This window comes from Saccharothrix sp. NRRL B-16348 (assembly GCF_001280085.1).
Taxonomy (GTDB): Bacteria; Actinomycetota; Actinomycetes; order Mycobacteriales; family Pseudonocardiaceae; genus Actinosynnema.
Window position 1 is genome coordinate 1 of record NZ_LGED01000228.1, and the last position, 49,438, is coordinate 49,438.

Genomic DNA, 49,438 nt, shown 5'->3' on the forward strand with positions numbered 1-49,438 from the left:
CAGCTGGTCGACGGCCGACCACGCCGCCATCCACCAGTGGACCGACCACAACGGCACCAACCAGCAGTTCCGGCTGGCCGACTCCGACGGCGGCTACGTGCGCCTGGTCAACCGCAACAGCAACAAGGTCGTCGAGGTGCAGGGCGCGTCCACCGCCGACGGCGCGGCCGTGGTGCAGTACAGCGACTGGGGCGGCGGCAACCAGCAGTGGCAACTCGTCCGGGTCGACGGGGGCAACGGCACGTGCGCGTTGCCGTCGACATACCGCTGGACGTCGACCGGCCCGCTGGCGAACCCGAAGTCGGGATGGGTGTCGCTCAAGGACTTCAGCGCCGTCGTCCACAATGGCAGGAAGCTCGTCTACGGCACGTCGCACGACACCGGCGACAGCTGGGGAGGCATGAGCTTCAGCCCCTTCACGAACTGGTCCGACATGGCCGGCGCCACCCAGCACACGTTGCCCTTCGCCGCCGTCGCGCCGACGCTGTTCTACTTCGCCCCGAAGAACATCTGGGTGATCGCCTACCAGTGGGGTTGGCCGGACACCTTCTCCTACCGCACCTCGAGCGACCCCACCAACCCCAACGGCTGGTCCGCGCAGCAGCAGCTGTTCACGGGCACCCTCCCCGCCGGGGCACCTCTCGACCAGACCCTCATCGCCGACGACACGAACATGTACATGTTCTTCGCCGACGACCTCGGCGGCATCTACCGCGCCAGCATGCCCATCGGGAACTTCCCGGGCAGCTTCGGTTCGTCGTTCACGAAGATCATGAGCGACACGCCGGAGAACCTGTTCGAAGCGGTCGAGGTCTACAAGGTCCAGGGTCAGAACCAGTACCTCATGATCGTCGAGGCGCAGGGTTCGAACGGGCGCTTCTTCCGCTCGTTCACCGCCACCAGCCTGGGCGGCACGTGGACCCCGCAGGCCGACACCCAGAGCAACCCCTTCGCCGGCAAGGCCAACAGCGGCGCCACGTGGACCAACGACATCAGCCACGGCGACCTGATCCGCACCAACCCCGACCAGACCAAGACCATCGATCCCTGCAACCTGCAGTTGCTCTACCAGGGGCGTGACCCCCGCTCCGACGGCATGGACTACGGCCAACTGCCGTACCGACCGGGCGTGCTGACCCTGCAACGCTGACGGTGGAACTGGAGCGGGCGGGCTCGGCGCACAAGCCGAGCCCGCCCGCGCAGTCGTGCGGGTCAGGCCCGTGGCAGCGTGAAGATCAGACCTGCGCTCATGGTCGAGCGGATGCCCTGCACGTCCACGGTGACGACCTTCGCCCGGTGCTGTCTGTCAGGGGTCAGCCCGGTCAGCGTGACCTGCTCATCGGTGACGAGGCCGGTGTTCCCTCCGTCCAGGTACACCTCGTAGCCCTTGGTGGGGTTCCACCAGGGATAGCCTTCCCAGGCCAGCGTCACGGACGTCGGGGTCGTCGAGACCACCCGCAGCCAGCTCGGGCGCGGCGGCCGCTCGAAGTGTGCCCACTGCGACATCACGGTGCCCAGCAGGTCGTTCTGCGCCGGGTCGTGCGAGCAGGACGCGGTGACCGTGCCGAGAGGCGTGCCGTCGGCGCGTTCCGGGCGCAGGGTCAACGCCAGGTCGTCCACGCGCAGGTCGTAGCTGCCCGGTGTGCTCAGCCGCTGCACCGGGAAGGCGCCCGCGGCCCGCACCGCCGTCCTCTCGGTGGTCGTCAACCACGTGGGCGCGAGGGTGAACGGGGCCTGGGTGGTCCGCGTCCCGTCCGGGCCGATGATCCTCGCGTTGAGCGTCGCGGTGCTGTCGCCGTCCAGGCGCACCCCGCCGGCGAAGGTCAAGGCCGGGCGCAGCTCGCGCAGGTCCAGGTCCACGTCGATGTGGGCGTAGTCGTCGCTGGCGACGGTGTTCAGGCCCGCGCCTTCGTCCGGCAGGCCGCCGACGACCCACACGGTCACCTGGGCGCTCGGCCCGAGGGAGGTCGTGCAGGTGTAGTCCATGCGCACCGCGGTCGTCTGCGCCGACGCCGGACCGGCGGCCCCCGTCAGCGCCCCGGCGGCCACCACGGCCGACACCAGGGACAAGGCGGTGACGCGGAATGGGTTCGATTTATTGCGCAACTTTGTGACCTCTCCGTATTCGCTCGCCCACGGACAGTGTTCCGCAAAACAACGTCGGTGCCTGTGGACCATTCAGTCGCAGTGAGGTGGACGAGCCGCGGTCGGCGGGTCTCCGCCCGGGACGAACGCGTGACCGTCAGGCGGGAGGCGTCGCCCTGCCTGCCAGCTCGACCAGGTCGGCGAGGAACTCCGCGGCCGGCACCGGCTTGCCGTCCTTGCCCACCGGCGAAGGGGCCAGCGGCACCAGCAGGTCGGTCACCGGGGAGTGCAGCCACAGGGCCATCACGTAGAGGGCGGGGATGCGCAGCAGGCGCAGCTCGAAGCCGGCCGCCGTGAGTTGGGGGAGCTTCCGGACGATCTTCACGGCTTTGTCGGTTTCGGCGACGAACGGCCCTTCGGTGAACTGCGAGACCTCCTGGTCCCCGTCCGCGGTCGGGCTGGTCTCGGCGCTGGCGATGGGTTGTCCGCCGTCCTCTACGAGGTAGCGCCAGCCCATCGGCCGTGCCCGGTCGAGGCCGGCGCCGGCGGTGATGTCGTCAAGCCCCATCGTGAAGACCTGGTGGGGTGTGGACAGGTCGAGGCGGTCCTTGCGTGCTCCGCGCAGTGCCTTGGTGGAGAAGTGGGCGCCGTCGGCGAACGCGTGCAGTTTCGTCCGGACCTTGTCGGGGAGGCCGGCCGGCGGGTCGGGCAGGTGCAGTGGCATGCGAGCTCCTTCAGCCCTGGGGCCTGGTCTTGTAGCTGACGTTCCAGAGTCCGTTGTCGGGGTAGCGGTTGCGGAAGTTGTCGTAGGTCATGTCGGAGTCGCCGGACCACGGGTCGCTCACGCTGACCCACTCGACTCCGTCTCGCAGTGAACGTCCGCGCAGTGCCACGATGTGGCCGCCCACGATGGTGCCGTTGCCGTCTCTCCAGGCGATGTTCACCACGACCGGCGCGGGCTTCGCCAGCTCGGTGGCGAGTTGCATGCTGGTCAGGGCGTTGTTGAGGCGCTCGCCGAAGTGCCCGACCTTGTCCAGCGGCCCGTCCGGCCACCGGCCCCAGTTGCAGGGCGACTCCCGGCCCGCGTCGACGACGCAGTCGTTGCGCGCGAACTCGGCGTTGGCCAGCAGACCCTGGGTCCAGGCCGCGTTCCGGTTGTAGAACTTGGCGACGCTGACCGACGCCGCGTTCCAGCACCACCAGGTTTGCTCCTGGTGCTGCATGTCGAAGTCGACGCTCTGGTCGGCCAGGTCGAGGACGAACTTCTCGTGAATGCCGCCGTTGGCGTCGAACTGGCAGTTGACCGTCCCGCTCCCGCCGTTGGCGTTGGAGGTCAGGCCGGCGCCGTTCAGGCGCAGGTAGACCTTCGGGAAGGCGGCGGATTCGAAGGAGAACGACCCGTCGGCCTGGGCGACGGCCCTGAACTTCTCGTAGGGGCCGAGGGTGCCGGCGCCGAACTGGCAGTTGACCTTGCCGCCGCCGTCGGTGAGGTTGGCGGTGACGCCGGAGCCGTCCATGCGCAGGTAGACCTTGGGGAAGGCAGCGGACTCGAAGGCGTAGGACCCGTCGGCCTGGGGACGGACCTTGAACTTCTCGAAGGCGGCGGCGCCGAACTGGCAGTTGACCTTGCCGCCGCCGGCGCCGGTGGTGGCGGTGACGCCGGTGCCGTCCATGCGCAGGTACACGTTCGAGAAAGCCGTTGATCTGATGCTGATCGGTATTTCTCCGAGTGTTGCGAGGTTGGCCGCGGTTAATGGCATAACGCTCTCCCCGTCTTCCGTCGGGCGCGACTCGGACGCCGGATGACCCGGCCCGATGCGTGATTTACCGGACGGTAACAGGTTTCTGCCCACGTTGCGCGATTGTCCGCCCTAATGCGGACTTCGGGTTTTTCCGGAAATGGTGTGACCGACCCCATGACGTGCCATGATCGTCGTGGTAGGGCGGATGTACGGGTGTGCGCGGAATGGTGGATCGATGTCCGGCCGGCTGCGCGGGAGCGGTCGGTGTGGAATAGGCGCATCGTGACTGGACGCGCAGAAACCCAGCCCGGACGGGTGGTCGGTGAAACGAATCGGCTGCCCGCTCCGATGCACCTGCCGTACGACTGAATGGAGGTGCGGTCCGGGTGACTGATCCGAAAACCGCCTCGGCCGCGATCTCGGACACCCCCACCGCCGACGACAAGCTCGGCTTCGAGCGGTTCGCGGAGCCGTTGGCCGCGAACATCGCGGCGATCGAGCGCAGGCGGACCCCGTGGACCGTCGGTGTCTACGGGGAGTGGGGCAGCGGGAAGACCAGCTTCCTCAAGATGGTGGAGAAGGCGCTCAAGCAGTCGGGGATCAAGCCGATCTGGTTCGACGCGTGGAAGTACGTCCACGACGACAAGCTGTGGGCCGCGCTGATCCAGACCGTCTTCGAAGGCGCGAAGCAGGCCATCCCGCGCCGGCGGCGCTGGTGGATGCTGCTGAGGGTCTGGGGCAAGTCGCTGAACCTGCGGACGGGCTTGTGGGAAGTGGCGCGCAAGTTGTTCGTCCTGCTGTTCCGGATCGCGATGCTGGTCCTGCTGGTGCTGGCGGCGGTCAGCCTGGTGCCCGTCGCCGGCAACCCGGTCAACAGCTCCCTGGCGGCCCTCTTCGGTGGCGGCTGGCTGTCCACCGCCTGGCAGTTTCCGGGCACGAAGGCACTGGTGGGTGTCGGAGCACTGCTCGGGATGAAGCCCGACGCGCTGCTGAAGCTGTTCGACATCAAACTGGGCGCCGACTTCACCAAGTTCCGCCGCAGCCGCTCGCACCGCGAGCAGTCGTCCGTGCTGGAGGACTTCAACACCGAGTTCCGCCACCTGCTCGAAGTGGCCTACCGCGACAAGCCGCTGGTGGTCGTGATCGACGACCTCGACCGCTGCCTGCCGGAGCACACGCTCCAGATCATCGAGACCCTCAAGCTGTTCCTGGACGAACCCGGTTGCGTGTTCCTGCTGGCGGTCGACCGGGAGGTCGTCGAGCAGGCCATCGCGGTGAAGTACAAGGACCTGTCCGACGCCGACACCCGCCGCCGCCTCGGCGAGACGTACTTCGACAAGGTCGTGCAGCTGCCCTACTCCCTGCCGCCCGCCGCCGAGAGCGCGGTCGAGGAGTTCGTCCGCAGCCTGTCCGCCGACCCGGACGTGCACGCCTGCGTGCCGATCCTGCGAGGCACGCCGCCGTACAACCCGAGGCGGATCAAGCGGAGCGTGCAGGCGTTCTCGCTGCTGAAGGATCTGGCGGGGCCGGCCCTGGTGCCCGCGGTGCTGGCCAAGCTGGTGATCATCCAGGCCCAGTTCGTGCAGGTGTACCGGGCGGCGGTGGACGACCCGGCGCTCTTGGGCAGGCTGGAACGCGCCTACCGCGACCCGGAGGCGACGGACGAGACGGACATCGTGTTCGTGGAGCAGGTGAAGCAGTTCTCGCAGCGCTACCCGGCGTTGCGGACGATGATGTGCCACGAGGTCACGGAGGACGACTCGTTCGAGGGCGTCTCCCTCGACCGGTACCTGTCCTTCGTGGACGCGGTGACGGTGGTCGAGCAGGTCACAGCGGGGGTGACCGAGGACGGCCCCGACCGGGTCCTGGTCAGCTGCGTCCGGTCGGACGCCAGGTGGGGCGAGTGGGTGCGGGAGCTGCTCGCCGGGCGCGGGTTCGAGGTGTCGGTGACCGATCCCCGGGTGCCCGGACCGGACCGGGACATGGCGTCGTTCGACCACGTGGTCGGCATCCTCAGCGCGAGATCCGCCGGATCGGTGGGGCACCAGCGGGTGCTGGCCGCCGCCATCGCGGCCAGGACGAGGGTCGTGGTGGTGCGCGTCGAACGCTGTGACGTCCCGGAGGTGCTGGAGTCCCAGGTGCTGGTCGACCTGGTGGGGCTCGACGACGCCGCCGCGGGTGAGGTGCTCGTGCGCGGGTTCAGGAAACCGGTCGACGTGTCGTCGGCGGCCTCCGGCGATGGGTTGATCGTGGCCGGTGAACGAGGGGTAGTGGTTGGAACGGTCGTCGGGGGTGTCAACATCCACTACCCCGGCAGCGGCGCCGTGCTCGACAACGTTCCGCTCGCGCCGATCCACCTGGTGTCGCGTCCCGATGTCGAGCAGCGCATCTCGGCGTGCTTCGCCCCGTCCGGGGAGGTCAGGCGACCCACGATGTGCGTGCTCTTCGGCTTGGGCGGCAGCGGCAAGACGACGAGCGCGCTGAGCTACGCGCACAGCCGCGCCGCCGAGTACCGGATCACCTGGTGGGTGCGGGCGGAACAGGCGCGGAACGACCTCGCGGAGCTGGCGACGGCGTTGGGCGTGCCCGCCACCGGGTTGTTCCACGAACTCGCCTCACGCAGCGGGTGGTTGCTCGTCTACGACGATGCCGACCGGCTGGACGACGTGCTCGACCTCCTGCCCCGGACGGGCAACGGCCACGTGCTGATCACCTCCCGGAACCGGGCGTGGGACGAGTACGCGACGATCGTCGAGGTGGGGCCGCTGCGTGACGAGGAAGGCGTCGAACTGCTGACCGCGATCTCCGGTTCGGAGGACCTGCCGGCGTCGGAGGCACTCGCCGCGCGGCTGGGCAACCTTCCCCTCGCGCTCTCGACGGCCGGCGCCTACCTCCGCCGCTCGGGTCTGGATCCCGGCGACTACCTCACCCGCTTGAACGACCTCAGCTCCACACCGCCGCAGGAGACGGTGATGCGGACGTTCCAACGGTCGTTCGACCTCCTGCGCGAGGCCAACCCCCAGGCGGAGGAGGTCCTCCAGGTCCTCGTGCTCCTCACCGCCGCGTCGATACCGAGGGACTTGGCCGAACGCCTCGTCCCGGGTGGCCGGACCGTGCTCGACCAGGCGATCGCGACGTTGCACCAGTACGGTTTCGTGAGCCTCCCCCCAGGGGGGATCGTGATCCACCCCATCGTGTCGCAGGCCGTCCACGACGGCCTGACCGCGGAACGCGAACGGGAACTCGTCACGGATGCGTTGAACCGCTTGGGCGAGTTGTCCGCGGACGCGCTCGAACGGTTCAAGCCCCACGTGGTAGATCTGATCGGCCACGCCCGCGCGAAGAAGATCGCCCCGGCGGAGACCGCCGCGCTTGAAGGCATGCTCCGCTGATCACCGGTGGTCACGCTCGGCCGACGTGCGGTCGGCGCGTGAACCACCACAATCCGAGGAGCGCAGTGCCTGAGATCGACGGTTACACGGCCCCCGGTTTCGAGCCGGTCGCCGAGGCGTTCGCGGCGAACTTCGCCGAGGGCGCCGAGGTGGGCGCCGCGGTCGGCGTGTACCTGCACGGCCGTCCGGTCGTCGACCTGTGGGGCGGGCTCGCCGACCCGGGCACCGGCCGGCCCTGGGAACGCGACACCACGCAGATCGTCTACTCCACCACCAAAGCCGCCACCGCGGTGTGCGCCCTGTTACTCGTCCAGCGCGGCGAACTGGACCTGGACGCACCGGTCGCGCGCTACTGGCCGGAGTTCGCCGCGGCAGGCAAGCAGGACATCCCGGTCCGCTGGCTGCTGACCCACCAGGCGGGGCTGGTGGCGCTGGACCGGCCGGTCGCCCGCGCCGACGCCCTGGCCTGGCACCCGATGGCCGAAGCGCTCGCCGCGCAACGTCCCCAGTGGAGGCCGGGAACCCGGCACGGCTACCACGCGCTCACGTTCGGCTGGCTCGTCGGCGAGGTCGTCCGCCGCGTCTCCGGCCGAAGCCTCGGCGCCTTCTTCCGCGACGAGATCGCCCAGCCACTCGGCCTGGACTTCCACATCGGACTGCCCAACGCCGAACAGCACCGCGTCAGCCGGCTCGTCCAGCCCGAGCTCGACCTCGACGCGGCCGCGTTCGACCTCGACCGACTGCCCGAACCGATCCGCGCCATCGCCGCCGCACTGGCGGACCCCACCTCGCTGACCCGACGTGCCTACACCTGCGTCGAGCCGCCGTTCGACCACAACGACCCCGACGAACAGGCCGCCGAGATCCCCGCCACCAACGGCATCTGCACGGCGCGGTCGCTCGCACGCCTCTACGCCGCCCTGATCGGCGAGGTCGACGGCCACCGCGTCCTCACCCCCGCCACCCTCGCCGCGGCCACCACCGAGCACACCTCAGGCCCCGACCTCGTCACGCTCCAGCCGTTCCACGTCGGCCTCGGGTTCGGCCTGCCCACCCCCGCGACCGCCTGGCACTCGCCGACCGCGTTCGGGTTCACCGGCCTCGGCGGCTCCCTCGGCTACGCCGACCCCGCGACCGGCATCGCCTTCGGCTACGTCATGAACAACATCCGCAACACCCCGGCCGCCGACCAACCGGCCGCCAACCTCGTCACCGCCCTGCGCGGCCTCGCCTGACCTCGGCACACATCACTTCGGCTCACTCCACTTCGGCGACCGTGCCGCTGAGCTGCAGGTTCGCCCAGCCTGAACGCTTTCGCCGCCCGTTGGCAAAGACAGGGTGCAAGGGCGAAGCGAAACCGAGGAGCTTCATGTCGTCAGACGCGGAACTGATCGGCAGATCACTGCGCGGAGACACCGATGCCTTCGTGGAAGTGATCAGCCGTCACGAGACGGCGATCGGGAACTACCTCGCACGCAGAGTGGGACGTCAGGCCGCCGAGGACGTGCTCGGCGACGTGTGGGTGGCGGCCTACGAGTCCCGGGCGACCTACGACCGTTCGTACCCCGAAGCCAGGCCCTGGCTGTACGGAGTCGCGCTGAACAGGTTGCGGCGGCACTGGCGGTCGGAACCGGCCGAGGAGCCGGCGTCGGACCTGACCCGCGTGGCGAGCGACTGGGATCCCTGGCCGGCGGTCGATGTCCGCGTGGACACGCAGGCGCTGCTGAGCAGGGCTCTGGCCCGGCTCAAACCCGAGGAACGGGAAGTGCTGGGCCTGGTCGCCTGGGAGGACCTGACCGTCGCGGAGGCCGGGCGGGTGCTCGGGCTCCCGGCAGGCACGGCTCGCCGCCTGTTGCACCAGGCGCGCAAGGCGTTGCGAGAAGCCCCGGAAGTGGCCGCGCTGCTGCAAGTCCCGACGAAGTGAGAAGACGACACATGGATGAAATGGACCTGATGAAGAAGCTGAGTGATGTGCCATCCCCGAGTCCTGAGGCCTACGACCGTGCTCGCACGGCACTGAAGACAGCGATGGTGGAGCCCGTGGACAACGTCGTGCGGTCGAAGCGCCGGTTCTCCTGGCCCAGGGCGGGTGTCGCCGCTGTGGGCGCGGCGGCCGTCGCCGCGGCCGTGGTGATGGGCATGACGGACGGCAACGTCCCGACCGGCCCCTCCACCGAGGCGGCCGCGCCGGTGGTCGAGTCACCGCTCGTGGAACTGGCCTCCCAGGTCAAGGCCGCCGCCGCGCTGCCGGGTGACTCGTCACTGGTCATCGGCACGAAGACCCTGCCGGACAACGCGCCGTACGTCTACTACACCGTCTACACCGACCGTGGCCAGGTCTTCAAGGGCGACTCGGCGAAGACCCTGGCGGCCTCGGTGACCAAGAACGACGACCAGGCTGCGCCGTTCGACGCGAAGGTGATGGCGGCGGCCCGCGAAGCCGCGAACGGCGACGTGGAGAAGGCCAGGGTCGCGATGATCACCGCCGCCAACAACGCCCTGGGAGTCGGCCTGAGCCCCGCCGACGCGGAGAAGGCCTGGGCGGACGCCCAAGCGGAGGTCGCGGCGCTCGGCAAGGAGCTTCCCGACCCCAACCCGCGGCCGACGGGCAAGGACCTGGAGAACCGCATCAACAACCACCTGTGGAGCAACACCACGTACGCGCTGTTCGTCGGTGCCGCCAACGCGGAGGTCCGCGCGGGTGTGCTGAAGCTGCTCGCGACCATCAACGAGGTGACCGTCGGCGAAACCGACCTCGACGGCCAGCGCGCGCTGACCATCACCGCGAGCCCTGAAATCCTGGGCGGCGACGCTTCGGCGGTGCTCACCCTCAACGCCGACAACGGCCTCCCCCTCCGCGACGAGGTCTTCCCGGCCGAGAACTCGCCGCAACCGTCGAAGTACATGGTGGTGCACTACCAGTCGTCCCGCGTGACCCTCGCCGACGTGGCGGCGGGCAAGATCTGACCTCCCGCTGAATCGCTTCTGGGAGGGCCGGCATCGTGCCGGCCCTCCCAGAAGCGGTTCAGTGGGAGGCGCGCGACCGTCCCACTAGAGTCGGCTTCGCCCTTCACGCCGACCCGCAACGGGAGCGCACCGTGGAAAGCCCGTTCGACGTCGAAGAGATCTTTCCCGACGTCGCCGATTCCGTGCGGCTGCCGCGGCGGCAGAGCGGCAGCTCGCCCCAAGGCTTGGCGGTGACCCTGATCGCCGACTACACCCTGAGTTCCCGCGCGTGGCTGCCGACCGCGTCGATCGTGGCCCTGCTGGGCGAGTTCGGCGTGACCGCCGGCGCGGCGAGGACCGCCATCAGCAGGCTGGCCCGCCGAGGCGTGCTGGAGGGCAGCAGACGGGGCAGGCACAGCTCCTACCGCCTGACCGGGCCCGCCGCGGGCGACCTGTCGTCCGGCGGCATCTCCATCGCGGGCTTCGCCGCCGGACCCGACTCCTGGGACGGGTCGTGGACGGCCTTCGTCTTCACCATGCCGAAGGAGGAGAAGAGCCGGCGGAGCTCCCTGCGGGCACAACTGCGATGGCGGGGCTACGCGCCGCTCTACGACGGGGTCTGGGTGTCACCGCACCCGATGAAGGAACACGACCACGCCGAACTCGTCGCGGCCACACCCGGCGCCACCACCGCGTTCCGCGCGCGGCACCTGCGGTTCGCCTCGGGCACGACCCGCGACCCGATCGAAGCCTGGGACATCACGGCCATCGCCGCCGAGTACGAGACGTTCGTCCGACGCTGGACCCCACTGCTGCCCCGCATCCGCGCCGACGACATCACCGGCGCAGCCGCCGTCCGCGCCCGCACCGAGGTGATGGACACCTACCGCCGCTTCCCCGCCCTGGATCCCCTCCTCCCCCTCGAACTGCTGCCTCCCGACTGGCCACGCACCCGCGCACGGGAAACCTTCGTCGCCGTGTACGACGGCCTGGCCGAACCAGCCCAGGACCACGTCCGAGCCGTCGCCGCCCACGTCGACGACGAACCACGCCCCGACATCCGCACCCACACCGTCGCCGAAATGGCCGTCGGCGTCATCGGCTCCTCCACCAAGGCCACGACCAATCGCGCATCAGGGTGACCCTCTCCCCTGAAAGAAATAAATGCGTTGCGGCAGTCGATGCGGTGATGCATGCTTGAGGCACACCACGAGACGAGGAGCCGAAGTCATGACGAGCATGCGGAAGCGAGGGTCGCAGCGCTTGAGTCAGCATCCCGCGATCGTCGTCGAGTGCCCGTCCTTCGATCGGCACCACCCCGTCTCGATCCGGCGTGCAATGCCGCTGAACGGCGCGGACTCCCCGCCCTGACCTGGAATCGGGTCATGTGGACAGGGAGCCGCCCATCGGGAAACCGATCCGGGCGGCTTCTTCGTTTGCTGCGCCGGCAATCATTTTCCTGGTGACGCTTGGGAAGCAGAAAAACGCCACCCATTCGTTGCCCGAGGTTCCGTCACTGCTGAATGCTGCCCATTCCGATGGGTTCGGCGTGTTCGTTGACAACTCCACAGCGGAGCAGACATTGATTCATGCGCCGCGCCCTCTGGTCGTCACTCGACCGGAGGCGGCGCGGGGGAACAGCCGACCGGGGACAACCCGGGCGTGCCGATCCTCCTGGTTACCGAGCCCCTGTAGCTCAGTCGGACAGAGCGCCGCGCTACGAACGCGGAGGTCCCAGGTTCGACTCCTGGCAGGGGCACGCGCCGGCGTCCGCAAGACGTCGGCGTCGAGATGCTCACGTGGCCCAGCGGCTAGGGCACCGCATTGTCGATGCGGCGATTCGCGGGTTCGAGTCCCGTCGTGAGCGCGACCCCGTCGGAGACAGCCGTCGACGGGGCAACGGATGCGCGGGGCACGGCGACCCCACCTGATTTGGGATCAGGACGCACCGCGTTCGACTCGCGGGCATCCGACAAGGCACCGGAGCGCGACGGTACGCCTGCCTCTTCAGCTCGACAGGCCGAGCACCCGCCTCGTAAGCGGGAGGACCGGGTTCGAGTCCTGGCAGGGGAGCCGCCGCCTGATCAGGTGGTGGTGACGTCCCGTAGCTCAGCAGGCAGAGCATCCGCCCGACGTGCGGAGGGTCCCAGGTTCGACTCCTGGCGGGACGACTGTGACCGAAGCCGAAGTAGACGAGGCGCCAGATTGTGATTCTGGTCGAAGCCGGTGCGAGTCCGGTCGGTCACCCCAACCACGCCCCGTGCCGGAGAGCCCTCGGCACCGCTGGTCCACGCGCGTGACCCGGCGGTCACCCGGAGCTCATATCTCCGGGGTGCCTGGTTCGACACCAGGACGCGCGACCGGATCGACGCCCTAGTGACCTGGGGCGCGATCGTCCCGACCCACGTCACGACGGTCGTGAGGCGGCCTGCAAAGCCGTCGATTCCGGGTTCGACTCCCGGGTGGGTCTCGTTGTGTCCGTCTGCTCCGCTGTGGGGAAGGCGCGTTGCCCGGGAACTTCCGTTCGGATTCATCTCGACTTGAGGCAACCCCGCCGCATCCGGGGCGCGTTCCTGCTGTTGTAGAGGCACAACACAGGAGGTCACCGGGGTGAAACGGTCCGAGGAGAGCGCGTACCGCGAGTACGTGACGGCTCGGATGGAGATGATGCGGCGCACCGCGTACCTCCTGTGTCGGGACTGGCACACCGCGGACGACGTCGTGTCGATCACCATCGGCAAGCTGTACCGGCACTGGCCGAGGGTCGGTGCGACGGCCGGCATCGACGCGTACGTCCGCAAGGCGCTGCTGCGCACCTGGCTGGACGAGAAGCGCAGGCCGTGGCGCCGAGAAGAGGCCGTCGAGGAGCTGCCCGAGCTGCCGACGGCGGCCGAGTTCGCCGTGGTCGACCGGGCCCAGCTGCTCGACCTGCTCGACGGCCTGCCGCCCAAGCGCAGGGCCGCCGTCGTGCTGCGCCTCTACTGCGATCTCTCGGTGGAAGAGACCGCCGAGATCCTCGGCTGCTCCGTGGGCACCGTGAAGAGCCAGACCGCGCGGGGGCTCGACACGTTGCGCGCCAGGGCAGCGCAGTCCGACTAGCGAGAGGTGCGTGATGGACAAGCAACTGTTCGACGATGCGATCGGGGAGGTGCCGCCGTCCACGGTCGACGTGGACGCGGTCATCGTCCGCGGCCGCCGCGCGGCCCGGCTTCGCCGCGTGACGCACCCGACGGTCGCGGCCGGGGTGGCCGTGGTGCTGCTGACCGGTGTGGTCGCGTACTCGATGACACCGGCCGACGACCGTGACGTGACCGTCGGCACGGCACCACCGAGCTCGAGGCCGTCGACGGCGCACCCGTCCGGCCCTGATCCGGCGGACACGGTCACCTCGATCCCGACCCCGGTGCTGCCACCGCGGTGCGAAGAGGGCGACCTGGACACCGTCGCCGAGGCCGCCGTGCGCCTCACCCAGGCCGCCACGAACGCCGTGCGGGAACAACGTCCGGACGTGCAGCTCGTGGCGAACGCGACGTTCCCGGCGGGCACGCCCCGAGGGCCGTTGGAGTTCTACCAGACGGTCGAGCCGGCGTACCCCGACGTGTCCGTCTGCGACGTCCGGGCCACCCTCCACGCTTGGGCGACGGCCCGTACACCACTCGGGGACGGCAACATCGGGTTCGAGACCTCGCCCGCCTTCTTCCCCACGCTGAACCCGCCGTGCAAGGCGAAGGACACGCCCGATCGGATCGACTGCGCGGAGCTCACCGGGCCCCACGGGGAGAAGATCCTCACCGAGGCGTTCGAGTACGAGAGGGGAACCCGCAAGCACCAGGTGCGGATCATCCGTGCGGACGGCACCTCGCTGCGGATCCACTCGGAGAACGTCGCCACGACAGGCGGCAGTGACGGACCGACCACGCCCGCGCCTCCGTTCACCGTCGAACAGCTCATCGCCATCGGCGCCGACCCGGCACTGACGCTGTTCCCGTAGGTCAGCGGACGAGGAAGCGCCACCCGAACCGGCCCGGACGAACACATCCGGATCCAGCCGGTTCGGGTGGCCGCCACCGCCCAGCCCTCGACCCGCAACGGGCAGACCGGTTGTCAGCCCTGCTTGGTGTTGCGCTTCCGGCTCACGAACGCGAGTGCCGCCCCTACCCCGAGGACGAGGACGCCGAGGAGCACCACCCACGGCAGACCGGACGACACACCGGTGTCGGCCAGCGAACCCGTGTTCGTGCCGGCCGGAGACGTCGTGGTCGGCGGCGGTGTCGTGGTCGGCGCCGGTGTCGTCGTCGTGGTCGGCTGTGGCTGTGGGATGTGCACGCCGGCGTCGATCGTGTGATCGACCTCTCCGGGATTCGCCGGCGCCGTGACGGGCGCGAACCCGTTGCACAGCTGCCCGGTGGTCGGCGGGACCACGTTGGAGTCGTGCACCCGGTCGCTGCCGGTCAGCCCCAGCGTGAACCGCAGGTCGGTGGCGGGCGGCTGGCTCGGCACCTTGCCGGTGTCCGCGGTGCAGACGTTGAACTGCACCGTGTACTCCGCGCCCGGCGTGAGTTCGTAGGCGGCGCCGACACCGCCGAAGTAGTACTCGCCCGCCGCATCGGTCTTGGTCGTGGCGACCTGCTTGCCGGTGGAGTCCAGCAGGTTGATCGTCGCGCCCGGCAGCCGCACGTCCGCCGGGTCCTGGACGCCGTTGCGGTCGCCGTCGAACCACACCAGGTTGCCGATCTGGATCGGCGCGTTCGCCGCCTGGTACGCGATGGCCCCGAGCCCACCGGCCTTGCCGAACCCGTGGCTCGGGTTTCGACCGACGAACTCGTACGCGTTGGCCGGAGGGTTGTTACCAGGCCCTTCACCGGTCGTGATGTCGTAGTAGCCGGTCCCGGCGGTGGCGACGTTGACCGTCGGGTCCATCTGCGTGCTGATGACCCATCGCTGCCGCGGGATGTAGGCGACCGACCCCAGCGCGGCTTCCTGGTGCGCCGCGGGGCGCCGGAAGAAGTCGCCCGGGAAGTACTCGACCACGTCGCCGTCCTGGCCGCCGCTGGTGTCGTTGTTCGCGTGGTCGGGGCAGTTCCCGGTGCCTTCCCACGAGTAGCCACCGGCAGGGTTGACGCAGGCCATGTTGATGTCGCCACCGGCGAAGCCGCGTTCCGTGGTGTTCCTGCCCGGACGCGGGTCCAGCGCGTCCCAGCCCACGACGTCCATGAACCGGTCGCGGAAGCCGAGGATCATCGACCCGTCACGCCCGAAAGCCAGGCTGGCCAGTTGCGGCTGCGGATCGATCATCGTGCCGCCACCGCCCACCGAGTGGTCGTCCCAGGTCGCCAGGGCGCTGTCCCACGGGTTCCAGCGGTCGGTCTGGCCGGGAGCGGATCGGCCGCTGAGGACCTCGCCGCGCTTGAAGCCGAGCGGCTGGGTCAGCACCGCGGTGAACTGCGTGCCGTCGTAGGCGTAGACGACAGCCTTCAGGTCCGCACGGTTCTGCGTGCTCTCCGCGCTGCACACGCCACCCACGTACAGCGTGCTGTCGTGCGCGGCAACGGAGAACGGCCGCCAGTCGGTGGGCGCCGCGCAGCCCGGGTCCGGGACCGGCACCGAGGCCGCGGGCGAGGCGGTGGCCCCGGTGGCGTCGAAGCTGACCAGGGTTCGGGTCAACAGGTTCAGCGCGTACAGCGTGGAGCCGTCCTCCGACAGGGCCAGGCCGCCGATGCTCTCCTTGCCGGGCGCGTTGGTGAACCCGCCGTCCTTGATGATGTCGGCGGTGTCGTGGGGTGTCACCGCGGCGCCCGGCACCTTCGCGAACAACGTCGGTGCGCCGCCGCCGTCGACCGGAACGGTGTAGATCGCGTCCCCACCCTCCGGCCCGTACAGGGCGTGCCGCCTGGCGAACGCGCCCTGGAACAGCCGGCGCCGGTCCTTGTCGTAGGCCAACCCGAACGTCGTGCCCACCTGGGCCTGGGTGGCCAGCGTCGTCGGGCACCCGACATCCTCGGGACACGTGCCGCGGGTGTTCACCCCGAACGCCACCAGTGCCCGGGGGTCCGTCCCGTCACCACCGTTCTGGACCGGCACGAAGTACCGCGTGTCGGGCAACGTGTAGTGGGCGGGGTTCCAGACCCCGGTGATCACCGAGTCGTCCTTGCCGCCCGACACGTCCACGAACGTGGTGAAGCTGTCGAAGTGGTTGTCCGCCGTCGAGGCCGGCGCCGCCCGCAGGTAGTCGCTGTAGGGCTCGGGCACCGTGACGTCGACGCGGTAGTGGCCGCCGGTCAGCGCGGTCGACGGCGGCACCACGACCTTCCCGGTGGCATCCGTGGTGCCGGTGACGTGGCCGCCTTGTCGGTCGGAGACGTCGACGTGCATGCCTTGCTGCGGCACGTCCATCGTCGTGTTGATCACCCCCGTGCCGAAGAAGTCCCGCAACACCTGCACGGTCAGCGTGCCGTCCGTCGGCGACGCGGCAGCCGTCCCGGCGGTCGCTCCCGTGATGGCGCTGCTCGCCAGCAGCAGGCCGGCCAGCCCCAACCGCGCCGGCCCACCGCCCCTGCGCGTCCGGGTTCCCCGACGCAGGGTGATCCCCTTGTGTAAGTCGCTTTGCACGGTCACAGCCAACCAGAACGACGTCTCCCCCATGCCATACGTTCGGGTGAATCACCGTGATGAGTCAGCGCACTGTTAGTGTCCCGCCGCGTGCGGAGCATGCGAGTCCGGCAACGCCTTCCGCGGCGCGGGTGGTCACGGCCGCGCCGGATGGTGGCGGTGATCGGCACCCTGGCTGTCACGGCGGCCGCGGTGGCCGCGTTCCTGATCATCGCTCCCGGTTCGGAACCCACCGGTCCACGCGCGTTGACCTCGGACGAGGTGAACCGGCTGGCGATCGCGCGGTTCCGCAACCACGAGGCGGGAGGCCGCGCGGTGACGATCACCGTGCCGACCACCGCCGGCGGCCTGGTCATCACCGGAGCCATCGACTACCGGGCGAAGCTCGGTTACGGGGTGGTGCGCGGCGCCGGTCGCGACACGTCCAGCGACGGGCTGATCCAGTGGAACGCCACCACCGTGTTCGTCCACCCGATGGCGAACGCCCCGACGGAGGCACCGGCGTCGCCGCCCGGATCCGATTGGCATCGGCGTCCGCTCCAAACGTCCGGCAGTTCGCTGGACAGTTCGCTGCTCATCGCGCTCAACCTCGGGAGCGACCGACCGGACAACGCCGAACTGCTGCCGCAGAACGGCGCCGCCTGGGTCGGTCGGGACCAGGTGGGCGGACACCAAGTGGACGTCATGTCCGGGCCGAGCGCTCGCGCCAAGCCCGGCACCGCGGGGAACGTGCGCTACTGGGTCGACTCCGACGGCACCATGCACCGGGTTCAGGCCGACGTGGCGTCCGAGCCGCAGCCGGTAGTCATCGACTTCGACACCCGCGAGTACGTTCCGGTCCAGCCGGCGCCCGGAGTCACCTCGACGGGGTAACCCTCGTTCAGGAGGTCCGCACCAGCGCGCCATCGGCCAGCAGCGACGCCGACGGCAGCGGGATCTTCGCGATGTCCGGCAGCGCGGGAACGGCCGGCACAGCGGTGGCTCCCGTGGTGGTGGCGTTCGGGAACTGCGGCTGCGGGGCAGGTGCGGCCACGTCGGTGAACGGGATTCCGCGAGGTGGTTCCGGTGCCGCCCACGTGCCGGACGGCGACTGGTCGGCGACCGGGCAGGACGCGGTCGTCGCGAGCTGAGCGGGCGCCGTCGTCGCGAGATCGTTGCCGCGCAAGCAGTTGCCCCGTCCTCGGGTCGCGGTGGGGAACGTCCAGCCGACGTCGACGCCGTTGCCGGTGAAGGTGTTGTCCACGACCTGGTTGCCGTTCGGCGGGATGTCGGCGGTCGCGGTGATCACCAGCCCGGCGTTGGCGTTGCCGTCGATCCGGTTGCGGATGACCTGGTTGTCGCTGCCGCCGTCGATGCCGACACCGATGCCCCACCCGCCGTCGGCCTGCTCGGGGGTCGAGTCGCGCTGGTTGGCCGCGATCAGGTTGCCGACGACGTGGCCGCCCTCCTGCGGGAGCAGCTTCTCCTGGTGGTCGGAGCTGGTGGTGAGCCCGACCCGGTTGCCGACGAAGCGGTTGCCGACCACGTAGATGTCCCCGCTGGCGTTGGTGCCTTCGTAGCCGACCGCGTTGAGCTCGGCGATGTTGTCCCGCACCACGATGCGACAGGGCTTGCACTGTCCGACGTAGATCCCCGAGTCGGCCGAACCCGACGCGTACGAGTGCTCGATGACACCGTCCTGGGCGGAGAACGCGTAGATGCCGTACAGCCCGTTGCGGGTGGCCGTCACATGGGAGACCAGGAACGACTTCAGGAAGGTGACCGGCTCGTCGCCGGTGTCGTAGCCGCCGTCACCGGGAGTTCCGGCGGCCGCCCTCGCCGAACCGGTGACCAGGACCCCGTTCTGCGTGTTGTTCTTCACCGTCAGGTTCTCCACGGCCACCCCGGGCGCGGTGACGACGATGCCGTTGGGCTGCCGCAACCGCCCGTCGACGACGACCCCGTCCCGGGACTCGCCGCGAACGGTGACCTGGGCCTTGTCGACCTTGACCGACTCGTGGTAGACGCCCGACGCGACCAGGACGAGGTCACCGGGCTGGGCGAGGGACACCGCGGCGGAGATCGTCGGGGCGTCGGCGGGCACCCGGATCGTCACCTGCGTGCCGGCCGGTCGGCTGCCCCTGCCCGATCCGTCATCGCCAGTGCCGCAACCGGCCATTACTAATGCCGCCACGATCACGGCAAGACCGAAACGAAGCATGAACCCCAGTCTGGCACGACCACCGGATTCGCCTGCCGCAGGGCGAATCTGGCACTCTCCACGCCGTGCGCCGAGCCGACCACCACCCGTCACGCCGCGCGTTTCTCGGTGCCGGCGCCACCGCCCTGGCCGCCGGCCTCACCGCGGGGTGCGAACCGGGTTCCACCCAGCCGGGGCGCGATGGCACCGAGGCGACCACGCCGGTGTCACCAACGGGTCCTCATCAGGCCGGGATCACGCTCCCCCACGAAGCCCAGCCCAACCTGCTGGTCGTGGTGGGCGACGTCGATGACGGTGCGGCTGTCGGCCCGCTGCTGGCCGAACTCGGCGAGGCCATCCGCACGCTCACCGCGGGGACCGACACGCGGCTGCTCGGCCTGCCGCCGGGCGATCTCACCGTGACGATCGGGGTCGGGCCCCGACTGGTGCGCATGGTCGATCCTTCTTTGCCCGGCACCACGGACCTCCCGCAGTTCTCCCGCGAGCAGATCGACCCGCGAGCCCGCGGCGGCGACCTGCTGATGCAGCTCTGCGCCGGCGACGCGGTCGTCCTGTCGGTCGTCGCCGCGGCGCTGCTGAACCAGGCCGGCGACCGGGTGCGCGAACGCTGGCGGCAGTCCGGACGCCGCGGTCCGGCCACTCCGGTGAACCCGGGCCTCACCGCGCCGCGAAACGTGCTCGGTTTCATCGACGGCATCGTGGGCCCGCACACGACCGCCCAACAGGAGCGAGACCTCTGGCTGACCGGACCGACTCCGGTCACCGGCGGCACCATCGCCGTGCTCCGACGCATGGAACTCGACCTGCCACGGTTCGCCGCACTGCCCGCAGCCGCCCAGGAGGCGGTCTTCGGTCGACGCCGCGACACCGGCACGCCCCTCTCCGGTGGCACCATCGCCTCCGACCCGGACCTCGGCGCCAAGACGCCGGACGGGCGCTATCTCATCCCGGCGGACGCACACCTCCGTCGAGCGCACTCCGCCGTGGTCGGCGTGGGCCTCATGCTGCGCCGCTCCTACGGCATCGACGACCCCGCACCCGGCCTGCTCTTCATCAGCTTCCAGAACGACATCCGGACGTTCACCAACACCCTCACCCGCATGGACAACGGCGACGCACTGCTGCCGTTCACCACCACCACTGCCAGCGCGAACTTCCTGGTACTCCCCGGTTTCGACGAACAACGCCCGCTCGGCGCCACGCTCTTCGGCTAGCGCACGCCCGTGCGTCGGTTCAGCTTTGCTGGACGTGCCCGAGCAGGAGCGGCTGGTTCAGAGCCAGTCTGCTTCGACTCCGCGGGCACGCAGCGTCTCCAGCGCCTCCTCGTTGCCCGTGTAGAACAGCGTCATCGACTTCAGGTTGGGAAAGTGCCGCAGGTCGGCGAACTCGTCGACGTCGAACAGCCCGTCCTCGCCGTCCCAGTTCGGCGCGATCTCGAGGTAGATCTCGTTGCCGCCGTCCATCTCGATCTCCGTGATCTTCTCCGCAAGCTCGACGGGGACCTCGAGCGCCTCGAAGTAGGCCAGCGCCTCAGGCACCGCCTCGACGCTCCCGCCGTCGAAGGTGAAGCCCTGCTCGGCGGCGTACTCGCGCAGGTCGAACCTCGGCAAGAGGTCCTGGTTGTACATCAGCTCTTGGACGACGGCGAGCTTGAAGTTGACGTCGGCGAACGGAATCGGCTGGCTCATACCCGAACCGTATAAGGCGGCGATGACCCATCACGCTCGGAGTCGGCGCGGCGAGTCCCCATGCCGAGGTTGACAGCTGCGGCTAATGCCATTAGCTTCTGAGCTATCACCATTAGCCGTGAGGGGATGGACATGACGGAGTTCCTGGAGCTCGACGGCGGCCGGCTCGCCTACGACGTGATCGGCGACGGGCCGCTGATCGTGCTGGCCCACGGCATGGGCGACAACCGGGCCGCCTACCGCGAGGTGGCCGTCCGACTGGCCGACGCCGGGTACCGAGTCGCCGGCGTCGACCAGCGCGGGCACGGCGAGTCCAGCACCGGTTGGGCCTCCTACAGCCGCACCGACTCGGCGGCCGACCTGCTCGCCGTGGTCCGGCACCTGGGCGGTCCGGCGGTGCTCGTTGGCCACTCGTTCACCGGCGGCTCCGTCACGATCGCGGCCGCGCAGGAGCCCGAGTCGGTCAGCGCCATCGTGCAGATCAGCCCGTTCACCCGCGCGCAGAAGGTGGACTTCGGCGGTCTGCTGTCCAATCCCCGCTACCGCAAGGGAATGGCCCTGCTCATGGGCGCCGGAGTGTTCCGCAGCGTCGGGCTGTGGAAGCGCTACCTCGACCACGCCTACCCCGGCGCCAAACCGGCGGTCTTCGCCGAGCACGTCGCCGCGCTCGACGCGGACCTCCGCAGGCCCGGCCGGATGGCGGTAGTGGCCAACATGGGCATGTCCGCGCCCACCGACGCGGGCGCCCGGCTCGGCGACATCCGCTGCCCCGCGCTGGTCATCGAGGGCTCGCTGGACCCCGACTGGACCGATGCCCGCGCCGAGGGCGAGGGCATCGTGGCGGCCATGCCACCCGGGCTGGGCCGGGTCGAGGTGATCGAGGGTGCGGGCCACTACCCGCACGTGCAGTTCCCGGCCGAGGTCACGGCGGCGGTCCTGGCGTTCCTCGGGGCGGGCACCCGTGGCTAGGGCGGCGCTGTCCGCGGACGCGGTGGTCGACGTCGCGCTGCGCCTGGTCGACGAAGAGGGCCCAGCCGCGCTGACGTTGGCGGCAGTTGCCTCCCGCGCGGGAGTGGCCACGCCGTCGCTCTACAAGCACGTCCGCAACCTGGCCGAGCTGCGCGCGCTCATGTCGGTGCAGATCATGGACGACCTGGCCGAGCGGATCGGCGGTGCGGTGCTCGGCCGATCCGCCGACGAGGCGATCCGCGCGCTCATGACGACCTGGCGCGAGTACGTGGTGGAGCACCCGCACCGCTACTCCGCGCTCGTCCAGACACCCGAGCCGATGGTGGCGCGCGCCGGGCAGCGGCTGGTCGACATCATGCTGGCCGCCCTGCGCGCGTACGGCATGGAGGAGTCCGAGGCCATCCACGCGACCCGCTGCCTGCGCGCGGCGATGCACGGTTTCGCGGTGCTGCAAGCGGAGAACGCGTTCCAACTGCCCGAAAAGCTGGACGAGACCTACGACCTGCTGATCCACATGGTGGTCACCGGGCTCCGAACACCCCTCCACCGCACGTGAACCTCAGGAACCTCACTGCGGGCTGACGTCGGTGCAGTGGACCTTCGCGTCCGGCAGCCGACCGGTGGTCAGGAACGTCACCGTCGCCTCGTCCACGCACGTGGAGCCCTGGTGGTAGACGTAGTGCCCGCCGTTCTCCGCGCCGACGAAAGCCGCGCGCTCGCCGAGGACCTCGTACAACCCGAGGCCGTCCTCCCATGGTGTGGCGTTGTCCCTGCGGTTCTGCAGGATCAGCGTGTTGCGCGGCCCCTTGTCCGTCACGCGGACGGGCTCTTCGACGGGCTTTGGCCAGAACGCGCACGCCCAGATGTTGGCAGGCATGCCCGCGGTGAGCGGCCAGGCCGCGCGGTCCTCGGCGGTGCGGCGGGCGTACTCGTCGACGTCTTCGGACCACGGCGCGTCACCGCAGGTCAGCGCCAGGAACATGGTGGCCTGGTTGTCGGCCGGCACGCCCGGGGTCGGCGGCGGCGCGGCGAACACCTGCTGCAGCACCTGGCCGTCCGCCTCGGTGAGCACGCCGTCGGCCAGCCCGACGGCGGCCTTCCAGAACTGCGCGAGGACCGGGAGGTTCTCGTTGTTCAGCAGGAGGCTGTAGGTGACGGTGCGCAGCATCGAACCCGTCAGTGCCAGCGGGGTGCCGGGGACGGGCGCGGGGGTGCGGTCGAGGCTGTCGGCGAGCGCGAGGTACTTCCGGGTCACCTCGTCGACGGTGCCGCCCAGTCCGAGCGTGGCGTGCTGCGCCGCGGCGACCCTCGCCGCGTCGGGGAACCGTTCCGACATGGCCTTGCCCCAGTTGTCGGTCGCGTTGGCCCAGACCTTCGTGGGGTCGACGTTGCCCTCGAGGACCACCCGGTCGGCGTGCTCCGGGAACAGCGACTCGTAGACGGCGCCGAGGTACGTGCCGTAGGACTGGCCCCAGTAGGAGATCTTCTTCTCACCGAGCGCCGTGCGGATGCGGTCCATGTCGCGGGCCGTGTTGGCGGTGGTGAAGTGCCGCAGCTTCTCGCCGGCGTTCGTCGTGCACCGTTCGGCGCTGGCACGGGCGTGCTCGACGTTCGCGGTGATCGAGCCGTCCGCGGCCGGGTACGGGAAGAGGCCGGCGAGCGACGGGTCGTCGAGGCCGCAGCTCTGCGGGGTGCTGTGCTCGACGCCGCGCGGGTCGAAGCCGATCAGGTCGTAGGCCGCCAACACCGACGGCGGCAGGGTCGGTGCCACGACACCCGGTGTGCCCAGGCCGGGCAACGCCGGGCCGCCCGGGTTCAGCAGCAGGACACCGCGGCGGTCGTGGGACTTCGCCGCCGACAGCTTCGAGACGGCCACCTCGATCTTCTCGCCACCGGGGTTCCGGTAGTCGAGCGGGACCTCCACCGTTCCGCAGGTGAGCCGGGAGTCGCGACTGGCGCCCTCGGCCAACGCCGGGCACGTGCCCCACGTGATATGCGGCGTGGCGGCCGCCTCGGTGGCGACCGGTGGTGCGTCCTCGCTCGTCGTGCCTCCGTCCGCGGCGGCGTCACAGGCGGCCACCGCGGCGACGGTGAGCGCCACCGCGGCCACCACCCTGGTGAACCTCCAGGGGATACCGGCTCCCGTCGACCGTTGCATCGTCTTCAACGCCCTTGCCCTCCAGTTCTCGGCCTGCCGCGACGAACTGACGTCGCCACCGAAACCTATGAGAGCCCGCGGTGCCACGAATCCCCTTGGTGTGGACACCTTTCTGTAGTCCTCACGGGGGACAGCGACCGTCGGTCATCCCACCGGGAACCCGACCGTCACCGGGAAGCGCAGGTGAACGAATCCGCGTTGTCGACGTCGCCGGACCCCTTGTACTTCGGCCAACTCGGGAAGACGCACAGCGGCCTCGTCCGGCCGGGAACGCCGGCGTCGTCGGTCGCCACGATGGTGTTCGCCGGATCGGCGCCCTTCTCCACCCAGTTCTCGATCGTCGCCAGCTGGTCCCACTCCGGCTGGAAAGTCGACGAAGGTCCGTGCTGGGCGCCGGGGACCTCGTAGTAGCGAACGAACGAGTCCACTCGCGCAGGCCCCATCGCGGCCTGCACGCGCGAGTAGTAGTGCATGCTCGTCCTCGCCGCCGGCTCGGCACTGCCCGTCCAGAGGAGGAGTTTCCCTCCTCGCTCCTGGAAAGGCGACAGGTCGGCGATGTTGGAGAAGAGCCCCGAATTGGCCTCGATCCGCGAAGCCATCCCGCTTCCGCTCGCCAAGTCCATCGCCAGGGTGTCGAAGTTCGGATCACCCACGATCATGTGGCGGACGACGCCGTCGGCCTGCGACAGGCCCGGGGGCATCTGCGGGGTCGGCGGGAAAGCGGGCGGCGTCGAGCCGTACACGCCGAGCTGGGTCAGCAGTTCCTTGTGGACGGCGTCGGGCACTCCCCCGCCTTGGTCGGCGAGGTAGATCGGGTAGCCGGGGAGGCTCGACTCGCCCGTGCCGATCACGTAGGACAAGGACTTGGGGTCGTTGATCCGCTTCAGCGCGGCGAGCTGGACGTCGGACAGGCAGTCGTTGCCCGTGTCCTCTCCCCGCGGACACCTCAACGTGGTCGGGACGAACCGGGCCTCGCAGGTGCGGGGGTTGCCGATGATGCCGTCCTCCACGCCGTCCAGCGCATCGCACGTCCTCATCACCCCGGCGTGGAGGGTGTGGCGCTTGGCCTCGTTCAGCCAGGCACCCGGCACGGCCACCGCCTGGGCCGCGTTGAGCATGCCGAGCGCCACTGCGGTGACGTTCCAGCCCGGTGCGCCGGCGACCACGCCGTCCCAGTCGGCCGGCCAGCGCTGTGCGGCGGCCAACGCCTCGCCGCCGCCCTTCGAGTAGCCGAGGAAGTAGGACTTGGCGGGCGCGCGACCGTAGCGGGAGTGGATCAACTTCACCGCGACGTCGCGCGTCTTCTTCAGGGCGTCGCCGGCGTAGTTCTTGAGGGCTTCCTGGTTGGCGCCGAAGGCCGCGGGGTGTTCCCCGTTCTTGTTCTGGTGTCCGGAGTCGCTGGAGAACACCGCGTACCCCCGGCTGAGCGGCAGTGGCTTCTTCTGGGCGCCCCAGAGGTTCGACGCGTTCGTGAGCGGCGGGATGGACCCGTTCAGGCCGGCACCGCCGAGCATCGTGGCCTTGCCGTTCCACTGCTCCGGGAGCGCCAGTTGGAACTTGATGTTCGGCGCGGCCGGATCAACCGGTTTGACGTCCCCGGAAACCAGGCAGTGGGCGCCGTAGGCCTGCTCCCCGCTGCCGCCGGCGCTCGCGGGGACCGCTGAGGACACGGTGGCGCCGCCGGTGGGCAGGCCGATGGCGTCGGCCGCGATCTCAACGCCGGTCAGAGCGGAGCACTTCTTCGTCGCGGCGGCGTTCACCTCGCTGCTGAAGACGTAGGGCGCGGCCGCTCCGGCGGTGACCGCGGTGAGCACGAGTGCTGTGGTCAGTGCGATGGACGATCTGTTCCTGAAAGAAGCGGGCATGTGCGTCCTGTTCCACCACGGGTCTGTTGCGATCAGCGGGCGCACGTGTTCTGACAGTTCCCGCCTAGTTGGCACTCTATGCCAGGTTGGATGTGACCGTCAACGACAGTGGGCATGAGTCGACCCGGGGACTCGTTTTGTCGGGGACGAGCGAAGGTCTCGTCGAATATCAGCCGCGGACGGCGGCGAGCATCTCGTCGTACAGGGCGAACGGGTCCGCCTTGCCGGCCTGGCGCACCCACAGTTCCGACGCGGCGTCGACGCACGCGAACACCGTGGCGATGATGCCCACCGCGCGCGGGTCGGGTGTCGGACCGGACTCGATGCCCAGCCGGGCCTCGATCACGGGCACCAGCGCGGCCTGCCACTTCAACCGCTTCTCGTGGTACCGCGAGCGCAACGGCGGGTTGTCGAAGATCAGCGTGGTGATCTCCAGGACCTGTTCCGAGGTGTGCTTCGCCGAGGAGATGGCGGCGAACCCGGCGCGCAGCGCGTCCCACGGCGACAAGTCGGCGGGCTGGGCCTCGACGCTGCTGACCAGCAGCTGCCCGAGGCCGTCCTGGTCACCGCAGACCAGGTCCTCCTTGGTGCCGAAGTAGCGGAAGAGCGAGCGCTGCGACACACCCGCCTGCTTGGCGATCTGGCCGACGGTCACGGATTCGTAGCCGTGCTCGGCGAACAACGCCAATGCGGTGTCGACGATCCCCGCGACGACAGCCTGTCGCGACCGGTCCCACAGCGTGGTCGGCTGGCGCGGTGTGTCCATTGCTCTCAATCGCGGTTCACGGCAGCGGCGGCAGCCCCTGTCCGGCTCGTCCGGGTCGAGTACATGATGTCCCGATCGACGGTTGAAGTCGAACGCGCGGAGGTCTCGTGCCTCGGTGGACAAGTGCAGAGCGCCGGCACTTTCGCGCACACCCTAGTGCCGACGGCGGTCAAGCCGACCGTTCCGCACCACGATGGGCCCGCCACGGTGTCGGCGGCGCTCGACCGGACCGGGTGGCGGTCGGTCCACGGCGTGAACTACGCCTACTCCGGTGCGAACTGGCAGCCGTTGTCCGCCGACCGGAACGGCAACCCCGTGCTTCCCCGCCTGGGTGTCCGGGCACGCCACGTTCGCCGGGGCATGGGCCGGGGTGATGCGGCGGTACTTCGGCACCGACCAGATCGGCGCGACGTCCACCACCGTCGTCGAGCTGACCACCGAGGACCCGCACGCGACGAGCGTGTCGGGCGTGTCGGGCGGCGGGTTCAAGACCCGGACGTTCACCACGTTCAGCCAAGCCGCCCGGGAGAACGCGCTGAGCCGCCTGTACCTGGGCGTGCACTTCCGGTTCGACGGCGACCGCGACGGCCTGGCGCTCGGCGACCACGTGGCCGCCGCGGTGACCGCGTCGCCGGGCCTCACCAACGGCCTCGGCCCCACCGGCGTGGTCTGGCGCGAGGAGCAGCACGTCTTCACCCGCGGCCAGAACGGGACGTTGGAGCACTACCGGTTCGCGCCCGGCGCCGGAGTGAGCCACGACAGATGGGGTGGGTACTTCGTGGGCAACCCGAGCGGGTTCGCCTCGGCCAGCGGTGGTGTCGACCGACAGCTCCACGTCATGGCCCGAGACGGCGAAGGCAAAGTCCAGCACTACTGGTGGGACGTCAACGTTCCCAGCACCATCCACCGAGATCCCTGGGCGGGCCCGGCGATCGTCAGCGACCCCACCGGTTTCGAGTGACGCACGCAGCAACACGTCTTCGGGCGCGGCCACAACGGTGCCTTGGAACACTGGTGGTACGCACCCGCCGCCGGCATCACCCGCGACACGTGGGGCACAGCCTGACCACTCACGTTGACCGAACCGAATAGCGGTACCGCGGTGGGCGGGGGAAAGTCAACGGGTCACTGAGCTGCGTGCTCGACCTCGAAGAACGAATCAAGATCACAAAAGAATGTCTCCTCGTGATCCGATTACGCCGGGCGGCCATCACGACTGAATCGCAGTCAGTAGACCGCACGTTCCTTGCTGATAGCTTCCAGGGCACCTGTCCGTTCAAGGCGCTTCCTGAACTCCAGAACCTCGGAGCCCGGCGGCACGCCATCCCCCTCAGGATCAAGCAGGGACAGGATCAGGCCCCCGTTGGACGTCTCGCGCGACGACGCGCCGAAGTCTCCGCCTACGACGTGCTCCGCTCGCCGCGGCGACAGGTACTGGGCGTACCCCACGTACACCGTGCCGGGAGGAGCCGGGCGTTGCAGCGACCTCAACTCCGAGTTCCCGGCGAAACCCCAATCGGGCTCCCAGCACTCCGCCACGCAACCCAGGACGTCGACAACCGAACCATAGAAGCCGGCGTCAGCCCCGGACCCGGTCTTCCCGAGCCGCAACACCAGCGCATTCGGCCCGCCACGAGGACTGTAGTTACCGACGACCGCTCGGAGGTGGGTTTCACGAGGGCCGGAACCCGAACCCCAGCAGACCAGTTGGAACCCCAGCTCTTCGAACACCGTCGCCCCGTCACGGTTCCGGCCCGCCTCGACCAGCTCGACGAGGTCGGCCGTGTCGAGGTCGAGTCGGAGCGGCCGATAATCCGCCACACCCGGGTCGTCGACGTACCACGTGTCGAACATCGCCGGACTCACCGCAGTCAGTCCCCGGAGGAATCGCCGCAGCCGATCAGCGATCTGCTCCGCCGTCTCCTGGCGTGCGCCCCAGTACGCGCAACAGGTCAACGCTTCGGCCACAGCGGCCCTACCTCACAGACGTTTCGAATCGGCGTCAGGCGCCGAAGCCCCGGATGAACAGGGTAGAGCGAGGCGCCCAAGGGTCGATCACCAGGTACACCGTCCCCGTCCGGCCACTCTTCTCGTAGTTGTCGCAACTCTTGAGACCTCGACGGCCAAGCCGCACGACGACAGTTCAAGCTCGAACGTTATGGCGCGCACGAATCTCTGTATGGCGGTCTCCTGACGCCGCACGCTCCAAACGCTTGGACGAGTTCGTCGTCCGACGACAACTCGATCACGCGTAAAGACCTGGCAGACAGGAGACCCGCCACATCGAGCGCGCGGAGTACCGCATGGCCAATGGCCGCATAACGGTTCACCGATAGAGCGGGTGGCAGCTTGAGCATGCTGCTGCGATGGTCCATGCCGCCCGACTGTGGCACTGGACCGCAGTCCCAGCAAGGCATTGGACCACCGGGGCGGGATAGCCCGTCCGCGCGCCAACCTGACCGGCTTCCGACCCGACGACCCGATCCGGGTTGGACAGCCGGACCGTCTCGCGGCACTAGCTTCAGCAGCGCGACGACCGCGAGCAGGCGGTCACGTTGAACATTCCCTGGAGTACGACCTCGACCCCCATACCGTCGGACGACGCTCCTGGACTGCCATAGCGCTCGGCAAGAGCGAGCGCGTCGGTCTCCGCCGGACACTCGCCTCCGACAACCACCGGCTCACCCTGTGAGTGCCGGAGCTCAGCAACCCGCGGATCGGCATCAGGACGCTGTTACCCGATGGCGTTCGGTCACTCGACCTCGGTGTCGATCGAGCGCCAGGTGAACGGGATGTCCCATCGGTGATCGCCTTGCCGCCAGGCTTCAAACGCCGTGTAGACCTTCTCCGGCGACACCGTCAAAGTCTGATAGTGCTCCGATGGCGAGCCCGCGCGGTGTTCGAGTTGATAGATCCCATCCGGACGCTGCCACACCTGGATGTAGACGTCCTCCCGCTCCGCCGACAGGACCAGGACACTGTCCCTGGCCATGGCGAGCACAGCCGCCTCAATCCGGCTGCGGCCCGGGTTCTTCACGCGCCTGACCCGATCGCCATCGAGGAACGTCGCATCACCCTCTGGCACAACGCCTCCAGCCATCCGCACGTCCAGACCAGGTCGATCATGCCGCTCGACACCACCGCCGCGGTACGTCCGCCGTGATCGCCATGCACGCGACGCGGCCCGGATCACCTCCACAGGTGACCCGGGCCGCGTCGTTGTCACGCTCTAGGGGTTCGGGCTCTCCATCCGGCTGATGATCGCGTTGGCCGCCTGCTGCTGCCGTGCTTCACCGGCGACGCCCGCCACTCCCCCCATCATCGTGTTGATGAACGCGTCGCGGGACATCCTCGGGGTCAGCTTCTCCCGTTGGGCGCGACTGGAGAGCACGTCGTACAGGCCGCCGAGGTATTGCCGGTACTGGCCCGGGTTGAGGTTCGGGTTGTCCGGCTGGTGGCCGCCGTCCGCCGTGGCCGCGTGGCCGAGCGGGAGGCTGAACATGCACGGGCAGTTCGGGTCCGGCGGGATGGTCACCGGGGTCGTCAGGGTGCCTCTCGGGCCGGCCTGCATGAAGACGGTGCGGGGTCGGGCGGACGTGGGGTCGACGTGGGCGAACGAGTCGCCGAACGAGTGCAGGATGTTCTCCTGCTCCTGGGTGAACTGGCCGGTCAACGGCATGTTGTCCACCACCTGCTGGAACCGTTGCCGTGCGGCGGCCTGGGTCTGTGCGGCGCTGCCGCCGGTCAGCAGGTGGATGCGTCGCGAGTCGGCGTTGGCGTAGCCGGGCACGAGGGAGCCCAGGATGGAGCTGCCGTGCGTGGCGCTGCGGTCGTCGGTGTCGGGCGCCCAGGCCGCGTTGCCGATCGCGCGGGCCACCGTCGGGGAGAAGCCGACGGCCAGGGCGGCGGCCTGCGGGGTCAGCTGGTGGCCGACGATGCCCCACATCCCGTTCGGGTCGCGGTAGGTGATCGGGTTGTTCTGCGCGTAGCTGTAGAGGGCGAGGTTGGCGCTGTTGTAGACGCCGTCGTTCGGGCTTCCGCCCAGGTAGGACCCGAGGACCGGGTCGGGCGACTGCCAGACGCTGGTTCGCGGGTTGTAGTAGCGGGCGCCGTAGTAGTAGAGGCCGGTCTCCTCGTCGAGCTCCTTGCCGCCGTACTGGTACGGCACCGGCGTCGGCTGGCCGGGATGTTCGTTGACCCAGGTCTCGCCGGACGCGAAGTACTCGATGTGCTCGGTCAGGCCCGCGTGCTCGTCGGTGACGTAGCCGGAGGAGCCGAGGTGGTCGCCGTGGAAGTAGAAGACGTGGTTCTCGTACGTGGTGTCGGGTTTGACGGTCTTGGTGAGCAGCCGGGTCTCGCCCACGAAGATGTGCTTGAACCCGGTCCCGTTGCGCTCGCTGAAACCGCGGTTGGGGTAGATGTGCTGCGGGCCGGCGATCTTGACGACCCGGGTTCCCTGGTCGTCGTAGTAGTAGCGGACCGTGGCGGGCTGGTTGGGGCTGGTGCAGGTGCTCGGGTCCTGCGCGATGGTCTGGTTGCGGTTGTGGTCCTGGTTGCAGGCCAGGCGGTTCTCCTCGTCCCACACGAGCTGCCTGCGCTTGCCCGGTGCGGGCGGGATGGTGTTGACGGTGTCGACCAGGTTGCCGTTGGGGTCGTAGGCCTGGTTGATCGGCCCGATCCTGCTCGGCGCGTGCGGGCCGCTGCCGGTGAAGGCGTAGTCGTACCCGTAGCTGGTCTTGCGCTGCGGCTGCACGTTCGCCTGCGTGTCCGCGGCGGGGGCCGAGAGCGTCCCCACGTCGGCGACGCGGAGCTGCGTGCCCGACAGTTGGCTGCCCAGCGGGTCGACGAGCGGCTCGTCCTCGGGCTCCTCGATCACCCCGAGCGGCGGGTACAGCTGCTCCGGCGGCACGGGATCGGTGACCGGGTCGGTCGTCGGCTCGTCCAGCACGGCGATCGGCGAGCTGTCGGCGACCGGTGCGGCCACCGCCGAAGCCGAGAAGTCACCCGCCGAACTCGCCGACGCCATCGAGGTGTCCGGGTTGACCACGATCTCGTGCCGCTGGTCCTTCGTCAGCACGTTGTGGATCGAGTCGTAGGACATCTCCAGGGAGTAGCGGTCGAGCTTGTTGTCGGCGTACGTGTACTCACCGCGTGCCGAGGTCAGCCGGTACAGGTCGTCGTAGGTGTAGGTCTGGGTGCTCGGCCCGCCGATCGGCTTGCCGTGCGGCAGCGCCACCTGGTTGCGCAGTTGCAGGATGTTGCCGACGTTGTCGTAGCTGTAGCTGATGTCCTGGAACCGGTGCCCGTCGGGCAGCTGCGCTTGCAGGGTGGTGAGCTGCCGGTCCGCCGCGTCGTAGGTGTACGTGGTGCGCACGTCGGTGCCGGTGTCGGTGAGCAGCTTCTGGTTGAACTTGTCGTAGTCCTGGCGCGCCAGGTAGGTGTAGTCGAACCCGCCCTTGCGGCCGGTGGCGCGGTCGACCATGCCGCCGGTGTCGTAGCGGTAGGTCAGGACTTCGCCGTCCGGGTAGGTCATGTCGAGCACCCGGTTGAACGAGTCGTACCGGTAGCTGGTCGTGTAGTCGCGGGCCGGGCCGTTGAGCAGCGCGTCCGGCACGGTCCTGGTCTCGCGGACCAGCTCGCCGAGCGGACCGTAGGCGCGGGTCTCGACGCCCGCCCCGTCGGTCACCCGGATCACCCGGTCCGCCCCGTTGTCGGCCGCGCCGGGTGCTCCGTACGTGTAGGTGACGTTGTTTCCGGTGAACGTCGGGTACCGGACCGCGGCGAGCCGGTTGAACTGGTAGTCGTACTCGATCGCCTTGCCGGCCGCACGCAGCTTCGAGGTGACCTTGTGGGTGACGTTGTCGGCCAGGTCGTAGCGGGTCTCGGTGCGCCCGGCGTCCGGGCTGTCGACGACCGTGCGCCTGCCGAAGTCGTCGTAGGCGGTCGATGTGGTGTTGCCGCGGTCGTCCACCGCCGCGGTGATCTTGCCGAGGGCGTCGTAGCGGTAGCTGGTCCAGATGGTGGGCTGCCCGCCCGCCGGGTTGGCCTCCTTCACCGCCGTGATGAGGTTGCGGACGTCCTGGTAGGTGCGCCGCGCCTTGCCGTTGGCGTCGGTGGTGACCGTCTCGAACTGCGTGACGTCCGCGCGGTCCGGGCCGAACCCGTAGGCGAGCGTGGTGGCCGTCTGGTCCGGCACCACCGTGCGGACCACGCGGTCGAGCACGTCGAAGGTCGTGCGGGTCGGCGCGACGGTGTCGAACGCCGGGTTGAACGCGGTGTTCGCGGGCCCCTTCGGCTCGCTGACGGGGTAGTGCTCCTCGACGGGACGGCCGAGGAAGTCCACCTTCTGCCTGCCCGACACGGTCATCATCGCCTCGGGGGCGTCGCCCGGAGCGGCCGAGACGGAAGCGTCCTTCTTGGTCTGCAGCAGCCGCTTCACACCGTCGGTGAAGGTGATCGTGTCGATCGTGTCGGCGCGCACGCCGTCCGCGGCGCGGTCGACGTGGCGGGTCACCGCGTACGGCACCGGCGCCTCGGGGTGGTACTCGAAGTCGATCGTGTGCCGGTTCTCCGCGAGCTCGTACGGTCCGGTCACGGTGGTCACCCGGCCGACCGCGTCGTAGGTGCGCTGGATCCGCTGGTCGTTCTTGTCGGTCTGGCTGGTGGGCAGGGCCCACCGCAGGTCGTGCGTCGAGGTGGACCGGTAGCCGAAGCTGTCGGTGACCGACTCGACGTGCACGCCGACGACGGTGTCGTAGCCGTAGTCGAGCCGGAACCGCTGCCCGTGCTTGGTCACCGGGTCGGTGACCGAGGCCAGGTTGCCGTTGGGGAAGTACGTCATGTCGGTGACCGCCGCCGAGTTGTCCGCCAGGTACCTGCGCACCTGGGTGACGTCGGCTGTCGTGCAGTCCACAGTGGCCTCACGGCGGCGCAGCAGCGTTCCCGTGCCGCTGGTCTCGCGCAGCGCCGTGCCGACGCCCACGATGTGCCGGTCCCGGCAAGCCGGGATCGCCGAGGAGTAGGCCAGGAGGCTCTCCAGGTCGTCGGCGGCCCCGGTGTCGCCCCGGTCCACGGTGCGGACGGTGTTGCCGTGCTCGTCGTAGGACATCTCCACCGACGTGCTCTTGCCCGCGGTGGCCTGCCCCTCGTAGAAGTTGCGCTCGGTGCGCACCAGTTGCGGGAACACCGTCGCGGTCGGGCTCGCCAGGTCGGCGGTCGCCCCGGTGGCGACGTCGCGCGGCTGGTAGGTGTTGACCACGTCGGAGTACTTGCGGCCCGCCGCGTCGGCCGTGGTCTGCTTGGCGAGCAGACCGCGGGTCGGGTAGCTGTCCGTGCGGAACTCGCCGGTCACCGACCGGTACAGCGCGTCGCCGTTGCCGGCGTCCCGGTCCTCGGTGACGACGGTGCCGTAGCCGTAGAACTCGCGCTCGAACCGGTCGTAGCGGCCGTTGTCGTACCGGAAGGTGGTGAGCCGGGTGTCGGCGCCGTCGCCGGGGTGGCCGTCGTGCAGCGCCGAGCGGGTCAGCACCCAGCGGGACTCGGGCTGGTCGTAGGTGTTGCCGTCACGGGCGTAGTCGAGGTCGATGCGCCCGCCCATCGGCCGGGTGACCGTGCGCAGCAGGTTGGTGCGGCCGGTGCGGTTCTCGGCGACGACCAACTCGTCGTCGCCGGTGGAGCGCACGTGGTCGGCGTAGCCGTCGCCGTTGACGTCGCGCAGGGCCAGCTCGGTGCGGCCGACCCCGGTCGAGGCGTCCGCGCCCGGGTTGAACACGATGCAGCCGAACACGAAGCAGAACCCGAACGTGAAGTACGCCCCGCCCCCGAAGTTGGCGTTGACGTCGGAGTTGAGGCCGTCGAGGCTGCCGCCGAACGGCTTCGGCGGCAGGAAGCCGCTGCCGGTGTTGATCGCCACGGTCACCGGGGAGCCCGCGAACACGCGGTCCACCAGGCCGTCGCCGTTCATGTCCAGCAGCGTGGCGTCCGCGCTGCCGGTGCCGGTGGAGGCGGACACGCCGCCCGCGAAGCCGTAGTAGTCGGTGCTGAAGCCGAGGTTGACGCCCGCGTTCTCGGTCTTGCCGGTGTTGATCGGGCCACCCGGCCACGGCTCGCGCGCGGCGAAGGCGTACCCGAGGTTGAGCGCGGCGTCGCCGTTGGCGTAGACGCGGTCCGGCAGGGCGTCGCCGTTGATGTCGACCAGGTCGTGCTTGGTCTCGGACTCGCCGCCGCCGAGGTTGCCGCCGATGCCCAGCGACGGCATCTCCGACCCGGACCGGTTGGTGTTCGCGGTGCCGCGCCCCGACGGCACGTCGGTGCCGCGCGCGGTGCCGCCGGTGCGCGCCGGGGTGCCCGCGCTGGCCGAGACGGAGTACGCCTGCGTGTCGGACTCGCGGACGTTGCCGCCGACGCTGCCCCTGGTGCCGCCCAGGCCGCCGGTCATGTCGGAGTACTGCACGCCGCCGGAGCCGACCACGTCGGGGTAGCGGTCGCCGTTGAGGTCCAGGAAGTCGACGGTGGACTCGGCCTCGCCCCGGGCCAGGCTGCCGCCCAGCGGCCCGACGCCGAACGTCGTGGAGACCTGCTCGGTGCTGCCGCGCCGCGGCACCGCGGTCGCGCCCGCGAAGTCCGCGTCGCCGACCACGTCGATGGTGTCGGCGCCCAGCCGCGAGCTGGACGCGCCGGCCGCGGCGACCCAGGTGTTGGCGTCGGAGCCTGCCCAGCGCTGCTCGCCGGGCATCGGCGCGAACACCACGATCTTGGGCGTGGCGACGGTCGGGTCGTCGCGGAAGCCCGGCACGTCGTCCTCGGTCGGGCCGTCGGGGAGCTGGTCGCGGAAGTTCTCGTCGATCACCAGGTCGGACTGCACGATCGGCTGGCCGGCGCGGGCGCGGTTGCCCTGGTAGCCGATGGCGGCCCAGCCGCGGTACGGCTGGGCGAACGCGCCCTGCTCCACGGCGGTGTGCACCGCGGTCGGCACGGCGGCGCCGTCGACGGTCGCGCCGTGCGCGGAGACCTGGCCCAGCACCGCCGGGTCGGTGGAGGAGAAGTCGAAGTACAGCTCGTCACCGGCGGCCACCGGCACCGACAGCGCCGGGATCGCGGGCACGACCCCGCCGCTGACCTGCACGACCCGCTTGCCGAGCAGCGCGCCGCGCTTCTTGACGGTGAACACCACCCGCGCGTCGCCCGCGCCGGTCAGCGCCAGGCTGGGCTGCACCGTGACGGTGCCGTCGGCGCTCGCGGTGTGCGACTGCTGCGGCGCGGTCAGCGTGGTCGCCGGGTACACGTCCTGCTCGTACGGCGGGTTGATCACGATCGTCGGCTCGCCCGCCGGGTTGGTCACCGGCACGCCGCCCTCCGCCGCGGTGTAGTGCGCCCGCGGCACCCAGCGCAGCGCGCCCGCGTCGACCGGGGAGTCGATCTGGAGCTTCCAGGCCAGCGTGTCGCCCTGGGTCACCGGCACGTCCAGCGCGATCGGCGTGGTGCCGGTCGTGCCCGCCGGCACGTTCTGGGAGAACACCTCGGTCGAGCCGCGGGTGATGACCACGCGGACGTCGTCGGTCGTCGCGGCGGTCTTGACCAGGTCGCCGGTGAGCCGCAGGGTGCCGGTCAGCGGCGCGACCACCGCGGACGGGCGCCCGGCCAGGGTGAAGTCGCGGGAGGCCAGGAAGCCGACCGCGTCCAGGCCGTTGACGTCGGTGGCGGCGGGCCGTGACGTGTAGGTGACGCGCGGGTCCCAGGCGACCTGGTCGAAGCGGCCGTCGAGCACCGACTGCACCCGGAAGTACAGGGCGTCACCCCGCTGCACGGTGATCGCGCCGACGCCGGTCGGGGCGAACTCGATGTGGTCGGTGGGGCCGATGCGCTGCGACCACAGCTCCGCGTCCTCGTGCTGGATCGCCACCCGCACGCCGTCGGCCTTGCGGTAGGCCGCGCGGGCGGGGCCGGTGTCCTCGACCAGCCGCACCCGGCCGTCGACGGCGACCACGCCGTCGTAGGGCGCGACCCAGCGGCGGACGCCGTCGAGCAGCGGGAACGCGTCGACCTTGCGCTCGAACTCGGCGGTCCGGTCACCGACCACCGGCCCGCTGACCGCGCCGGCCCCGATCGGCGACGGCGTCTCGCCGCTGTCGGCCGTGTAGGTCGGGTTGCCGTTGGCGTCCATCCGCCCGAACAGCACGCCGCCGTTGTTGACCAGGTCGGTGATGCCGTCGCCGTTGACGTCGGCGAAGTAGCGGTCGGAGGTGGTCGTGGTGGAGACGTAGTCCAGCTGGGCGGCCACACCGAAGTAGGACTCGACGCCGACCGTGCCGGAGCTGGACTCCTCCGAGGAGATGCCGGGCAGGCCGGGCAGGCGGATCGGGGTGTCGCCGAAGCGCGGTTCGCCGCCGGGGCCGGACAGGTTCGGTCGGTAGAAGATGCCGTCGCCGGTGCGGAACACCTTGTCCGGCAGGTTGTCGCCGTTGACGTCGGAGAGCGCGAGCAGGCCCTCGCTGGAGCCCTCGCTGTAGCCGACCTTCACGCCTGCCGAGTTCGACTTGGTGATGCCGGCGGGGTTGTAGCCGACGTAGAGGTGCCCGCCGGCGCTGTCGGTCGAGTTGGCCTGCACGGCACTGGCGTCGCCGTCGACGATGCCCGCGGACAGGCCGTCGCCCGGGATGGTCCAGCCGTCCGCCAAGGTGAACGCGTCGTAGTCGCCGCCCGCGTCGCGGATGTCGTCGAAGTAGTCGAACGAGTGCGTGGTGAACAGCGCGTTGTCGGCGTCGAACTGCGACACCGAGCGCAGCAGCGTCTTGGTGAACGCGCCGGTGCCGTAGTTCAGCTCGTAGGCGCGGATGAGCTGATCGTCCAGCTTGACCTCGACCCGGCGCAGCAGGTCGGCGGTGACCTTCTTGAACCCGAGGCGTGCGTCGATCTGCACGTCGGTGCGACGCGGCTCGCCCCGGTCCCGGTCGCGCAGGAAGGTGACGGAGTAGCGCCCCTCGGTGATGCCGCTGCCGGTCCAGGTGATGCGCTGCGGGTACAGGTTCGAGCCGGGGACGCTCGCGTTGGGCACGCCGCCGTCGGCGACCGTGGCGTAGCTGAAGCGCATCAGGTTGCCGTTGGCGTCGCGGACCTCGCGCAGCGCCCACACCGCGATGTTGCCGCGGGCGTCGGTCAGCCGGGTGCCGGGGTCGGCGCCGTAGACGGAGACGCTGCCCTTCTTGTCGGTCACCTCCCACCAGTACTCGCCGGGCGCGGAACCGTGCCGGGTGATCTTGGCGAACCGGCCTTCGACGCGGGTGTGGAACTCCTTCTCCGCGGTCCGCGCGACCGGGGCCGAGCGGTGTGCGAGCGGGGTCAGCTGCTCACCGGCCAGCAGGTAGGTCTCGGTCTCCAGCCCGGCGTCGTAGCGCGGCACGCCCCAGCGGGTCTCGATGGTGATCGCGGGCATCGGCAGGTCCCAGCCGACGCCGAGCCACCCGTTGCCGCCCGCCGAGCTGTACTGCAGGGACAGCGACGGCTCCACCCCCGCGCGTCCCGGTGGGGTCTGCAAGGGGTGGCTCAGCTTCGCGTCGCCGGTGACCGAGGCGCCGGGCGCGCCGACCAGCGCGACGCCCTCCCCCGGGTTCGCGGCCTCCAGGTCCTTGATCTGGTTGGGGTTGAACGAGTCCCCTTCGGGGTGCTCTGGCACGTCGACGGCCGTGCTGCCGCTCGCCAGGGCGGGCGCCCGCGGCGACTGGCTGCCGGGCACCACCACCGCCACCAGCAAGGCTAAGACGAGCAGCACCGACGCGGACTGACGACGACCCCGGACAGGCATGGCGGACCCCTTTGACCTCGGCGCACTGCCGCGGTCATCGAGCCGTTCGCAACGCTCGTTACCCCATCTCGGGAGCCGCCCGGCACATCACCCGAGAAGCGCAACAACCGGCGCGGGGACGCACTGAAAGTTCATTGGGCCAACCTGATCGGCAGCTTTGAAACGCCGATGGCCGCGTGATACGGAGAACGCAATCAACTCGCCTTTAGGCCAAGCGAACCAAGAATAGTCCATTCAGCCGCCGCCCGGCGGGTCAGGGCTTGGGCAGTCCGATGAGCAGGCCGGCGCCGCGGAAGAGTTCGTCGCGGAGCTCGTCGTCGGGTGCGTCGTGGAACTGGCCGATGGGGTCGGTGGCGGCGGCGAACGCCTGTGCCGCGCGTAGCCTGCGGCGCCAGTCGGCATCCGGGCCGGCGAGCAGTGCGATCGCCCGGTCGACGGTGGTGACGACCTTGGCGACGACCTGCGTCGAGTCGTCGGTGTAGACGGACGCGTCCCGCAACAGCAGTCGCATGACGTCGCGGTGGTCGACGATCACGTCGATGCAGCCGCGCAGGACCCGGCGCCGGGTCTCGACGGGATCCCGTTCGACCGCGGCGGCGTCGACGACGGCGGCGAGTTCGTCGATCGGCGCGCTGATCAGGCTGTCCAGGATCTCCGCTTTGCTGGCGAAGTGGTGGTAGAGCGACGGCTTGGCGATCCCGAGCCGTTCGGCGATCTCCCGCATCGTGGCCGCGCGATAGGTGTGCGTGGCGAACAGTTCGCACGCCGTCGCCAGGATCTTCTCGCGGGTGTTCCCCGTGTCCTGCCTGTTCACGGCGCCATCCTAGCCCACTTGCCTACCTTCCGGTCGGTCGACTAGCCTACCGACCGGAAGGTAGGACAATCGGGAGGCGGCAGGAATGGGCATCGACGGTTCGACGGCGCAGGGCTTCGAGGCGGTGCTGGAGAGTTTCGAGCGGAACTTCGTCGACCGGGGGGAAGTCGGCGCGTCGGTCGCGGTGTGGCACCGGGGCCGACCGGTGGTCGACCTGTGGGGCGGGCTCGCCGATCCCGACTCCGGACAGCCGTGGCGGCACGACACGGTCGCCACGATCGCGTCCACGACCAAGGCCTTGGTGGCGATCAGCGTGCTGACCCTGGTCGAGCGCGGCGAACTGGACCTCGACCGCCCGGTCGCGGACTACTGGCCGGCGTTCGCCGCCGAAGGCAAGGCCGGGATCACGCTGCGGATGGTGCTCGCGCACCGTTCCGGCGTGGTGTCGTTGGAGCACAGCCCGGTGACCTATGACGGGCTGGTCCGGGGAACCCCGGTGTTCGACGCGATCGCGTCCGCTCGTCCACAGTGGACCCCAGGTCGCGCGCACGGCTACCACGGGGTGACGTTCGGGCACCTGCTCAGCGCGGTGGTCAGGCAGGTCACCGGCCAGACCGTCGGGTCGTACTTCGCCACCGCGATCGCGGCACCGCTCGGGCTGGACTGCTTCATCGGCCTACCCGAAAGTGAGCTGCACCGGCTGGCCAAGCTCGTGCTGCCGGACAGCGCCGGCGAAGTCGAGCTCGGCAGCCAGGTCCCGGAACTCCGAGCACTGCACGAAGCGCTCGCCGATCCCACGTCCCTGACCTACCGGTCGCTGTACGGCAGCATGCTCATCGGCTGGGAGGAAGCGAGCGATCCGAAGTTCTCCCGGGTCGAGGCGCCGTCCACGGACGGAACCGCGTCCGCCGCCGGCCTGGCGAAGCTCTTCGCGGCGACCATCGGCGAGGTGGACGGCATCCGCCTGTTCGGCCCGGAACTCGCCGAGCAGGCGGCACGAGTCCACTCCAGCGGACGCGACGAGGTGCTGGGCATCCGCTCGGACTGGGGTTTGGGATTCATGGTGCCCGGTGGCCCCTTCGTCCCGAGTGCACTGCCCACCGGCAGCTTCGGGCACGGTGGGGCGACCGGGTCCTACGCGTTCGCCGACCCCGGCGACGAGATCGCGTTCGCCTACACCCCCAACCGGGGCTCCGAACTGCTGGAGGGCAACGACCTGCGGGTGAACGGCCTGGTGGACGCCGTCTACCGGAGCTTGCGCGAATGAGCACCGCGGCCATCCACCACGGCGTCGGGACACCGAGGCGGGACGGCACCACCCTGCGTGCCGACAACAGACGCCAACGACGTGCCACAACGACGCCGTGATCTGGAGCAATCCGGTCGGACGCGGGAGGCGACTCGGTCATACTTGGCGCCGGTCTCGCGACACACACGCCGAGCCGCCCGCCGTGAGGTCACGAGGAGATCAAGTGCGCCTGCCGAACATCGCCGCAGCGACGGCGTTCGCGGTTCTCGCCGGAGTGGTGTCGGTGCCGATGGCGCAAGCCGCGGCCACCACGCTGTACGTGCGCGACATCGCGGCGTGCACCGACGCCGGTGACGGCAGCGCGACCACACCGTTCTGCACGGTGCAGGCGGCGGCCGACGTGGTCGAACCCGGCCAGGTCGTCAACATCACCGGCACGCAGGACGAGACCGTGACCATCACCCGGTCCGGGACCGCCGACGCGCCGATCGTGTTCGAGGGCGGTGCCGTTCGGCGGCCGACGGGCAGCACCGCGCCGACGATCACGGTGCGCGGGGCGCACGACGTGACGCTGCGCGGCCTGACCATCCACGGTGCCACCGCAACCAACGCCGTCGTCATCGACGGCGCCGGCCGGGTCACCCTCGACCGCGGCTCGATCCAACCCGACGCGGACCCCTACAGCGGCGCGGACACGGTGCGCGTCACCGGCGGGTCCACGGCGATCACGGTCAGCCGCACGACCTTCGGCACGCGCGGGCGGGCCGTGTACGCCGACGGCGGGGCCGGTGTCACGGTCACCGGGAACACGATCACCTCGCTCGGCAACTTCGGCGTGATCGCCGAGAGCGTCGACGCCCTCGCCGTCACCGGCAACACGTTCCGCGACTCGTGCCACCGCGCGGTCGTGGTGACCGGCGAGACCACAGGCTCCTCCATCCAGAACAACGTCATCACCGAGGTGCTGTCCTCCACGATCAGCAGCTACTGCCCCAGAGGACCGGTGCACACGATCGAGGTCGACAGCGCGGCGGCGCCCGGTGTCACGCTCGACTACAACATCCCGTTCATCAACGTGAACCTGTACCGGTGGGCGGGGACGGTCTACCAGACCCCCGCCGACCTGCACGCCGCCACCGGGCAGGGCGCCCACGACCTGCACACGGACCCGAACCAGGGCACACCTGCCGTCGACTCCGGCAACGGGGACGCGCCGGGCGTGCTCGACCCGGCCGTCAACGGCCCGCGGGTGGACAACCCGCAGGTGCCCAACACGGGCGCGGGCGCGGTCTCCTACGTCGACCGCGGCGCGCGCGAGCTGCAGGACCAGTTCGTGTCCCGGTCCCTCACCGTGTCCGCGTCGCAGGCGCCGGTCGGTGGCGTCGTCACCGTCAGCAGCTCCCTCGGCTCCCAGTGGAAATCGCCCTTCACCTGCGTGATCGACTTCGGTGACGGCACGACCGTCTCAGGCCCGTGCTCGGCGTCCCACGCCTACGACACGACCGGCGCCTACACCGTCAAGGTGACGGCGACCAGCGAGTCCCTGCTGACCACCGGCGACTCCCGGCCGCTCAAGGTCGTGCCCGCCGGCGGAACGCTGAAGCCCAGCCTCACCGTGACCAGGCGGGGCGGCATGATGGCGTTGTTCGACGCGGACTCCGGCGGCAGCCCGTGGAACATCGCCAGGACCACCTACGACTTCGGTGACGGCGAGACCGAGACCGTGACCGGTGAGGTGTCCCAGCACCTGTACGAGCGGGCCGGCACGTACCAGGTCCGGGCCACCCTCACCGACGCCGGCGGCAACACCGCGACCACGACCACGAGCTTCACCACGCTCGGCTCCGGCTACGTCAAGCACGGACCGACCCGGTTCCTCGACACCAGGACCGGCGTCGGCGCACCCAGCCAGAAGGTCGCGCCGTACAGCACGGTGCGGCTCGCGATCGGCGGTCGCCACGGGATCCCGGCCGATGTGACGGCGGTGGCCATGAACCTCACCGTCACCAACACGACGGCCGACGGGTACCTCACCGCCCATCCCTCCGGTCAGCCGAGGCCCACCGCGTCCGTGGTGGACTTCCGGGCCGGCGGGACCGTGCCCGGGTTGACGACCGTCGCGGTCGGCGGCGGCCACGTCGACCTCTTCAACGGCAGTCCGGGCACCATCGACCTGATCGCCGACGTGACCGGCTACTTCGCGAAGGTCACGACGGCCGAGGGCTTCAACGCCATCGACCCGAGCCGGCTGCTCGACACGCGCGACGGCATCGGAATGGTGTCGCCCCGACCTGTCGTCGCGGGCGAGACGTTCACCCAGCGGGTCGCCGGCCACTACACCGGCAACGTGCCCGACCGCGCGACCGCGGCACTGCTCACCGTCACGGTGGTCGGCCCCCGCGGACCGGGTCACCTGACGCTCTACCCCTCCGGCACGACCAACCCGCAGACGTCGAGCCTCAACTTCTCGGCGGGGCAGACCACCACGAACGCCGTGATCGCCCCCATCGGTGCGGACGGCCACATCAACCTGTACTCGAACGCGACCACGGACGTCGTCATCGACGTCGTCGGCTACTTCTCCCCGTTCGCCAAGAGCTACCTCGTGCCCGTGTCACCAATCCGCGCCGTCGACACCCGCAGCGGCATCGGTGGTCCCGCCGGTGCGCTGCCCGGCAGGTCGAACACCCAGTACACCCTCGACCAAGGCGCTCCGAAGCTCAACTTCGCCCCCACCGCGGTGATCTTCAACGCGAAGGTCGTGAACCCGCAGCGCGACGGCTACCTCACCGCCTCCCACCGTGACCCGGCCTACTTCGAACCAACCGCGACCCTGAACTTCACCCCCGGCGCCGTGACCAACAACCTCGCCGTCACCGCGAGCGTGACGGCCGGGTTCTACAACGGCAGCGACGGCCACCTGGACCTGGTGGTCGACGTGACCGGCTACTTCTACGAGTACTGACAGTCATCGACAGCCCGAGTCGAGCCGGGTCCCTTCGCTCCTCCTCGTCCACTCCTTGACCAGAGCCCACAAGCGCCCCCGCTGTCCGCTCACCGCACGAGACAGACGTGACGGCTGGTACACCAACCTTGGCCAACCGGTTGGGCCGAATCGGTCATCTTGGGAGCGAATCGGCCCGGTGCGTCGTCCCAGGCGCAGTAGCGTGGCTCGGTCTTCATGTCACCGGAGGGGGTGCCGATGACCGATCCGTTGGCCAACGTGCAGCGTTTGGTGGATGACTGGGAGCGCGACGCGGAGGAGAAGGCGGCGCGGTACGAGTCGATGCGGCAGGAGGTCGAGCGGATCTCCATCACCGCGTCCGCCGCCGGTGGTGCGGTGAGCGTGACGGTCGGCCCGAACGGGATTCCCAGTGCGGTGACGATGACCGATGGGGTGTCGCGGTTGCGGCCGGAGCAGATCGCGGCGGCGGTGATGGAGGCGATGGGCAAGGCGCAGGCCGGGTATCCGGCCGAGTTGGCGCGGATCGTCGGGGAGACGGTCGGTCAGACCCCGTCGGGGCAGCACATCGTGGCGGTGGCCGAGCGGAACTTCCCCCAACCCGAGCCGGACGCGCCGTCGACGCCACGGCGTCGCAGGCCGGGCGATGACGGTGACTTCACCGACGAGAGCTACCTGAGGTGACGCGATGACCGGGTACGAGGCCGTTACCGGGGAGATCTCCGCGTTAGCCGGTCGGGTGGAGGGTTTGGCCGACCGGTTGCGCACGGCGGCGGACGCGGCGCGGACGGTGGCGATGAACGACTCCGCCTACGGCGTGGTGTGCCAGCCGTTCGCGATGCTGTTGCAGCCGTTCGAGGACATGGGTGTGGACGCTTTGTCGAAGGCGGCGGAGACGGTGTCGGACAACGCGGCGAAGCTGCGTGAGACCTCCCGCGACTACGACGCCCAGGAAGCCGGCGAGTCGGCGCGGTTCGACGGGATGAACACGTGAACAATCCCCTGGTCGCGACGGCGAAGAGCGACACCACGGCGGTCACCGGCATCGGTATCGCCGAGTCCGCGAACGATCTGGCGCAGGGCATCTCCGACGGCAGCTGGGTCGCCGCCGGGCTGGGCGGCATCGGCGTCGGCCTGGAAGTGCTGTCGATGGTGCTCGACCCGATCGGCACGGTCGCCTCCTACGGGGTGTCGTGGCTGATCGAGCACGTGCAGCCGTTGAAGGAGGCGCTGGACTGGTTCGCCGGGGACCCGCCGGTGATCCGCTCGTTCAGCGAGACCTGGTCCAACGTCGCCGCCGAGGTCACCCGCATCGCCGAGGAGCTCGGCACGCAGGACGCACCCGGCTGGCAGGGCGCCGCCGCCGACACCTACCGCGGGCACGCCGCGCAGACCGCGGACGCCATCGCCGGCGCGGGCACGCTGGCCGACGGCGTCGGAACCGGCGTGATGATCATGGGCGAGGTCGTCGCCGCCGTCCGCGAGATCATCCGAGACCTGGTCGCCGAAGTCGTCGGCAAGCTCATCACCTGGGCGCTCGAAGCCGTCGCCACCCTGGGTCTGGCCACGCCGTTGATCGTCGCCCAAGCGACGTCGACCATCGCCAAGGTCTGCAACCGCATCGCCGACCTGGTCCGCAAACTCGTCAAGACCATCGGCAACGTCACCCCACGCATCCGCAAGGTCCTCGACAAACTCGGCGAGATCATGGAAAAGCTGGGCAAACTCGGCCGCCGCGCCGACTCACCCAGCAGCCCCGTCACCACACCGGGCGGGGCCGGACCCGACGCCCCGACCGTCCGCGACCCCGACGCGCCCGGCTCCTCCCACGACGACGTGGACTCCATGTCGGGCGACGGGCAGGACTACGACAACTACCTCGCCAACGACCAGGGTGTCGTCTACCGCGACGACCGGATGTCGATCGGCAACGACCCGGAGACCCAGCGGGTGCGCGACAACGTCCGCAACGAGGGACACCACGACGTGGTCTTGCACGGCTCGTCCGACGGCTGGCCGGTCCCGGGGCACGGGCACAACACGCACCCGGAGCAGATCGTCGAGGCGATCAGGAACAACCCGCACCGCGACCCCCACCAGCCGATCCGGCTGCTGGCCTGCCACAGCGGCAACGACGTGGGCTGGGCCCAGCACGTGGCGGACCGGCTCGGCGTACCGGTCATGGCCCCGGTGGACGCCGTCGGTGTCGCCCGCAGGCCGGACTCCATCCCCAGGGTGCGCGGACATGAGGCGGGCGAGGGCTGGCGCTGGTTCCTGCCGAACTACAGTGGGAGTTGACCGAGCGCAATGAATGGTGGATTTCGTGGTTGAGCTTCGCCCGGTGGGCATCTACGCCGAGTCCTACGCCCGGCCGAGGCCGGAGCTGCCTTCGGTGCGGCAGACGCCGGTGGAGATCGCGGACCGCGCGCGGGTCGTCGACTACATGAGGGCGGTCACTCCGGCGTTCGACGTGCTCGACGTGACCGTGGATCTGGTCGACGGCACCACGAAGGTCAGGAGCGGCTCGTCGTTGGTGACCGACGGGGTGTGGGTTTGGCGCACCGACTCGATTCGGCACCTGGCCGCGCACGGTCTGCCGATCGACCCTGATTTCCTCGAACACGTCCGAGCTCGCGACTACCGGGCGCCCGAGGACGTCGAGGTCACCGACGAGCTCGAGGACGCACTCCTGCGGTATTACTGACCCCGCGGGTCGGGTTGGCGGTAGGCACTGAAGGCGTCCACGCCGTCCGTGATGACCGCATCGATCTCCGGTTCCCGCGGAGGGCAGCTGATCTTGATCGTGGAGTCCCTCCGGTTTTCGCGGCCTGTGCCGCTCGAAATTCATCGTCGCTGGTAGAGCAAGGCTGTCCCGGTGTTGGGACCATGCCCGGGTGGTCGTATCCCTGCCGTTCAAGGTGACCCGAAGGCTGCTGTCCGTGCCGTCAGTGGTGCTGCGTAACGCGACAACGAACTGCTCGTGCTGCGGCACGAGAAACGCGGTCCTGCGCCGGCAACTCGCAGGTCCGGTGAACTACGAGCCCGCAGACCGGTTCTGGTTCGCCGCCTTGTCCAGGCTGGTCGATCGTCGCCGTTGGCGAGAGGTCTTCCCTGTCACGCCGGGCACCCTGCCCGCCTGGCACCGCAGACTCGTTGCCCGTTAGTGGGACTACAGCGCCCGGCGACGCGTCGGACGTCCACCGACCCGGCCAGGACAGACACGCCGCTTGACCAGCAGCGATGACTTTTCGAGCGCACAAGGTCGCGCACGGCGTCGTGCGCACGCCTTTCGATGACGGTCCAGCCACCCCGACCCGCCAAGCAGGCCATCGACTCTCCGCGCGTTTCGGTGCGCGACTCGAAATCGAAGATGACCAAGCGATCGGTAGGGTTGACCACGCCGGTATACCGACTCCGCGCCGGCCCGGCGCGGACAACAACAGAAGGACGTCATGAACAACCTGATCGTCGTCGAGTTCATCACGCTGGACGGCGTTGTCGAAGACCCGGACGGGTCCGAGGCGACGCCCAACGGCGGCTGGGCGTTCCGCCACGGCCCCGAACCGATCACCGGCGACAAGTTCGAACTCGGGTCGCTGCTCGACACCGGTGTCCTGCTGCTCGGCCGCACGACTTGGGAGCTGTTCGCGAAGCTCTGGCCGAGCCGGACCGACCCGTACTCGACCAAGATGAACAACATCCCCAAGCTCGTCGCGTCGCGCTCGCTGACCAGCACCGAGAAGTGGCAGAACTCGTCCTTAATCGAGGACGACCTGGTCACGAGCGTGCGGCGGCACAAGGCCGAGCAGGACGTCATCGTCACCGGCAGCGTGAGCGTCGTGCAGACGCTGGCCCAGCACGACCTCATCGACGAGTACCGTCTCATGGTGCTCCCGACGGTGGTCGGCAAGGGACTGCGGCTGTTCAGCGAAGACACCCCACCCGTAGACCTGCGGCGCACCTCCATCCTGGAGAAGGGGGCTGCCGCACTCACGTACTACACCAAGGCAGAGTGACCTGACGCTGTCAACCTGCACCTGACCGAATGCCGGGGCATCGATCGTCGACGTACTTGTCGACGGCGTGCCACGGCATGAGGTGGTGCAACCCCTGCCTGATGGCGAGCCACCCATGGTCGGCTTGGGTGCGATCGGGTTCCCACAGTCCACATCGGACCGATGACGAGATCGTCCGCCGACACGGGTGCGTCGGTCGCCGAACCCGGTACAGCCACCATGTCCAGTCGTTCCAGACCCGCATGCGGGTGCTGGGGTTCAGCGTCCGATAGAGCTTGGCGGCTCGGCGGGGCACGTGGTTCGCTCCCCGCCGGCCAGCCGTGCCGGTGGCTTTCACCGGCATTCTGAGGAGCTTGGTCGGCGTCGGCGCGAACGGGCTGGACGGGGCGCAGCCGAAGACCGGGTGACGCGTGAGGCGATCGGCGCCCGTGGGCTGCCCGGCACACCGCCGGCCGGGCCAACGCTCACCCGCGCCGAGGTGTGGGCACCGGGCGACGAGGTGTTCACCTTGCTGTGGCGGGTCCTGGCCTGGGGGTCGGGCAGCCACCTGCGGCAGAACGCACGCAGGTTGGACAGCATCGCCGCCGACGTGCCACGCGCCGAGGAACTCCTGCCCGAGGCCGCGGACAAGTCACGACACGATGCCGCCGGCGCCTACGCGGTGCTGTGGTCGGACAACCGCAGCGCGATCCGAGCACTGGGCCCGTCGTTCCTCACGAAGTTCCTCTACTTCGCCGGAGGCGGCGAGCCGGACCACCCGTGCCTCATCCTGGACCGGGTCGTGGCCACCGCACTGCACGACCACTGCGGCTGGGAGTCCCTGAACCCCGTCGGCTCCTGGCCGGCCCACACCTACCAGCGCTACTGCGACCTGCTGGCCCGCTGGGCCCAGGAACACCACTGCGCACCTGACGAAATCGAGCGCATCCTCTTCGCCGGCGCCCCGGAGGACCGACCGTGATCATCACCTGTCCGAAGTGCTTCACCGCCGACGACGTGCGACCTCCCCGAAGGCTGCCCGACGGCGTGCTGCAGTACCTCTGCACCAACCGCCAGGCACACGACGACCACGAGTGGTTCACCACGCGCGAAGCCGTCCAACCCCCGAGTGAAGTGCGGGAAGGCGTGACCGACGACCTCCTCGATCCGCTCGACCGCTGCGTCGACCCCGACGACCCGTTCCTCGAGTACGGAATCGTCGAGCACCGCCTGCGCACCCGCTTCCCCGACCTGTTCGCCGCCCACGTGGCCGACCAGGGGCACTCCATGTTCGGCTCCCGCGCCTACACCGCCTCCAGCGTCCGATTCGGCGTCGCCCTCGGCCGACTGGAACGGACGGGCAGCCTCGTCAGCCAGTACGGACCGGCGACAGGCGCCTGGCACTACAACGGCCAGGTCACCTACTGGGCCAAAGCAGTACCGCCGGATCGACGACGCAAGACCTGGGCCGAGCACTGCGCGGAAATCGGCCGCTCACCCACTGGACCGACGAGGACCGAGACGGTCTGGTCATCCCCGAGTAGCCCTTTCATCCCGAGAACCGAGGTCAGCGCAGGACAGGCTGCGAGGCCACACCCGCAGAGCGCTCCCCCGCGCTCGGCTCAGGTCAAGGCTGTTGCCCTCCGGCCGCCGGGCCAACTGGTACGACCGGGGCGCTTCTGGAGCGGTGACGAGCCGGACCTGCTGGGCGGCGCGCGGTTGGACGGGGAGATCGCGGCCTGATTTCGTTTGCGACCGGCGGGCTTCGACGCTCACGATGCCCATCGTGAGCAGTCGACTGCGGGCCATTGCCCGGGACACGGTGAGCATCGCCGAACGCGGTTCCTACCGGGTCGGGACGGGCGAGGTCGACGTGCGCGCGGACGTCGCGCACGCCGTGGCCGGAACCCGTCTCTACGCGCCGGACGATCCGGTCGTGGTGCCGGAGCCCGTCGGCGACACGCGGATCGACGTGACGAACGAGTCGACGTTGGCCGCGACCCGGCGGCTGGGCGGCGATGTCGCGTGCCTGGTGTTCGCGTCGGCGCGCAACCCCGGCGGCGGGTTCCTCAACGGCGCGCAGGCGCAGGAGGAGAGCATGGCCCGCGGTTCGGCGCTGTACCCGTGCCTGCTGGCGGCAAGCGACTTCTACGCCCACCACCGCGCGCACCCCGAGCTCACCTACAGCGATCGCGTGA

The 49,438-nt window shown here is 69.9% G+C and carries 36 protein-coding genes, 6 tRNA genes and 1 pseudogene; 30 read left to right on the forward strand and 13 right to left on the reverse strand.

What is annotated here, in order from left to right:
- Positions 1-1,150, forward strand: a 1,150-nt coding sequence (locus tag ADK67_RS33960; RefSeq protein ID WP_053720655.1) for a non-reducing end alpha-L-arabinofuranosidase family hydrolase, incomplete at its 5' end; no start/stop codon positions are given.
- Between the two features lie 62 nt (positions 1,151-1,212).
- Here ADK67_RS33960 and ADK67_RS33965 read toward each other — a convergent pair.
- The 3 genes from ADK67_RS33965 to ADK67_RS48365 form a co-directional block, all read right to left on the reverse strand.
- Positions 1,213-2,106, reverse strand: a complete 894-nt coding sequence (locus tag ADK67_RS33965; protein ID WP_157621087.1) for a fibronectin type III domain-containing protein — start codon at positions 2,104-2,106, stop codon at positions 1,213-1,215.
- A gap of 136 nt (positions 2,107-2,242) precedes the next feature.
- Positions 2,243-2,809 carry a hypothetical protein gene (locus ADK67_RS33970; protein ID WP_053720657.1) on the reverse strand — a complete coding sequence of 189 codons (567 nt, stop codon included), beginning with the start codon at positions 2,807-2,809 and terminating at the stop codon, positions 2,243-2,245.
- A gap of 10 nt (positions 2,810-2,819) precedes the next feature.
- Positions 2,820-3,758, reverse strand: coding sequence for a fascin domain-containing protein (locus ADK67_RS48365; RefSeq protein ID WP_197289749.1), 939 nt, complete (start codon positions 3,756-3,758; stop codon positions 2,820-2,822).
- Positions 3,759-4,213: 455 nt separating this feature from the next.
- Between ADK67_RS48365 and ADK67_RS33980 the strand changes: the two genes are divergently transcribed.
- The 13 genes from ADK67_RS33980 (at position 4,214) to ADK67_RS34030 (ending at position 14,156) form a co-directional block, all read left to right on the forward strand.
- Positions 4,214-7,219, forward strand: coding sequence for a P-loop NTPase fold protein (locus ADK67_RS33980; protein ID WP_053720658.1), 3,006 nt, complete (start codon positions 4,214-4,216; stop codon positions 7,217-7,219).
- A 65-nt stretch (positions 7,220-7,284) separates the two neighbouring features.
- Positions 7,285-8,454: a serine hydrolase domain-containing protein gene (locus tag ADK67_RS33985; RefSeq protein ID WP_053720659.1), complete on the forward strand. Its 1,170-nt coding sequence runs from the start codon at positions 7,285-7,287 to the stop codon at positions 8,452-8,454.
- 134 nt (positions 8,455-8,588) lie between these two features.
- Entirely contained in the window at positions 8,589-9,143 is a 555-nt protein-coding gene (locus ADK67_RS33990; protein WP_053720660.1) for an RNA polymerase sigma factor, read from the forward strand.
- 116 nt (positions 9,144-9,259) lie between these two features.
- Complete coding sequence (locus ADK67_RS33995; RefSeq protein ID WP_231648477.1) at positions 9,260-10,186, forward strand: hypothetical protein; 927 nt, start codon at positions 9,260-9,262, stop codon at positions 10,184-10,186.
- A gap of 131 nt (positions 10,187-10,317) precedes the next feature.
- Positions 10,318-11,307, forward strand: coding sequence for a PaaX family transcriptional regulator (locus tag ADK67_RS34000; RefSeq protein WP_053720662.1), 990 nt, complete (start codon positions 10,318-10,320; stop codon positions 11,305-11,307).
- Positions 11,308-11,850: 543 nt separating this feature from the next.
- A tRNA-Arg gene (locus ADK67_RS34005) sits at positions 11,851-11,924 on the forward strand.
- A 34-nt stretch (positions 11,925-11,958) separates the two neighbouring features.
- Positions 11,959-12,032 (forward strand) — tRNA-Asp (locus tag ADK67_RS34010).
- Positions 12,033-12,172: 140 nt separating this feature from the next.
- Positions 12,173-12,238: transfer RNA gene (locus ADK67_RS34015), tRNA-Thr, on the forward strand.
- A 25-nt stretch (positions 12,239-12,263) separates the two neighbouring features.
- A tRNA-Val gene (locus tag ADK67_RS34020) sits at positions 12,264-12,336 on the forward strand.
- Between the two features lie 2 nt (positions 12,337-12,338).
- Positions 12,339-12,415, forward strand: a tRNA-His gene (locus tag ADK67_RS51525).
- A 149-nt stretch (positions 12,416-12,564) separates the two neighbouring features.
- Positions 12,565-12,635: transfer RNA gene (locus ADK67_RS51530), tRNA-Cys, on the forward strand.
- Positions 12,636-12,775: 140 nt separating this feature from the next.
- A complete protein-coding gene (locus tag ADK67_RS34025) occupies positions 12,776-13,264 on the forward strand; it encodes a SigE family RNA polymerase sigma factor (RefSeq protein ID WP_063797822.1) in 489 nt (162 codons plus the stop codon).
- Positions 13,265-13,277: 13 nt separating this feature from the next.
- Entirely contained in the window at positions 13,278-14,156 is an 879-nt protein-coding gene (locus ADK67_RS34030; protein ID WP_053720663.1) for a hypothetical protein, read from the forward strand.
- Positions 14,157-14,269: 113 nt separating this feature from the next.
- On the opposite strand, the gene ADK67_RS34035 is transcribed toward ADK67_RS34030, so the two are convergent.
- Complete coding sequence (locus ADK67_RS34035) at positions 14,270-16,774, reverse strand: SdrD B-like domain-containing protein (RefSeq protein WP_231648478.1); 2,505 nt, start codon at positions 16,772-16,774, stop codon at positions 14,270-14,272.
- A gap of 159 nt (positions 16,775-16,933) precedes the next feature.
- Here ADK67_RS34035 and ADK67_RS34040 point away from each other — a divergent pair, with 159 nt between their 5' ends.
- Positions 16,934-17,647 (forward strand): hypothetical protein, encoded by a 714-nt coding sequence (locus tag ADK67_RS34040; protein WP_231648479.1) that lies wholly within the window; start codon positions 16,934-16,936, stop codon positions 17,645-17,647.
- Between the two features lie 7 nt (positions 17,648-17,654).
- Here ADK67_RS34040 and ADK67_RS34045 read toward each other — a convergent pair whose 3' ends face one another.
- Positions 17,655-18,857 carry a right-handed parallel beta-helix repeat-containing protein gene (locus ADK67_RS34045; RefSeq protein ID WP_053720686.1) on the reverse strand — a complete coding sequence of 401 codons (1,203 nt, stop codon included), beginning with the start codon at positions 18,855-18,857 and terminating at the stop codon, positions 17,655-17,657.
- Positions 18,858-19,039: 182 nt separating this feature from the next.
- Here ADK67_RS34045 and ADK67_RS34050 point away from each other — a divergent pair, with 182 nt between their 5' ends.
- A complete protein-coding gene (locus ADK67_RS34050; RefSeq protein ID WP_053720665.1) occupies positions 19,040-20,188 on the forward strand; it encodes a Dyp-type peroxidase in 1,149 nt (382 codons plus the stop codon).
- A 57-nt stretch (positions 20,189-20,245) separates the two neighbouring features.
- Here ADK67_RS34050 and ADK67_RS34055 read toward each other — a convergent pair whose 3' ends face one another.
- Entirely contained in the window at positions 20,246-20,662 is a 417-nt protein-coding gene (locus tag ADK67_RS34055) for a DUF6892 domain-containing protein (protein ID WP_053720666.1), read from the reverse strand.
- A gap of 132 nt (positions 20,663-20,794) precedes the next feature.
- Between ADK67_RS34055 and ADK67_RS34060 the strand changes: the two genes are divergently transcribed.
- Positions 20,795-21,631, forward strand: coding sequence for an alpha/beta fold hydrolase (locus tag ADK67_RS34060; RefSeq protein WP_053720687.1), 837 nt, complete (start codon positions 20,795-20,797; stop codon positions 21,629-21,631).
- Entirely contained in the window at positions 21,624-22,187 is a 564-nt protein-coding gene (locus ADK67_RS34065; protein WP_053720667.1) for a TetR/AcrR family transcriptional regulator, read from the forward strand. Before ADK67_RS34060 ends, ADK67_RS34065 begins: the two co-directional genes overlap by 8 nt.
- A 12-nt stretch (positions 22,188-22,199) precedes the next feature.
- Here ADK67_RS34065 and ADK67_RS34070 read toward each other — a convergent pair whose 3' ends face one another.
- The 3 genes from ADK67_RS34070 to ADK67_RS34080 all read right to left on the reverse strand — a co-directional run bounded on the left by ADK67_RS34070 (position 22,200) and on the right by ADK67_RS34080 (position 26,420).
- Complete coding sequence (locus ADK67_RS34070) at positions 22,200-23,744, reverse strand: alpha/beta hydrolase (RefSeq protein WP_231648480.1); 1,545 nt, start codon at positions 23,742-23,744, stop codon at positions 22,200-22,202.
- Between the two features lie 212 nt (positions 23,745-23,956).
- Entirely contained in the window at positions 23,957-25,603 is a 1,647-nt protein-coding gene (locus tag ADK67_RS34075) for a tannase/feruloyl esterase family alpha/beta hydrolase (RefSeq protein WP_053720669.1), read from the reverse strand.
- A 220-nt stretch (positions 25,604-25,823) separates the two neighbouring features.
- Positions 25,824-26,420 (reverse strand): TetR/AcrR family transcriptional regulator, encoded by a 597-nt coding sequence (locus tag ADK67_RS34080; protein ID WP_053720670.1) that lies wholly within the window; start codon positions 26,418-26,420, stop codon positions 25,824-25,826.
- A gap of 271 nt (positions 26,421-26,691) precedes the next feature.
- Here ADK67_RS34080 and ADK67_RS51535 point away from each other — a divergent pair, with 271 nt between their 5' ends.
- Both ADK67_RS51535 and ADK67_RS55480 read left to right on the forward strand, forming a co-directional pair.
- On the forward strand, positions 26,692-27,381 hold the full coding sequence (locus ADK67_RS51535; RefSeq protein ID WP_157621089.1) for a phosphatase PAP2 family protein: 690 nt from the start codon (positions 26,692-26,694) through the stop codon (positions 27,379-27,381).
- Positions 27,382-27,399: 18 nt separating this feature from the next.
- Positions 27,400-27,486 (forward strand): annotated as a pseudogene (locus ADK67_RS55480) (hypothetical protein); the annotation flags it as partial.
- Positions 27,487-27,647: 161 nt separating this feature from the next.
- Here the strand turns inward: ADK67_RS55480 and ADK67_RS34090 are convergent.
- The 4 genes from ADK67_RS34090 to ADK67_RS34105 all read right to left on the reverse strand — a co-directional run bounded on the left by ADK67_RS34090 (position 27,648) and on the right by ADK67_RS34105 (position 39,034).
- Entirely contained in the window at positions 27,648-28,388 is a 741-nt protein-coding gene (locus ADK67_RS34090; RefSeq protein ID WP_053720672.1) for an Imm52 family immunity protein, read from the reverse strand.
- Between the two features lie 784 nt (positions 28,389-29,172).
- A complete protein-coding gene (locus tag ADK67_RS34095; RefSeq protein WP_157621092.1) occupies positions 29,173-29,505 on the reverse strand; it encodes a hypothetical protein in 333 nt (110 codons plus the stop codon).
- Between the two features lie 144 nt (positions 29,506-29,649).
- On the reverse strand, positions 29,650-38,220 hold the full coding sequence (locus ADK67_RS34100) for a SpvB/TcaC N-terminal domain-containing protein (RefSeq protein ID WP_082404244.1): 8,571 nt from the start codon (positions 38,218-38,220) through the stop codon (positions 29,650-29,652).
- Positions 38,221-38,473: 253 nt separating this feature from the next.
- Entirely contained in the window at positions 38,474-39,034 is a 561-nt protein-coding gene (locus tag ADK67_RS34105) for a TetR/AcrR family transcriptional regulator (RefSeq protein ID WP_053720675.1), read from the reverse strand.
- Between the two features lie 85 nt (positions 39,035-39,119).
- Between ADK67_RS34105 and ADK67_RS34110 the strand changes: the two genes are divergently transcribed.
- The 10 genes from ADK67_RS34110 to ADK67_RS34155 form a co-directional block, all read left to right on the forward strand.
- Positions 39,120-40,301: a serine hydrolase domain-containing protein gene (locus tag ADK67_RS34110; RefSeq protein ID WP_053720676.1), complete on the forward strand. Its 1,182-nt coding sequence runs from the start codon at positions 39,120-39,122 to the stop codon at positions 40,299-40,301.
- 205 nt (positions 40,302-40,506) lie between these two features.
- The gene (locus ADK67_RS34115; RefSeq protein ID WP_053720677.1) at positions 40,507-43,248 is read left to right on the forward strand and encodes a PKD domain-containing protein; all 2,742 of its coding nucleotides are present in this window, start codon (positions 40,507-40,509) and stop codon (positions 43,246-43,248) included.
- 237 nt (positions 43,249-43,485) lie between these two features.
- A complete protein-coding gene (locus tag ADK67_RS34120; protein ID WP_053720688.1) occupies positions 43,486-43,929 on the forward strand; it encodes a YbaB/EbfC family nucleoid-associated protein in 444 nt (147 codons plus the stop codon).
- Between the two features lie 4 nt (positions 43,930-43,933).
- Positions 43,934-44,239 (forward strand): type VII secretion target, encoded by a 306-nt coding sequence (locus ADK67_RS34125; RefSeq protein ID WP_053720678.1) that lies wholly within the window; start codon positions 43,934-43,936, stop codon positions 44,237-44,239.
- Positions 44,236-45,543 (forward strand): hypothetical protein, encoded by a 1,308-nt coding sequence (locus ADK67_RS54075; protein ID WP_053720679.1) that lies wholly within the window; start codon positions 44,236-44,238, stop codon positions 45,541-45,543. Before ADK67_RS34125 ends, ADK67_RS54075 begins: the two co-directional genes overlap by 4 nt.
- Positions 45,544-45,568: 25 nt before the next feature.
- Positions 45,569-45,949: a hypothetical protein gene (locus tag ADK67_RS34135; RefSeq protein WP_063797825.1), complete on the forward strand. Its 381-nt coding sequence runs from the start codon at positions 45,569-45,571 to the stop codon at positions 45,947-45,949.
- A 748-nt stretch (positions 45,950-46,697) separates the two neighbouring features.
- Positions 46,698-47,261: a dihydrofolate reductase family protein gene (locus tag ADK67_RS34140; protein ID WP_053720681.1), complete on the forward strand. Its 564-nt coding sequence runs from the start codon at positions 46,698-46,700 to the stop codon at positions 47,259-47,261.
- Between the two features lie 403 nt (positions 47,262-47,664).
- The gene (locus tag ADK67_RS34145) at positions 47,665-48,222 is read left to right on the forward strand and encodes an 8-oxoguanine DNA glycosylase OGG fold protein (RefSeq protein ID WP_053720682.1); all 558 of its coding nucleotides are present in this window, start codon (positions 47,665-47,667) and stop codon (positions 48,220-48,222) included.
- On the forward strand, positions 48,219-48,983 hold the full coding sequence (locus ADK67_RS34150) for a hypothetical protein (RefSeq protein WP_053720683.1): 765 nt from the start codon (positions 48,219-48,221) through the stop codon (positions 48,981-48,983). The genes ADK67_RS34145 and ADK67_RS34150 overlap by 4 nt, the downstream gene beginning before the upstream one ends.
- A 43-nt stretch (positions 48,984-49,026) precedes the next feature.
- Positions 49,027-49,438, forward strand: a 412-nt coding sequence (locus ADK67_RS34155) for a TIGR02452 family protein (protein WP_082404248.1), incomplete at its 3' end; no start/stop codon positions are given.

Coding starts and splice junctions, on each gene's coding strand:
- ADK67_RS48365 (WP_197289749.1), bottom strand. CDS start 3,758: ATGGACGGCACCGGCGTCACCGCCACCACCGGCGCCGGCGGCGGCAAG.
- ADK67_RS34060 (WP_053720687.1), top strand. CDS start 20,795: ATGACGGAGTTCCTGGAGCTCGACGGCGGCCGGCTCGCCTACGACGTG.
- ADK67_RS34110 (WP_053720676.1), top strand. CDS start 39,120: ATGGGCATCGACGGTTCGACGGCGCAGGGCTTCGAGGCGGTGCTGGAG.
- ADK67_RS34080 (WP_053720670.1), bottom strand. CDS start 26,420: ATGGACACACCGCGCCAGCCGACCACGCTGTGGGACCGGTCGCGACAG.
- ADK67_RS34100 (WP_082404244.1), bottom strand. CDS start 38,220: ATGCCTGTCCGGGGTCGTCGTCAGTCCGCGTCGGTGCTGCTCGTCTTA.
- ADK67_RS34125 (WP_053720678.1), top strand. CDS start 43,934: ATGACCGGGTACGAGGCCGTTACCGGGGAGATCTCCGCGTTAGCCGGT.
- ADK67_RS33970 (WP_053720657.1), bottom strand. CDS start 2,809: ATGCCACTGCACCTGCCCGACCCGCCGGCCGGCCTCCCCGACAAGGTC.
- ADK67_RS34140 (WP_053720681.1), top strand. CDS start 46,698: ATGAACAACCTGATCGTCGTCGAGTTCATCACGCTGGACGGCGTTGTC.
- ADK67_RS33990 (WP_053720660.1), top strand. CDS start 8,589: ATGTCGTCAGACGCGGAACTGATCGGCAGATCACTGCGCGGAGACACC.
- ADK67_RS34055 (WP_053720666.1), bottom strand. CDS start 20,662: ATGAGCCAGCCGATTCCGTTCGCCGACGTCAACTTCAAGCTCGCCGTC.
- ADK67_RS34030 (WP_053720663.1), top strand. CDS start 13,278: ATGGACAAGCAACTGTTCGACGATGCGATCGGGGAGGTGCCGCCGTCC.
- ADK67_RS34120 (WP_053720688.1), top strand. CDS start 43,486: ATGACCGATCCGTTGGCCAACGTGCAGCGTTTGGTGGATGACTGGGAG.